The organism is Coriobacteriia bacterium, assembly GCA_003149935.1.
Lineage (GTDB): Bacteria > Actinomycetota > Coriobacteriia > Coriobacteriales > QAMH01 > QAMH01.
Genome location: QAMH01000005.1, coordinates 115,344 through 159,203 on the forward strand (window position 1 = coordinate 115,344; position 43,860 = coordinate 159,203).

General features: G+C 59.4%; 41 protein-coding genes, 3 tRNA genes and 1 rRNA gene (1 of these 45 cut by a window edge). 42 read left to right on the top strand and 3 right to left on the bottom strand.

Going from position 1 to position 43,860, the window contains the following annotated elements; translation table 11 throughout:
* The 6 genes from DBY20_02400 to DBY20_02425 all read left to right on the top strand — a co-directional run.
* Window positions 1–373, top strand: the final stretch of a protein-coding gene (locus DBY20_02400) for a multidrug MFS transporter (GenBank protein PWL79610.1). Its footprint begins 1,616 nt before the window's first position; the window shows 373 of its 1,989 coding nt (coding positions 1,617–1,989); its start codon lies beyond the left edge, outside the window; the stop codon is at window positions 371–373.
* Window positions 374–403: 30 nt separating this feature from the next.
* Window positions 404–1,207 carry a threonine/serine exporter gene (locus tag DBY20_02405; protein PWL79611.1) on the top strand — a complete coding sequence of 268 codons (804 nt, stop codon included), beginning with the start codon at window positions 404–406 and terminating at the stop codon, window positions 1,205–1,207.
* 9 nt (window positions 1,208–1,216) lie between these two features.
* Window positions 1,217–1,708, top strand: coding sequence for a hypothetical protein (locus DBY20_02410; protein ID PWL79612.1), 492 nt, complete (start codon window positions 1,217–1,219; stop codon window positions 1,706–1,708).
* A 60-nt stretch (window positions 1,709–1,768) separates the two neighbouring features.
* Entirely contained in the window at window positions 1,769–2,656 is an 888-nt protein-coding gene (locus DBY20_02415) for a hypothetical protein (protein ID PWL79613.1), read from the top strand.
* A gap of 13 nt (window positions 2,657–2,669) precedes the next feature.
* Complete coding sequence (locus DBY20_02420) at window positions 2,670–3,224, top strand: hypothetical protein (GenBank protein ID PWL79614.1); 555 nt, start codon at window positions 2,670–2,672, stop codon at window positions 3,222–3,224.
* Window positions 3,225–3,294: 70 nt separating this feature from the next.
* Window positions 3,295–3,771, top strand: coding sequence for a nickel-responsive transcriptional regulator NikR (locus DBY20_02425; GenBank protein PWL79615.1), 477 nt, complete (start codon window positions 3,295–3,297; stop codon window positions 3,769–3,771).
* Here DBY20_02425 and DBY20_02430 read toward each other — a convergent pair.
* Entirely contained in the window at window positions 3,768–4,205 is a 438-nt protein-coding gene (locus DBY20_02430) for a hypothetical protein (GenBank protein ID PWL79616.1), read from the bottom strand. The two genes, DBY20_02425 and DBY20_02430, sit on opposite strands and share 4 nt — an antisense overlap.
* A gap of 96 nt (window positions 4,206–4,301) precedes the next feature.
* Here DBY20_02430 and DBY20_02435 point away from each other — a divergent pair, with 96 nt between their 5' ends.
* From DBY20_02435 to DBY20_02520, 18 genes are all read left to right on the top strand, one after another.
* Window positions 4,302–4,757 (top strand): hypothetical protein, encoded by a 456-nt coding sequence (locus DBY20_02435; protein ID PWL79617.1) that lies wholly within the window; start codon window positions 4,302–4,304, stop codon window positions 4,755–4,757.
* Window positions 4,750–5,232 carry a Cys-tRNA(Pro) deacylase gene (ybaK, locus tag DBY20_02440; protein PWL79618.1) on the top strand — a complete coding sequence of 161 codons (483 nt, stop codon included), beginning with the start codon at window positions 4,750–4,752 and terminating at the stop codon, window positions 5,230–5,232. The genes DBY20_02435 and ybaK overlap by 8 nt, the downstream gene beginning before the upstream one ends.
* A gap of 73 nt (window positions 5,233–5,305) precedes the next feature.
* Entirely contained in the window at window positions 5,306–5,689 is a 384-nt protein-coding gene (locus DBY20_02445; GenBank protein PWL79619.1) for a desulfoferrodoxin, read from the top strand.
* Between the two features lie 249 nt (window positions 5,690–5,938).
* Complete coding sequence (locus tag DBY20_02450) at window positions 5,939–6,277, top strand: hypothetical protein (protein ID PWL79620.1); 339 nt, start codon at window positions 5,939–5,941, stop codon at window positions 6,275–6,277.
* A gap of 105 nt (window positions 6,278–6,382) precedes the next feature.
* Window positions 6,383–8,275, top strand: a complete 1,893-nt coding sequence (locus tag DBY20_02455) for a hypothetical protein (GenBank protein PWL79621.1) — start codon at window positions 6,383–6,385, stop codon at window positions 8,273–8,275.
* 73 nt (window positions 8,276–8,348) lie between these two features.
* Window positions 8,349–9,206 (top strand): TerC family protein, encoded by an 858-nt coding sequence (locus DBY20_02460; GenBank protein ID PWL79622.1) that lies wholly within the window; start codon window positions 8,349–8,351, stop codon window positions 9,204–9,206.
* Complete coding sequence (rnd, locus tag DBY20_02465) at window positions 9,175–10,347, top strand: ribonuclease D (protein PWL79623.1); 1,173 nt, start codon at window positions 9,175–9,177, stop codon at window positions 10,345–10,347. The genes DBY20_02460 and rnd overlap by 32 nt, the downstream gene beginning before the upstream one ends.
* 86 nt (window positions 10,348–10,433) lie before the next feature.
* The gene (locus DBY20_02470) at window positions 10,434–11,138 is read left to right on the top strand and encodes a peptidase (protein PWL79624.1); all 705 of its coding nucleotides are present in this window, start codon (window positions 10,434–10,436) and stop codon (window positions 11,136–11,138) included.
* A 72-nt stretch (window positions 11,139–11,210) separates the two neighbouring features.
* The gene (gene xseA, locus DBY20_02475; GenBank protein ID PWL79625.1) at window positions 11,211–12,500 is read left to right on the top strand and encodes an exodeoxyribonuclease VII large subunit; all 1,290 of its coding nucleotides are present in this window, start codon (window positions 11,211–11,213) and stop codon (window positions 12,498–12,500) included.
* Complete coding sequence (xseB, locus tag DBY20_02480) at window positions 12,493–12,747, top strand: exodeoxyribonuclease VII small subunit (protein ID PWL79626.1); 255 nt, start codon at window positions 12,493–12,495, stop codon at window positions 12,745–12,747. The genes xseA and xseB overlap by 8 nt, the downstream gene beginning before the upstream one ends.
* Before the next feature lie 187 nt (window positions 12,748–12,934).
* Window positions 12,935–14,143 (top strand): acetate kinase, encoded by a 1,209-nt coding sequence (locus DBY20_02485; GenBank protein ID PWL79627.1) that lies wholly within the window; start codon window positions 12,935–12,937, stop codon window positions 14,141–14,143.
* Between the two features lie 144 nt (window positions 14,144–14,287).
* Window positions 14,288–15,328: an N-acetyl-gamma-glutamyl-phosphate reductase gene (locus DBY20_02490; GenBank protein PWL79628.1), complete on the top strand. Its 1,041-nt coding sequence runs from the start codon at window positions 14,288–14,290 to the stop codon at window positions 15,326–15,328.
* A gap of 4 nt (window positions 15,329–15,332) precedes the next feature.
* Window positions 15,333–16,553 carry an arginine biosynthesis protein ArgJ gene (locus DBY20_02495; protein PWL79629.1) on the top strand — a complete coding sequence of 407 codons (1,221 nt, stop codon included), beginning with the start codon at window positions 15,333–15,335 and terminating at the stop codon, window positions 16,551–16,553.
* 26 nt (window positions 16,554–16,579) lie between these two features.
* Entirely contained in the window at window positions 16,580–17,575 is a 996-nt protein-coding gene (gene argB / locus DBY20_02500) for an acetylglutamate kinase (GenBank protein ID PWL79630.1), read from the top strand.
* A gap of 5 nt (window positions 17,576–17,580) precedes the next feature.
* Window positions 17,581–18,801: an aspartate aminotransferase family protein gene (locus tag DBY20_02505; GenBank protein PWL79631.1), complete on the top strand. Its 1,221-nt coding sequence runs from the start codon at window positions 17,581–17,583 to the stop codon at window positions 18,799–18,801.
* On the top strand, window positions 18,798–19,742 hold the full coding sequence (argF, locus tag DBY20_02510) for an ornithine carbamoyltransferase (GenBank protein ID PWL79632.1): 945 nt from the start codon (window positions 18,798–18,800) through the stop codon (window positions 19,740–19,742). Before DBY20_02505 ends, argF begins: the two co-directional genes overlap by 4 nt.
* Before the next feature lies 1 nt (window position 19,743).
* Window positions 19,744–20,178 carry an ArgR family transcriptional regulator gene (locus DBY20_02515; protein ID PWL79633.1) on the top strand — a complete coding sequence of 145 codons (435 nt, stop codon included), beginning with the start codon at window positions 19,744–19,746 and terminating at the stop codon, window positions 20,176–20,178.
* A 6-nt stretch (window positions 20,179–20,184) separates the two neighbouring features.
* Window positions 20,185–21,435, top strand: a complete 1,251-nt coding sequence (locus DBY20_02520) for an argininosuccinate synthase (GenBank protein PWL79634.1) — start codon at window positions 20,185–20,187, stop codon at window positions 21,433–21,435.
* A gap of 120 nt (window positions 21,436–21,555) precedes the next feature.
* Here the strand turns inward: DBY20_02520 and putP are convergent, their stop codons facing one another.
* Complete coding sequence (putP, locus tag DBY20_02525; GenBank protein ID PWL79635.1) at window positions 21,556–23,292, bottom strand: sodium/proline symporter PutP; 1,737 nt, start codon at window positions 23,290–23,292, stop codon at window positions 21,556–21,558.
* Window positions 23,293–23,499: 207 nt separating this feature from the next.
* Between putP and argH the strand changes: the two genes are divergently transcribed.
* The 8 genes from argH to DBY20_02565 all read left to right on the top strand — a co-directional run bounded on the left by argH (window position 23,500) and on the right by DBY20_02565 (window position 30,956).
* Window positions 23,500–24,906 (top strand): argininosuccinate lyase, encoded by a 1,407-nt coding sequence (argH, locus tag DBY20_02530; GenBank protein ID PWL79653.1) that lies wholly within the window; start codon window positions 23,500–23,502, stop codon window positions 24,904–24,906.
* Window positions 24,907–24,909: 3 nt separating this feature from the next.
* A complete protein-coding gene (locus DBY20_02535; protein PWL79636.1) occupies window positions 24,910–27,069 on the top strand; it encodes a peptidase U32 in 2,160 nt (719 codons plus the stop codon).
* A gap of 81 nt (window positions 27,070–27,150) precedes the next feature.
* Window positions 27,151–28,365 carry a tyrosine--tRNA ligase gene (locus tag DBY20_02540; GenBank protein PWL79654.1) on the top strand — a complete coding sequence of 405 codons (1,215 nt, stop codon included), beginning with the start codon at window positions 27,151–27,153 and terminating at the stop codon, window positions 28,363–28,365.
* Window positions 28,366–28,480: 115 nt separating this feature from the next.
* Window positions 28,481–28,557 (top strand) — tRNA-Pro (locus DBY20_02545).
* Between the two features lie 132 nt (window positions 28,558–28,689).
* Window positions 28,690–29,307 (top strand): flavodoxin family protein, encoded by a 618-nt coding sequence (locus DBY20_02550; protein ID PWL79655.1) that lies wholly within the window; start codon window positions 28,690–28,692, stop codon window positions 29,305–29,307.
* Between the two features lie 12 nt (window positions 29,308–29,319).
* Window positions 29,320–29,859, top strand: a complete 540-nt coding sequence (locus tag DBY20_02555; GenBank protein PWL79637.1) for a hypothetical protein — start codon at window positions 29,320–29,322, stop codon at window positions 29,857–29,859.
* A 123-nt stretch (window positions 29,860–29,982) separates the two neighbouring features.
* Window positions 29,983–30,056 (top strand) — tRNA-Gly (locus tag DBY20_02560).
* A 57-nt stretch (window positions 30,057–30,113) separates the two neighbouring features.
* The gene (locus DBY20_02565) at window positions 30,114–30,956 is read left to right on the top strand and encodes a pyridoxamine kinase (GenBank protein PWL79638.1); all 843 of its coding nucleotides are present in this window, start codon (window positions 30,114–30,116) and stop codon (window positions 30,954–30,956) included.
* 13 nt (window positions 30,957–30,969) lie between these two features.
* On the opposite strand, the gene DBY20_02570 is transcribed toward DBY20_02565, so the two are convergent.
* Entirely contained in the window at window positions 30,970–35,739 is a 4,770-nt protein-coding gene (locus tag DBY20_02570; protein PWL79639.1) for a hypothetical protein, read from the bottom strand.
* Window positions 35,740–36,038: 299 nt separating this feature from the next.
* Between DBY20_02570 and mobB the strand changes: the two genes are divergently transcribed.
* The 10 genes from mobB to DBY20_02620 all read left to right on the top strand — a co-directional run.
* Complete coding sequence (gene mobB / locus DBY20_02575) at window positions 36,039–36,575, top strand: molybdopterin-guanine dinucleotide biosynthesis protein B (protein PWL79640.1); 537 nt, start codon at window positions 36,039–36,041, stop codon at window positions 36,573–36,575.
* 32 nt (window positions 36,576–36,607) lie between these two features.
* Window positions 36,608–37,612 carry a GTP 3',8-cyclase MoaA gene (gene moaA, locus DBY20_02580; protein ID PWL79641.1) on the top strand — a complete coding sequence of 335 codons (1,005 nt, stop codon included), beginning with the start codon at window positions 36,608–36,610 and terminating at the stop codon, window positions 37,610–37,612.
* 3 nt (window positions 37,613–37,615) lie between these two features.
* Window positions 37,616–38,170: a cyclic pyranopterin monophosphate synthase MoaC gene (gene moaC, locus DBY20_02585; protein ID PWL79642.1), complete on the top strand. Its 555-nt coding sequence runs from the start codon at window positions 37,616–37,618 to the stop codon at window positions 38,168–38,170.
* A 14-nt stretch (window positions 38,171–38,184) separates the two neighbouring features.
* A complete protein-coding gene (locus DBY20_02590) occupies window positions 38,185–38,658 on the top strand; it encodes a molybdenum cofactor biosynthesis protein (protein ID PWL79643.1) in 474 nt (157 codons plus the stop codon).
* The gene (locus DBY20_02595) at window positions 38,651–39,046 is read left to right on the top strand and encodes a hypothetical protein (protein PWL79644.1); all 396 of its coding nucleotides are present in this window, start codon (window positions 38,651–38,653) and stop codon (window positions 39,044–39,046) included. Before DBY20_02590 ends, DBY20_02595 begins: the two co-directional genes overlap by 8 nt.
* A 47-nt stretch (window positions 39,047–39,093) precedes the next feature.
* Window positions 39,094–39,170: transfer RNA gene (locus DBY20_02600), tRNA-Arg, on the top strand.
* A gap of 148 nt (window positions 39,171–39,318) precedes the next feature.
* A complete protein-coding gene (locus DBY20_02605; GenBank protein PWL79645.1) occupies window positions 39,319–39,627 on the top strand; it encodes an integration host factor in 309 nt (102 codons plus the stop codon).
* A 159-nt stretch (window positions 39,628–39,786) separates the two neighbouring features.
* Window positions 39,787–41,073 carry a UDP-N-acetylglucosamine 1-carboxyvinyltransferase gene (murA, locus tag DBY20_02610; protein ID PWL79646.1) on the top strand — a complete coding sequence of 429 codons (1,287 nt, stop codon included), beginning with the start codon at window positions 39,787–39,789 and terminating at the stop codon, window positions 41,071–41,073.
* Window positions 41,074–41,320: 247 nt separating this feature from the next.
* The gene (locus tag DBY20_02615; GenBank protein ID PWL79647.1) at window positions 41,321–42,418 is read left to right on the top strand and encodes a hypothetical protein; all 1,098 of its coding nucleotides are present in this window, start codon (window positions 41,321–41,323) and stop codon (window positions 42,416–42,418) included.
* A 542-nt stretch (window positions 42,419–42,960) separates the two neighbouring features.
* A 16S ribosomal RNA gene (locus DBY20_02620) occupies window positions 42,961–43,860 on the top strand; the annotation flags it as partial.

Consider the following 43,860-nt stretch of genomic DNA (forward strand, 5'->3'; position numbering starts at 1 on the left):
GAACCTCGCGCGCAATTCCAGGTCCTTCATGGACCCGGTGGCGCTCATCGCCATGACGGCGCAGGACAAGCGCGGTTACGACGAGAAACTCGAGGAACTTATGGAGAAACCCGTCGCCTCCATCGGCACGCGTAACTTCCTGAGCGTCAACGTGCACGAGAGCATCGACGAGGTGTGCCGCGTGCTAGCCGACAATCATCTCAAGAAGGTGCCGGTCATGGAGGACGGCAAGATTTGCGGCATCATCAATCGCAGCGACATCACCCGCTATTCCATGGAGGCATATCTCGAGGGTCGTCCCGAGGATGCGGTCTATTGCGAAGCCGAAGGTGACGGAACCAAGTGCGAATGCGAGCCCGAACACGTATCATAGGGCAGTACACGTACGTTGATCGCGAGGAAGATGGCTAAGACGGTCACGATAGAGGCAAACGCAAATGACGCGACGCTCGTCGTCGACTTCGACGTGTTTTCGTACATGCTCGATATCGGCGAGGCGATGCTCACGTCCGGCGCCGACGTTCACACCGTCGAACACACGCTTGCACGTATGGGAAGGGCCTACGGCGCCTACAAGATGAACGTGCTCGTCATCACGGCCGTCATCATCGTGACCATCACGCTGCCGGGTGATGTTGAGAAGACGATGTCCCGACGCATCGCCAACGAGGGCTCGACCAACTTCGATCGTCTGGAGGCCCTGAGCAAGTTGTGCGAGGAGTGCTGCCAGACGCCCTTGCCGGCCCAGGAGCTTCGCAGGAGGCTCGACCGCATCAAGGGCAAGCCCTTCCCGAAGCTGTCACTGTATCTGGGTGGTGCGCTATCGGCCGGTGGGTTTGCCATCTTTTTTGGTGGCACCATTCTCGATGGCATTATGTCGGCCCTCATCGCGCTGTTCGTGTGCGCTGCGCTCAAGTATTTCCGTCCTATCACGCCCAATACGATCGTCTTCAATTTCGCGACCTCGCTTGTCACTGGCCTGATCATCTGCCTTGTCGCCAGGTTCGTCTCGCACATGTCCATCGACATGGCGATTATCGGCGTGATCATGCTCTTGATTCCCGGCGTTGCCATCACGAACGCGACGCGTGACATGCTATCGGGCGACACCATATCCGGCGTCATGCGTTTTATCGAGAGCCTGCTTTGGGCCACGTCCCTCGCGCTCGGCTTCATGGCCGCGCTTTGGATAGCGTCGTTGGTATAGGAGTGGCGGATGGATTACCCCTTTCCCATAATGCTTCTCGTCACGCTCGTCGCGTCGCTCGGCTTCGCGCTGTTCTTCAATGTGAACAAGCGCCGTATCATCCCCGCAACTCTTGGCGGCGTGTTCACGTGGGCAATCTACTATGCGCTCTCCCTGCACATCGAGGGCGTCTTCATTCCCGTCGTGATTGCGAGCATCTTTGCAGCCGTGTTTGCCGAGACGATGTCGCGCATCACCCACACGCCCGTGACCGGTTTCTTCATCATCTCGGTCATCCCGCTTATTCCAGGACGCGCCTTGTATTACACGATGTATAACGCGGTGAGCGGGAATCTATCCGCATGCGGGGAGTTCGGCATCATGACCATGCTGTATGCGGGAGGCATAGCCGTTGGCATCTGCGTCGTCACTGCCGTGGTGCAGACCTGGGACGTGTGGGCTGCCGACAAGGCCAAGCGCCTCGCGAGGATGGTGAGGAAGCAGGCGCGTCGCAAGGCCTGAGAGCCTATAATGGGCGCTGCACGTCATGCGATTGCCCATGTCTTCGTGTAGGGAGCCGCCATGCGCTATACCAAGCCGCAACACCAGACGCCGTCGGTCATGAACTGCCCCATGCTGCAAATTGTCACGGGCTGCACGCACAACAAATGCCATTTCTGCGATATCTTCCGTGATGTTGAGTTTCGGGTGTCTCCGCGCGAGGAAATCGTCGAGGACCTCGAAGAGCTCGCGAAGACCATACGCCCCAACCAGCATCGCATCAACCTCACGGGCGGCAATCCATATGCGCTCTCGGCGCAGCGCCTCGTGCCCATCCTCGAACTCATCAAGGAGAAGCTTCCGAGCATCACGAGCTTCGGTGGTTTTTGCCGCATTGCCGATATCCAGAACAAGAGCGATGAAGACCTCAAGCTGCTCGCTTCGCATGGCGTCGACGACTTGAGCATCGGTGCCGAGAGCGGCTATGACCCGGCGCTCGCGTTCATGGAGAAGGGGCATACGGCGGCAGATGTTGCCGAGCAGGGCAAACGGCTGCATGATGCCGGCATCGACTTCACGTACTTCTACCTCACGGGCATGGCCGGCGCTGGCAAGGGGCAGGAAAACGCCGTTGCAAGTGCCAAGGTCTTTAGCGAGGCGGCTCCGGGTCACATCCTCGTCGTGACCATTACGCCGACGGCGACCTGGCCACTTGCCGATGACATAGCGGCGGGCAGGTGGGCACCGCCTGACGAAATCGAGATGATCGAGGAAATACGCACCTTCATCGAGAACCTCGACTGCAAGACGTACGTCAATTGCTCGCACGACACCGATATCGTGCGTTTCGAGGGCCTCGTGCCCAAAGACCAGGAGAACATGCTCAAGCTCATCGACGATCGCCTTCCCAAGGTCAATCCGGCTGCGGCGCGCAAGATGCGCGAGTTCATCCACAAGGCGACGTTCTAGGAAGGGAAAAGACGTGGAGATATCCCAGGGCTACGTGGAGAGTGCGGCGCTTGCGAGCATACCGCCCGTTGACGGCTGCTCTTTCACGCTGCTGCGACCTGCAGATACGCCTGATGACGCGCGAGGCGATGCGTATCTCGCGCAAATCGATGCGATGGGCAATCGCGAGGTCATCGCCTTTATCGACATGTCATGCGGCGTGGCATATCGTTGCGACTGCATGGCAAGTGACGCGTGTCCTAACCCGCGCGATGCGGGCGACGAGCCGCTCGTCAAGCTCGTGGGGGATATCGCGGGTGATACGGGCCAGCTTGTCATCAAGCAGCCCGAGGGTCATTGGCGACGCTACAGTCGTTGGGATCGCTTGCCCAAACCGCCCGCCACGCAGCCCCATGCCGTGGTGCGTACCCTGCCGCAGTGCGGATGCGGTGGCTATCTGGGCGCACCCATGATGTTTGACTCCTTCGAGGAGATGCTCGCGTATTTCTTCGTCGTTTTCTCGGATGTGCAGGCCGTCAATGACAAACATGCCGCCATACTCAACGGCGACACCTGCTGTTCCATCTAGACGAGCACGTCGACGATTGGTGCTACCATCTCGAAGAAGATAATGGACGCGTGGAGGGGAAAGGACGAACATGAGCGAACTCGTGCGCTTTTCCGTGGCAATGCCCGAGGACTTGATGGATGAGCTCGACCGGTACACGGCGCGCCGTGGCATCGCAAAGAATCGCTCCGAGGCCATCCGTGACCTCGTGCGTGGCGCTCTTATCGAGGAGGAGGTCGAGGATCCGGAGTCGAGCATCTTTGGCACGCTCACCATGGTCTTCAACCATCATTCCAACGATCTGCGCGATAAACTCGATGCCATCCAACACGAGCATGTCGATGAGATCGTCTCGACCGTCCACGTGCACCTCGATGAGGAGAACTGTCTCGAGGTGGTGCTCATGCGCGGACAGAGCAAGGTAATTCGTTCAATTGCCGATGCGCTGCTCGGCACCAAGGGCGTACTGCATGGCAAGCTCGTCGTGACGACAACCGATGCCGCCCAGATGCATAGCCACGGTCATACCCATGGTCATGAGCATGGGGAGCACGCGCATACGCATTAGGCGCTTGGAGTATCGTCCTTCGAGGTCTTGGTGGGTTCGGGCTTCTCGTCCTTCTCGGCTGTCTGGGTAGATTCAGGCTTCTCGTCTGCCGTCTTGGCAGGCTCGCTCTCGTCGTCATCCTCAAACATCTTGTCGACGCGGTTCTGGAAGCTTTCGACCTTGTCGAGCACCGTATCCTTGTCGATGTGGTTGAGATCGACATCGCTGCCTGCTGCCTTGGCGCCATTCTCGATGCCCTTTTTGGCGGCCTTGCCTGTCTCCTTCACCTGCTTGTTGAGTTTCTTGAAGAGGACAGGGCCAAAGAGGATGCACACGATTGCCAAAATGATGAGCAATTCGGGAAGACCGAGGCCGAATATTCTCATGACAGGTTCCAAACTCTTGATGCTTGCGAAGTGGGACACATGATACCCCAAGCCGCTTGCATCGGACATCGATACCGCAGAATGCCCATTTTCTGCACGTTCGGTGCGATAAGATAGGTTCAGTATTGTGAACGGATTCACACGGCGACAGGGAAGGACCTCATCATGCCGGGATTGCCATTCGGGGCTGCACAGTCATACGACGTGCCGCATGAGCTGCGCACGTACGAGCATGTGCAGGGTATCGAGTTCATCGAAGTCGATCCTGATCTGCCCTTCCCGCGCTCGGCGGCATATCGCAAGACGGCCGACGGGGCGCAGATGCTCATTCGCCGCGGTGCACCCGAGATTGCCCAGGTCGATCTTGCCGCTGACGAGGCGCGCTCCCTCATAGCGGCGCTTGATGCGGCGGGGCTTTTCACATGGCAGCGCGTGTACAAACCCGCGCAGGGGCCCTTTGTGAATGTCGTGACCGAGTGGCGTGTTGAGGTCGACTTCGACGAGCCCATCGCAAAACGCAGCTCCACGTTTCGTTCCGAAGGTGCCGACGAGTTTCCGGATTCCTTCGATTCCGTCGTCAGCCTGCTCCTTTCCCAAGCTCCGGGAGACGATGATGTCTAGGAAGAAGGAGACGAAGACGAACGCCATGCGCATTCTCGATGCCGCGCATGTCGATCATGTCGTTCATGTGGTCGATGCGACGGGGGAGGATACGGGTGTCGATATCGCGCTGCGCGCGGGGGAGGATCCCGACCATGTCTTCAAGACGCTCGTCACGCAGGGTAAGAGCGGTGAGTATCTCGTCTTCATGATTCCGGTTGCCGCCGAGCTCGACCTCAAGAAGGCGGCACGGGCCGCAGGGGAGAAGTCGGTGGCTATGGTGCGCTCGCGCGAACTCTTCGATTTGACGGGCTACGTGCATGGCGGATGCAGCCCCTTGGGAATGAAGAAGTTCTTCCGCACCTTTATCGACGAGACCTGCGTCCTTTTCGATACGATCATGTTCTCGGGCGGGCGCATTGGCACACAGATTGAGATGAGCTTCGATGACCTCGCAAAAACCATAGAAATCGAAGCCGTCGATCTGGTCGTCTGATACCCTTTATTCTCTCGTGAAGTGTATACTGGTCGTACCTGGTTCAACAGATTATCCAGAGAGAGGAGCAGTCATGGAAGAGATCAAATTCTATCGCTGCGATATTTGCGGAAACATCATCACCAAGATTATCGACGGAGGTCCGATTCCCTTCTGCTGTGGTCAGAAGATGACCGAGCTCATCGCCGACAGTTCAGATGGTGCAGCCGAGAAGCACGTTCCCGTCATCGAGATTGACGGCGAGGTCGTGACGGTCAAGGTGGGCGAGGCGCCTCATCCCATGATCGAGGAGCACTACATCCAGTGGATTTGCCTGCACACCGAGAAGGGCGTGCAGTTCGTGCACCTTAATCCGGGCGATGCCCCCGAGGCCGTTTTCACGGTTGCGCCCGACGATGCGGTCATCGAGGCGTTTGATTACTGCAACATCCACGGTCTGTGGGTTTCCAGGCTGTAGCTTCTACTTTTGTCATTTCGAGCGGAGTGAGCGAAGCGAACGAAGTCGAGAAATCTCTCGCAAGACGCCAAGGGCCCTCGCCAAAGCGGCGGTACGGCAGACAGACGACGGGCGACCGGAGCATCCCGGCGCCCGTCTCTCTTTGCACGACTCTTTCCCGTGCTCTTGTCATTCTTTTGTGAATTGTCTGCAAGAGCCTCATAAGCTGGTAGAATGGCCGCGTCGGTACGTATGGGCTGAGGTGGGCACGTGGTCGAAGAGCATGTGGGCAAGAAGCGCCGCAAAGAAGTGCGCCAGGCCATTACCATGAGCGATGAGCTGAGAAAGATTCTTCTCCTTATCGTGTGCGTCACTATTCTCGCTTGCGTTATCATCGCCGTTCTCTTTCTCATCGCATTCACGGGTGTTGTTGAGCTTCCCTCGTTCGTGAGCAACACCGTGCCACTTATCATCCTCGTCGTTTTCATGATCTTTGTCGCTCCCAAGGTGAACAAATACTGGACTTTGCGCGATGCATACAAGGCCCATCTCGAGCGTTACAACATCAGCAAGGCTGACATGAACGCTCTCAAGGATAACCAGCTCTAGACCCCTTGTTCCGCAGCCTGCTCTTTCACCACACGCCTTCATGCCGACAGGGTGTTTGGGTCCCCACAGGTGTCCCAAAAAAGAGTACAATGCGCCTACACAAGCATGACAAAAGGTGTAGGAACCCACATGTCAAAATACACGCAGGGACAACACGCGATTCCGCGTTATCCCAAGGGAAGGCACGCCATTGAGCGTTTCCCATTGGGAGCGCATGGTGTTTCGCATCCCTGTACCTGGTACATCAAGCGCGAAGCCTCCAAGCGTTCCATGCCTGCCGTTGCGCTCTTGCTCACGACGAGCCTGGGTGCGGGAACCGTAGGCGTTCCCCTGCGTGCGATTGCGGACGAGTCTTCCGAGGCCCCCGTCGTACATACGGTCGAGCGCAGTGCTGACAACACGCTGCTCGTCTTCGACGAGTGCTCTGGTCTGCTTGTCGATGTGCTGACGGGCAAAGCCTATGACCCGGTTACGATGGACCTCGTCGAGCCTGAGGGCGAGTTCAAGGACCTGTATCCGCTGCTGGGGCAGATTGTCGATGATCTCGACATTTCCGAGCTCGATCCGGCCGAGCTTCTTGCCATCCTGGAGTCGCTTGATGCGACCGAGTCCCCCGATGCGGGTCAGGAGCCTGGCGCGGATACGCCGGCCGATGCTCCTGATGCGGTGCTTCCGCCGAGCGAGCAGCCGCCTGCCGCTGATGTTGTCACCCCTGGTGACGGTGTCGAATCTCCCGGTCAGGAGCCCACGGATGCCGTGCAGCAGACCGAGCAGCCCGCTGCGCCTGATCCAGGCCCACAGGATTCGACCCCCATCGACCAATACACCTCACCTGACGCCACGACTTCGGCGCCGGTCATTGCCGATGATGGCTCGACGCTTGCGACGACTCTGACCGACTTGCAAGTTGCCACGCGTTTGCTCAATGCTGGCTGGACACCCGAGATGGCTGCCGCTGCGATTGGCAACATGTTTGCGGAGTCCGGCTCGAATGCCGCTTCCTTCTGCGACATGAGTGGCATGTTCCACTACGGCTATGAGGTCGCAGGCGGTTTGTTCCAGTGGACCGATGCCGGCTCATCCACGGCCGAGCTTTCCTGCGCGGGTTTCACGGGGCTCAGGCAGTTTGCCGAGCAGCGCGGCCTCGAGTGGACCGATGTCAACGTGCAGACCGACTACTTCCTGCAAACCTGGCGTGACAGCTGGGGCGAGCGTCAGACCTACTATGACGCTGCGTATCCCGAGTACGCCGCCATCGATGTCTCCCTTGGGCTCTTCGACGAGACCATCGGAGGCGATTTCGACGGTGACGGCATCGTGGATGCGTGGGATGACGATATCGACGGTGACGGCATCCTCAATGCGGATGATCCTGTCACCATGCGTGTCGTGGACGGATCGGTCGTGCGCGGCAAGGTCGCCGACGCGTCGCGCATCCTTCCGATGCAGACGCCTGTCGAGCGCACGGAGGATGAGGCTCGTCATCATGTCGAGGAGCTCACCTTTGCGTTTATGGCGGGCTATGAGGGGCCAGCTGCAAGTGTCGCCCATCTTGACCGCCGTGTAACGCATGCCCTGCGCATGTATCCTGCCATTCTCGCGCTCGACAAGTCACGCGAGATGGGCGTCATGGATACGAAGGCGGGCATGGTCGTTGCCAGTGCCGAAGCCATGCTGGGCGGCACCTACGTGTGGGCTGCCGAGTCTCCTGCGACGAAGACCTTTGATTGCTCCGGCTTGACCAAGTGGTGCTATTCGCTTGCGGGCATCGATCTCGCGCACTATTCCGAGTCCCAGTACGTGCAGGCGAGCAGTGTCCGCAGCGTTGCCGAGGCAACTCCCGGTGACATTCTGTGGAAGCCCGGCCATGTGGGCATCTACATCGGCAACGGGCGTTGCGTCGAGGCGAAGGGCGTGAGGTACGGTATCGTCTACGGTGATGCCGCGTCGTTTGCCGCCGCGCTGCACTTTGACGCCCTCGACGAGGTCGCGCAATAATCCCAAACCAACAAGGGTATTCCGTTCGTTTGCCGTATAATGGCAGGCGTTTTGTCATACGCGATGCAAATAGATGGGCACTCGTCTTGCCCTTGGAGCCAATATGGAGTTTCTAGCAAGTTTTTTTGCGCCGCTCGCAACTGTCGATGGATGGGGCGAGGTCGTTGTTCTCATGTTCCTGGAGCTGGCCCTCGGCGTCGACAATCTCGTCTTCATTGCAATCACCTCTGATCGCCTCCCGGAAAACAAGCAGCACATAGGGCGCAGGCTCGGCTTGGCTGCGGCCATGGTCATGCGCTGCATTTTGCTGTGCGCCGTGGTCTGGATCATGTCCATTAACGTCGTCGTGTTCACGCTGCCCTTTGGCATCGAAGGTGACCACACCGACTTCACCGTGCACAGCCTCGTGTTTCTTCTTGGCGGTGCGTATCTCATCTTCAAGGGCATCAGCGAGCTGCATGAATCCTTTCATGCCGCCAAGCATGCTCCGACGTCCGAGCACACGGCGCCGCAGCCGCGCAAGACAATCGGGCTTGGCCAGGCCGTGTTCACCATCATGATCATGGATATCGTCTTCTCGCTTGACTCGGTCATTACCGCCGCGGGCTTATCCGGCCAGATCATCGTCATGATCATCGCGGTCATCGGCGCCGTGCTCATCATGATCATCTTTGCCGACCCCATCAGCGACTTCATCAATCGCAACTTCGAGATAAAGATTGTCGCGCTCGCCTTCATCGTACTCGTGGGCTGCGAGCTCGTGCTCGAGTCCTTCCATATCGAGTACATCGTCGGGGCTCCTTTGAGCACCTTGCTCTACGCGATGATGATCTTCGGTTTCATCGTCTCGCTTCTCACGATGAAGCAGCGTCATGTGCGCGAGCGCGCCATATCTGATAATGCAGGGCACGAGGGGGATTTGGTTGAGTAAGTACGTGACGACGCAAGCGCAACTCGAGGAGCTGGCACGCGAGCTCGAAGGCTCGGAACTGCTCGCCATCGATACCGAGTTCATGCGCGAGAAAACCTACTACGCGAAGCTCTGCCTGCTGCAGCTGAACAATGGGAAGGTCTCCGCGCTTGTCGATCCTCTTGCGGTCCATGATCTCTCGCCGCTCGTCCCCATTCTCACCGACGAGAACTGCGTGAAGATTTTCCATGCGGGTACGCAGGATATTGCGATTCTCTATCACGAGACGGGGGTCACGCCCTCTCCGGTCTTCGATACGCAGGTCGCCGCCTCGCTTCTGGGTTATCCGCTCCAGGTTGGCTACGGGCCGCTCGTGCGCTCGGTCTGCGATGTGAAGCTCGCGAAGGCCGATAGCTACACCGATTGGTCACGTCGTCCGCTTACGAACAGTCAGATCAAATATGCCCTTGACGATGTCATTTACCTGCCGAGCGTATACGAGCACCTGCGTGACGAGCTCATCGAGAAAGGTCGTCTTACCTGGTGCGAGCGAGACTTCACCGCGCTTGCCGCCCCGGAAAGCTACGATGTCAATCCGCGTGAGTGCTGGCATCGGATCAAGCGCGTCTCCTCGCTTTCGCGCGGTCAGCTTTCCATCGCACGCGAACTTGCCGCTTGGCGCGAGACCGAGGCACAGCATCGCAACTTGTCCCGCAAGTGGGTGCTTGCCGACGAGGCGGTCGTGGAAATCTCCCGCAAAGCGCCCAAGACGAGGGAGGCGCTTTTCGAGGTTCGCGGCCTGGCAAACAAGCTCAACGGCCGCGACGTCAAGCACATCCTCGAGGCGGTCGCTCGTGGCAAGGAGATGCCTCAGGACCAGTGGCCCAAGCTCGAGCGCAATCCCAAGGGCGATGTCGAGGCAGACGGCGCCGTCGAGCTGCTTTCCTCGTTGCTCGAGGTGCGCGCCAAGCAACATGGCGTCGCAGCGCCTCTCATCGCGACGCACTCCGACCTCTCGAAGCTCGTGCGCGGACATCGTGAGGGCTTGGCGCTCATGGAGGGATGGCGTTACGACATCGCAGGTTGTGAGCTCATCGACCTGCTCGAAGGCCGTCTCTCGTTGTACCTGTGCGATGGGGCAATCGAGGTCGCACGGCGCTAGGCGCATCCACATCGGAACGAAACGGTTACCCTCGGCAGGCTTCGCACTGCTATGATGAATGCGTCCCCTGATTTTTGGAGGTACCCATGTCTTCCTGGTTTCTCTTGATCATCGTTACGATGGCGCTTGGCTTCGGTACGCAGGCATATATCAACTCGTCGTATCGCAAATATGCTTCCGTTCCCAACGAGTCTGGTCTCACGGGCGCGCAGATCGCTCGCCGTATGCTTGACGATAACGGCTTGCAGCACGTGCAAGTGCGTCCCGTCGCCGGCTCGCTGAGCGATCACTATGACCCCCGCACGCAGGTCGTCAGCCTCTCCGAGGGCGTATATGACCAGGCTTCCGTCTCGGCCATGGCCATCGCCTGCCATGAATGCGGCCATGCGGTGCAGCACGCCCGCGGTTATGCCGCCATGAAGGTGCGCTCCGCACTCGTCCCCATAGCCAACTTCGGCTCGAGCGTGTGGCTCATCCTGCTGCTCATCGGCATCTTCCTCAACATGATGCAGCTCTTCTGGCTGGGTATCATCTTCTATGCGTTCGCGGTGCTCTTCCAGATCGTCACGCTGCCCGTCGAGTTCAATGCCTCGCGTCGTGCCCTTGCCTACATCACGGGTTCGAGTTCGGGTGCTGTCACGGCATCTACGCAGGCGCTGGCCATTCCGGGCGATGCCACGGCCGATGGTGCCCGTACGGTTCTCAGGGCGGCGGCGCTCACCTACGTGGCCGCGGCTCTCACGAGCGTTCTGCAGCTCCTGTACTTCCTCGGCATGGTACGTGGAGACTAGCGGTGTGCGTTTTCATGTCACACCCGACGCGTATCATGACTGCACAGATGTAAGAGCGTGAAGGTGGGTGTGATGGAAGATTCGGAGCAAAGCTCTGCATATACCGTGACGCAGGCCATGAACGCGGCCAAGCGCGGGCTCGAGAAGATTCGCCTTACCGTCATCGGCGAGGTTTCGGAATTCAATGACAAGCCCGGTTATAAGGCCGCGTACTTCACCGTGCACGATGACGACTGCTCCATGCCCTGTCTCATGTGGCGCGATCGCTACAACGCATCGGGCGTCACGTTGCAGGCGGGTATGCTCGTCGAGCTCACGGGTAACTTCTCCTGCTATCCCGCCAAGGGCCGCCTTCAGTTCTCGGTAGCTTCCATGCAGGTGGCAGGGGAGGGCAAGCTGCGCATGCAGGTCGCCCAGCTTGCTCGCAAGCTCGAGGCAGAAGGCCTCATGGACGCGAGCCGCAAGCGCCGCGTACCTCCACTGCCGCAACGCATTGCCGTCGTCACTTCGCCACGCGGCAAGGCTGTGCACGATGTCATTCGCACGCTGCGGCGCCGCTATCCACTCGGAGAGCTGCTCATCTGCGGCGTGCCCGTCGAGGGCCAGGATGCCCCTGCGCGCATCATTCAGGGTCTTGAGGCAGCCTGCGCGGCCACACCTGCGCCCGATGTCATCCTGCTCGTGCGTGGTGGTGGTTCCTACGAGGATCTCATGCCCTTCAACGACGAGTCCCTCGCGCGCGCCGTCGCGGCGTCTCCCATCCCCGTCGTTACGGGTATCGGGCATGAGCCAGACAATTCGATTTGCGACATGGTCTCAGATCGCCGCTGCTCCACGCCCACGGCGGCAGCGGAGGCCATCGCGCTTTCCACCGAGGAGCTTTCCAACAAGCTGGCAAACGCCCAGGATGCCCTGCGTCGCTCCGTAGAGAACTACATGCAAGTGCAACAAGCGCAGCTTGACCGTTTGCTTGACCGTCCGCTTTGGCACGATACCCACTACCTCACCGGCTCGTATTTCCAGACGCTTGATGCCATGGAAGAGCGCCTGCTGCGCGCCATCCCCGATGCGCTTCGGGCAGATGCCCATGCGCTCGAGCTACTCAAGGGCCGGCTGCTCAATCTCGGCCCGCATCTCTGTGACGGCTTCGGGCGCGACATCGCCCTCTGCGCGACAAAGCTCGATGCGCTCTCGCCGCTCAAGACCTTGAGCCGTGGATACTCCATCACCTATGCCGCCGATGGCCATTCCATCGTAGATAGCGTGCAGCACGTCAACGACGGCGATCATATTCAGGTCCAAGTCCAGGACGGGCGGCTTGCCTGCACCGTCAATGCGATAGAAAGGGAAGCGCATGTCTGAGGAAGTCACGGCAACAGAGGTCGGCAACCTGAGCTTCAAGGAGGGCCTTGAGGAGCTCGCCGCCATCGTTCGCTCGCTCGAGAGCAATCAAATCGAGCTCGAGCAGAGCATCGAGAGCTACGAGCGCGGCGTGGCGCTGCTTGCGTCGCTGCAGAAGCGCCTCAACGAGGCCCAGCAAAAGGTCACGGTGCTGATGGGCGAGCTCGAGCCCGAGAACGACGACAGCATCGACACGACGCTTAGCTAGAAGCGGACAGGGCGTGACAGTGGGGACGGGGCTTCTGTCACATCCATGGATGTGACAGAAGCCCCGTCCCCACTGTCACGCCCAACTGCGCATGAGCCGCTTGCGGCATCATGCATATACGGCATCTTCGTGATATGAGAGAATACAGAATACGTATTTTTAAGGTTATGGCGTAAAGAGGATGCCGATGTACGTTCTGGTGATCAATGCGGGTAGTTCATCCCTCAAGTACCAAATCATCGATTCCGAAACCGAAGAGCTCGTGACACGCGGCCTGTGCGAGAAGGTCGGGTATTCCGATGCCTTCGTGCAGCATTGGAACAAGAACGACAAGCGCGTTTTCGAAGAGCCGATGGAGAACCATCTCGTCGCCGTCAAGATGGTGCTCGACGTGCTCGCCAAGGACCCTGACTCTGGTATCGACAGCCTCGATCAGATCGGTGCCGTTGGCCATCGCATCGTGCATGGTGGCGAGAAGTTCAGCGAGTCGGTGCTCGTCGACGACCAGGTTGTCGCCGACATCGAGCTTTGCTCCGAGCTTGCCCCGTTGCACAATCCGCCGGCGGTGCAATGCATTCGCGCCTGCCGCGAGATCATGCCCGATGTTCCGCATGTCTGCGTATTCGATACGGCGTTTCACCAGACTATGCCGCCACGTGCGTACATGTATGCCATTCCGTACGAGTTCTACGAGCAGTTCGGCATCAGAAAATACGGCGCGCATGGCACCTCGCATCGCTACCTTGTTCAGCGTGCTTCCGAGATGCTCGGCGAGCAGCCCGAGGATCTTAAGCTCATCACCTGCCATTTGGGTGGCGGTTGTTCGGTGACTGCTGTCGATCACGGCATGTCAGTCGACACCTCGATGGGATTCACCCCGCTTGGCGGCATCGTCATGGGTACGCGTAGCGGCGACATCGATCCTTCCATCGTCACCTACCTGATGGAGCAGGAGGGCTACACCCCCAACGAGATTATCACGATTCTCAATCGCCAGTCGGGTCTCTACGGCATCAGCGGCATCTCGGCCGATATGCGCGACATTGACGCGGCGACCAAATCCGGCCTCAAGCGTGCGGCTCTCGCATACGACATGTTCGCCAACTCCGCCAAGAAGATGATCGGTTCGTACATGGCCGAGATGGGCGGCGTCGATGCCATTGTCTTCTCCGGTGGCGTGGGTGAGAACTCCGAGCGCATGCGTCGCATGATCTTAGGCGGTATGGAGCCACTCGGCATCGTCCTCGACTACGAGGCTAACAAGGTCATGGGCGAGGAGCGCATCATCAGCGATGAACGCTCTCCGGTCAAGATCCTCGTTATCCCCACCAACGAGGAGCTCATGATCGCGCGTGACGCCGTCCGTCTTGCAAACGAGGCTAACGCGGCTGCATAAGGCGCTCCTTGTTTTGCTTCATATTGCATAAAATAATAAATAAATGCATAAATATTGCATAAAAGAAAATAATTATTGAATTATGCCGAAAATCGGTCCACAATACCATCCAAGTATCATTTCATCCGTTTAGATGGGAAGCACATGAAGAGGGCAGCAGTTGTAGGCGCGGCAGGGTATGCCGGCGTCGAGGCGGTACGCATTTTGCTGAGCCATCCCGAGTTTGAATTGACCTGCATCACCTCGTCGGGCAATGAGGGTGAGAGCATCGCGAGCCTCTATCCGGCTCTTACCGGCATATGCGATCTGAGCTTCGAAGCGCATGATGCAGAACGCATCGCCGCGCAGGCCGACGTCGCCTTTCTCGCCGTGCCCCATACGGCGTCGCTCGCGATGACGCCCGCGCTCGTTGCCGCCGGCGTCCAGGTCATAGATTTGTCGGCGGACTATCGTCTGGCCGATCCGGAGGTATACGAGGCGTGGTACGACGCCAAGCACACGAGCGCCGATTTGCTGGCGCAGGCGGTCTATGGCCTGCCCGAGGTCGCACGCGCTGAGCTCAAGGCGGGTACACCCGTCGTCGCTTGTCCGGGCTGCTACCCCACGGCTTCCGCCTTGGCGGCTTTGCCCATCATGGAAGCCGGCTTCAAAGGCGAGGGCCCCGTTACCATCGCGGCGCTTTCCGGCGTGTCGGGCGCTGGCCGCAAGGCGACGCCCAAGACGCATTTCTGCAACGCGGATGAGTCGGTGGGGCTCTATGGCTTGCCGCATCGTCATACGCCCGAGATCGCCCAGACGCTCTCGCGCGCTGCCGGCGCCGATGTCGAGGTCATTTTCACGCCGCATCTCGTTCCGATGGTGCGAGGCTTGCTTTCGACGGTCTACATTCCGCTCGACGTGCCGCATACCATTGAGGAGCTGCATGCGGTCTATACCGCGCGCTATGCGTCCGAGCCGTTCGTGAGCGTATGCCCTATCGGCACCATGCCGCAGACCTCATGGGTCGAGGGCTCGAATCGGGCGCAGGTGGGTCTGCATCTCGCGTCGGATGGCAAGCTGCTCGTCGCGAGTTGCGCTATCGACAATCTCGTCAAGGGCGCGGCCGGCCAGGCCATCCAGGCTGCGAATCTCGTGTGCGGTTTCGAGGAAACCGCCGGTCTTACCTATAGTTGTCCGGTGGTGTAGAAAAATGAGAGACGTTGAGTTTAGTTACGACAAGAATGGCGTGACGGCGCCTGAAGGCTTTAGGGCGGCTGGCGTGCATGCCGGTTTTCGCAAGGACCCCAGACGTCTCGATGCCGCGCTTGTCGTGTCCGATGGTCCCGATACGGTGGCGTGCGGAATGTTCACGAAGAACGTCTTTTGCGCGGCGCCCGTGCAGGTCGATCGCGAGCTGCTCGCACATCACATGCCGCGTGCCGTCCTGCTCAACTCCGGCAACGCCAATGCCGCGACAGGCGAGCCGGGCCTTGCCATCGCGCGCAAGGCGGCGCAGGTGACCGCCCGTGCCCTGGGGCTGCCCGAGGGCGAGGCGCTCGTTGCCTCGACGGGTGTCATCGGCGTCGAGCTTCCCTGGGGGCCCTTCGAGACGGGCATTCCCGCTCTTGTCGAGGCGCTGTCGAAAGACGGCGGCCATGATGCGGCATGCGCCATCATGACCACGGATACGCATCCCAAGGAGCATGCCGTGCGCTTCGTCTACGATGGCAACGAGTATGCCATAGGCGGCATGGTCAAGGGTTCGGGCATGATTCAGCCTGATATGGCGACCATGCTCGCCGTCATCACCACCGACATGCCCATTGCGCCCAGTGATGCGCGTCTCGCGTTGCAAACGGCGGTCGATGCCTCCTTCAACAAGGTCACGGTCGATTCCGATACCTCGACCAACGATAGCGTCTTCTTCTTCTCGAGCGGCATGGGCGCACCCGTCGCCGATGCAGACGAAGCAGCCGATGTGCTCGCAGAGGCGCTGCGTGTCGTCTGCGAAGACCTCGCACGTCAGATTGCGGCCGATGGCGAGGGTGCCACCAAGCTCGTGACCGTCTTCGTGCGCGACGCAAGGGACGAAGCCGATGCCGACAAGGCGGCGCGCACCATCGCCAATTCGCCGCTTGTCAAGACGGCCATCGCGGGGCACGATTGCAACTGGGGCCGTATTGCGGCGGCACTCGGCCGCAGTGGCGCGAGCTTCGAGCAGCATGACGTCGACATCGACATCATGGGCATGCCCGTGCTGCGCGCGGGTTTGCCGTGCGGCTTTGACGAGGACGAGGCGCTACGCCGCTTCGAGGACGACGAGATCGTCATCGAGGTTTCGCTTGGCACGGGTGGTGGCGCGGATACGCGTGTGTGGACCTGTGACCTCACCCACGAGTACATCCACATCAACGCCGACTATCGGAGCTAGTCCAGATAGGAAGACAAGAGGGGAACATGCAGTATCGCAAGAAATACGACGAAGTTGACGTAGCGGACATCGACGCGCTTCCCAATCAGTTGCGTGCCCGCGTGCTGCTCGACGCGCTGCCCTGGATCGAGGACATCACGGGAAAGACGGTCGTCATCAAGTACGGCGGAGCGGCCATGGTGGCAGGCGAGCTGCGCGACGCGGTCGTCGATGACATCATCATGCTCAAGCTCATGGGTGCCAATCCCATCATCGTGCATGGTGGCGGCCCCAATATCAACGCCATGCTCAAACGCCTCGACATCCCCACGCACTTCGAGGGTGGTCAGCGCGTGACCGACGAGCAGACGATGGAGATCGTCAAGATGACCCTCGTCGGCCAGGTCAACCAGGACCTCGTGAGCGCCATCAACAAGCATGGGTCGGTTGCCGTCGGCCTCAATGGTGCCGACGCGAAGATCATCCAGGCCGAGCCGCTCGACCCGAAGCTCGGGCGCGTGGGCAAGGTCAAGTCCATCAACACCCGTCTCATCGAGGATCTGCTCGCAGCGGACTACATCCCCGTCATCGCGACGGTTGGCTATGGTGACGATGGCGACTACAACATCAACGCGGATACCGTCGCAGGCGAGATCGCGGCGGCGGTCGGTGCGCAGAAGATCGTCTTCATCACCGATGTCGACGGCATCTACACGGACTTCGACGACAAGTCGACGCTCGTCTTCCGCATGGCGCTTTCCGAGGCCGTCGAACTCGCCAACGAGGGCACGATGTCGAGTGGCATGATTCCCAAGATCAATGCCTGCGTGACGGCGCTTTCGGCGGGCGTGCGCAAGGCGCATATCATCAACGGCACGGTCCCCCATTCGCTTGTCCTCGAGATCTTCACCGACTCGGGTGTCGGTACGCTCATCGTGCGTCATCAGGACGATTCGATGGATCCGGACTTCGTCGAGGCACCGGTGAGCAACTTCGCAAGCAAGCTCGACCAGTCCATCCAGACCATCGGAAGGAGCGAGTAATCGACATGGGAAAGCAATTCGACAAGGCGCAGCAGCTTGACGACACCTACGTCATGCACACCTTTGCGCGCAAGCCGGTCGAGTTCGTCTCGGGTGCGGGGCAGTGGCTCATCGATGACGAGGGAAACGAATACCGCGACTTCCTCTCGGGCATTGGCGTCGTGAGCGTCGGGCACTGTAACTCGCGCGTCACCGAGACAATCACCGAGCAGGCAAACAAGCTTGTCCACGTGAGCAACTATTTCTACATCGAACATCGCGGCGAGCTCGCCGAGCGCATCTCGGACATGCTCGCGCATGGTACGGAAGCGGTCTGGCAGAGCTTCTTCGCCAACTCCGGCGCCGAGGCAAACGAGGGCGCCATCAAACTGGCACGCCTCTGGGGCGCCAAGAACCTCGACGGCGCCTACGGCATCATCTCGGCCGAGAAGTCCTTTCACGGCAGGACGCTTGCCACGCTTGCGGCAACGGCGCAGGACAACAAGCAGGACCCCTTCGCGCCGCTTCCGGCGGGTTTTGGACGCACCCCGCTCAACGACATCGACGCGCTCGCGGCTGCGCTCGACGGCGAGGTCGATGGCACGCGCCCCTGTGCGCTCATGATCGAGTGCATCCAGGGCGAGTCCGGCGTCTGGCCCTGCTCGCTCGAATACCTCAAGGCGGCTCGCGAGATGACCTCCGAGCGCGACATGCTTCTCATCGTCGATGAGGTGCAGACGGGCTTCTGCCGCACGGGATCGTACTTCGCCTTCCAGTCCTATGGTATCGAGCCTGATATCGTGACGATGGCAAAGGGCATCGCCGATGGCATCCCCATGGGCGCGTTTGCCGCCAAGACCGACCTTGCCGCACTCATGCAGCCGGGCATGCACGGCACGACCTTTGGTGGCGGCCCGCTCGCCTGCGCGGCGGCAGATGCGACCACCAAGATCATGTGCGAGGAGGGCTTCCTCGATCACGTGAACGAGATGGGTGCCTACCTGCGCGACCGCCTGGCCGAGCTGCCCTTCGTTACCGACGTGCGCGGCAAGGGCCTCATGTGCGGCATCAGCCTGGACAAGCCCGTTGCCAATCAGGTGGTGCTCAACGCGTTGCGGCATGGCTTCGTGCTCAATGCCCCGGCAGCTGATATCATTCGCTTCCTGCCGCCGCTCATCATCGAGAAGGATGACATCGATGCGCTCGCCGAAGCGCTCCCGACCATATACGAGGAGGTTGCACAATGAGCCAGAACACGCTCGCCGGACGCGATTGCCTGCGTCTGCTCGATTTGACGCCCGAGGAGTTCACGCTCGTGCTCGATACGGCCGCACGGCAAAAGGCCGACTGGAAGAACGGCGTGCACGATGCCCCCTGCGCGGGCAAGGCCGTCGCCATCATCATGGAGAAGCCCAGTCTGCGCACGCGCTCGAGCTTCGAGATCGGCACCTATCGCCTGGGGGCGCATCCGCTCGTCATGAGCGATGACCACTCGGCGTTCAGTCGCGGCGAGACCGTGCAGGACACGACGCTCGTGCTCGAACGCTTTGTCGATGCCATCGTATTGCGTACTTACGAGCAGAGCAAGGTGGTCGAGGTCGCCCAGTGGGCGAGCATTCCCGTCATCAACGCGCTCTCCGATGACTTCCATCCCTGCCAGGGCCTGGCAGATGCCCTGACGATTCGCGAGCACAAGGGCAAGCTCGCGGGCCTCACCATCGCCTATGTGGGCGATGGCAACAACATGGCCCATACCTATCTCGAGATGGGCGTTTTGGCGGGCATGAACGTGAAGCTGGGATTCCCCGCGATCCACACGCCCGATCCCGTCGTCATCGCCGAGTGTGAGAAAGTCGCTTCCATGACCGGTGCCTCGATCGAGCTTTTCAACGATCCGCGTGAGGCGGTTGCCGATGCCGACGTGGTCATCACCGACACCTGGACTTCCATGGGCGACGAGGACGAGCATGACCAGCGCGTCGCCGAGTTCGAGGGCTTCCAGGTCAATGCCGAGCTCATGGCTTTGGCTGCCGATGACGCCCTTTTCATGCATTGCCTGCCCGCGCATCGTGGCGAGGAAGTAACCGACGAGGTCATGGATGCTCCGTACTCGGTGATTTTCGACGAGGCGGAAAATCGCCTGCATGCCCAGAAGGCCCTGCTCTCGCTCGTGATGGGGGCGCAGTAACATGGCGAGTGCGCGCAAGGAGCGCCAGGATGCGATTCGCGACCTCGTTCGGCACAATCGCATCCGCACGCAATCCGATCTCGTCGCGCAGCTGCGCGATCGCGACTTCGATGTCACGCAGGCGACCATTTCGCGCGACATCACGGACCTCGGTCTCGAGAAGGATGTCGGGGGCGTTTACATGTTGCCGGAGGATTACCGCCTCCGCTCGATCGCGGCAAGTGCCGTACGCGAGACGCGCCGGGCGCAAAACCAGGTGCTGCTCCTCTGCGACCCCGGCACGGCTTCGAGCGTGGCGGCGGCACTCGATGCCTCGCAAACGCAGGGCGTGCTCGGCAGCATCGCGGGTGACGATACGATACTCGTCATTTGCGCTGACGACGCGCAGGGCGAGAGATTCCAAAATGACGTGAACCAGCTGCTCGAGAAGAAGTAAACTCGGCTGACTCGAAAGGAAGGAAAAATGGAAATGGAAAAGGACAAGGTCGTACTTGCATACTCGGGTGGTCTCGACACATCCGTCTGCATCAAGTGGCTCATGGAGGAAAAGGGCCTCGACGTCATCGCAGTAACGGGCGATGTCGGGCAGGAGCGTCAGGACCTCGAGTTCGTCAAGAAGAAGGCCCTGCAGGTCGGTGCCATCGAGGCGCTGGCCATCGACATGCGCGAGGAGTTCGTCAATGACTTCTTGACCAAGGCATTGGCCGCCAACTGCATGTACGAGAACAAGTACCCGATGGTGAGCGCATTGTCGCGCCCGGTCATCTCCAAGAATCTCGTCGAGATCGCGCACAAGTACGGTGCGAAGTACATCGCCCACGGTTGCACCGGCAAGGGCAACGACCAGGTCCGCTTCGAGGTCGCCATTCAGAGTCTCGATCCCGAAATCAAGGTGCTCGCTCCCGTGCGCGAGTGGGATCTGCACACGCGCAACGACGAGATGGAATACGCGAAGAATCACGGCATTCCCGTCCCCACGACGAAGGCCTCGCCCTATTCCATCGACGACAACCTCTGGGGTCGCGCCATCGAGTGCGGTGAGCTCGAGGACCCGTGGAGCGAACCGCTCGAGGACATCTACACGATGACCACCTCGAGCTACGAGGCCCCGGCAGAGGGCGAGTACGTCGTCATCAGCTTCGATGCTGGCGTGCCCTGTGCACTGGATGGCGAGAAGATGAGCTTCCACGACATCATCCTCAAGATGAACGAGATCGCGGGGCGCAACGGCTTCGGCCGCGTCGACATGATCGAGAACCGTCTCGTGGGCGTGAAGAGCCGCGAATGCTACGAGGTGCCCGGCGCGCTGTCCATCATCCAAGCGCACAAGGCCCTCGAGGACCTGTGCCTGGAGCGCGAGCTTCTGCACTTCAAGCCCATCGTCGAGCAGAAGTGGGCCGAGCTCGTCTACGACGGTCTGTGGTTCTCGCCCCTCAAGGAAGCCCTGGACGGATTCTGCGCGACGACGCAGAAGCTCGTCACGGGCGACGTGCGCCTGCGCTTCCTCAAGGGCAGCTGCGTGACGGTCGGGCGTCGCAGCAAGTACTCGCTCTACGATTATGGCCTGGCGACGTACGATTCCGCCGACACCTTCAACCGCGACAGCGCCGAGGGCTTCATCGATCTCTTCGGCTTGTCGACGCGCGTGTGGGCCAAGCACCGCCAAGACGAGGGTCAGCCCGGCGTCGTCTAGAAGACACACATCATCGCCTTCCTGGCATCAAAAAACGGGCCGTGCATTGCGCGGCCCGTTCTCTTTGCGGATATGCCTGTGTCGAGGGGTCTGACCCCCTGACACATTTGCGAGATGACCCTAGCGGTCGTCCTTGGGATTCTCCTCGGAGACGACGACCTCGCCATCAGGGAATACGACGGGCTCCTTCTCGTCGACTTCCTCGGCCTCTTTGGGCAGGATGGGCGTGTCGACGGGCATGTTGACGCCCTTGAGCGGGATGCCGCCCTCGAGCACGGCGTCCAGATGGCGGTCAACGAGCTCCTCGTCCATGTAGTGATCGAACTCGTACTGGATGGCCTTTGAGGGCTCCTTGCTCAGCAGCGAGACAATGACGATTGCCAGGCAGCTCAGGATGAAGGCGGGAAGCAACTCGTAGATGCCGAAGACGCCACCGAGCGGCTTGACGAGGTTATGCCATACGATGACGGAGACGGCACCCGTCAGCATGCCTGCGATGGCACCTGACTTGGTCGTACGCTTCCAGTACAGGCTGAAGAGCGTGAGCGGACCAAACGAGGCACCCAGGCCGGCCCAGGCGTACGAGACGACGTTGAAGATGATCGAATCTTCGCTCCAGGCAACGGCAATGCCGAAGAGCAGGACGCAGGCCAGCGTGATACGGCTCACGATGAGCACCTGGTTGTCGGTGGCATTCTTCTTGAAGACACCGCGGAAGATGTTCTCGGCAACCGAAGAGCCCGTGATGAGTAGATACGATGAGGCGCTCGACATCGAGGCGGCAAGAATGCCCGAGACGACAAGGCCGCAGAGAAAACCGGGGAGCATGACTTGCGACAGGAAGATGAAGATGCTCTCCGCACCGGATTGGGTGAGGTATTGGGCGGGGAAGAGATAACGACCGATGATGCCGATCATGATGGCGCAGAACATGGAGATGACGACCCAGACGATGGCGATGCGACGCGAGGTCTTGATCTCGCTGTCGTTGCGAATGCCCATGAAGCGCACGAGCACCTGCGGCATGCCGAAGTAGCCCAGGCCCCAGCTCAGGGTCGAGATGATGGTGAGCAGACCGTATTCGGCGGGAATGCCAAAGACGGGAGCACCGCCAAGCAGGTACTGGACGCCATCGGCATCGACCTCGGGCGTAGCTGTCTGCACCATCGAGAGGTAGCCGGGGATGTCGGAGAGGAATGCTGCGGTATTCTCGATGCCGCCTGCCATGGTGATGGATCCGATGACGACGACCGCCAGGGCAAAGAACATGAGGCAGCCCTGCACGAAGTCGGTCGCGACGACCGAGAGGTAACCGCCGACCATCGTGTAGAGGAATACGATGATGGCGCCGAAGATCATCATGACCGTATAGTCCATGCCAAAGAGCGTGTTGAAGAGCTTGCCGCAGGTGACGAAGCAGCTGCCCGTGTAGACGCAGAAGAAGATGAGGATGATGACGGCGGCAACCGTGCTCACGATGTTCTTGCTGTCGTGGAAGCGATTGGAATAGAAACCGGGCAGCGTGATAGAGTCGTTGGCCTTTTCGGAATAGCGGCGCAAGCGCTTGGCGACGAGCAACCAGTTGAAGTAGGTGCCAAGTGCCAGGCCGATACACGTCCAGCCCGCATCGGCGGCACCGGTGAAGTAGGCGAGGCCGGGCAGGCCCATGAGCAGGTAGCCCGACATGTCCGATGCTTCGGCTGAAAGGGCCGTAAACCAGGGACCGACCTTGCGGCCGCCCAGGAAGTACTCCGACGAGGACTTGTTGGCACGCCTCGCGTAGGAAAAGCCGATGATGAGCACCACCATGAAGTAGATCAAGATGGCGATGATGACTGCGTAATCTCCTGTATTCATGAAAACCTCTCGTCCATAAAGCCTAGTGGCGCACTATTATAACTTTAGTACGGTAAAGTGAAAGGAACTTTCTGCAGAGCGCTAGGTAGACGGGATGTTTGCCGCCCGCCGCAAGAACAGCGGCGCATCTTTGCTATATTGTCAGTTTGGTCGCAACAAACCAACTTGGAGTACACCATGCAGAACACAACATCTTCCCCAGACGGCATGCACGCGAGTGAGGCGCTCTGGGGAGGTCGCTTCGAGGATTCTCCCACGGAGTTCACGCAGGCCTTCGGTGCGTCTTTGCCCGTCGACAAGCGCATGTGGGAGTCCGATATCGAGGGGTCGAAGGCGCATGCGCTTATGCTCGCCCGTCAGGGCGTGATCTCGGAGGAAGACGCCGCGAGCATTCGCGCGGGACTCGATGCCATTGCAGCCCAGATTGACGAGGGCGATTTCGAGTTCGATATCGATGATGAGGACATTCACATGTCCATCGAGCGCAACCTGACCGAGGCCATCGGTGCAGCAGGTGGACGCTTGCATACGGGCCGGAGCCGCAATGACCAGGTCGGGACCGATGCACGCCATCACGCCAAGAAGCTCGCCGCGGGCCTTGCACACCAGATGCTCGACCTGCGCGGTGCGCTCCTCGAGCTCGCCGAGGACAAGTTCGGCGTCGTCATGCCAGGCTACACGCACATGCAGAAGGCGCAGCCCGTGCTCTTCTCGCATCATATGCTCGCGTACTACTGGATGTTCACGCGCGATTTCGAGCGTCTGCAGGCAGCTTACGCGGCTGCCGATGTGCTGCCCTTGGGCAGCGCCGCGCTTGCGGGCACGACCTATCCGCTCGATCGTCATTTCGTGGCAGACGAGCTCGGCTTTGCCAGCGTGGCGGAAAACAGCATGGACGCCGTGAGCGATCGTGACTTCCTCCTCGACCTCTCCTATGCCTGCGCGGTGGCCATGATGCACCTCTCGCGCCTGTGCGAGGAGCTCATCTACTGGTCGAGTAACGAGTTCGGTTTCATTCGCTTGTCCGATGCCTACTCGACGGGCTCGTCGATCATGCCCCAGAAGAAGAACCCCGACTTCGCCGAGCTCATTCGCGGCAAGACCGGCCGCGTGTACGGCGACCTCATGGCGCTGCTCACGACCATGAAGGGACTTCCGCTTGCCTATAACAAGGACATGCAGGAGGACAAGGAAGGCGTGTTCGACGCGGTCGACACGCTTGGCAACTCTCTCGTCGTGATGACGGGCATGATTCGTACCATGCAGGTTAACGAGGATGCCATGCGCACCGGAGCGCTCGGTGGTTTCATGGCGGCAACCGATCTGGCCGATTACCTCGTTGGGACGGGCGTGCCCTTCCGTGAGGCGCATGCCATCGTGGGCAGGCTCGTGCTCGAATGCGAGAAACAGGGAAAGACCTTGCAGGAGCTGAGTGCCGACGATCTTGCCGAAGTTGACGAGCACTTCGCTGCCGATGCGCTCGAGGCCGTTGACATCGACAAGGTCGTCGAACGCCGTACGACCTATGGCGCGACGGGTCACGACGCGGTCAAGGTCCAGCTCGAGCATGCACGCGAGAGCCTCGCGGCCGATACCAATGCCATGGCGGATTAGACGATGAGAAAGCCGGAGCTGCTCGCGCCCGCGGGAAACCGCGCGGCGTTCGAGGCGGCGCTTGCCGCTGGTGCCGATGCCATCTATCTGGGAGCCGGGTCATTCAACGCGCGGCGCAATGCCGATAACTTCGCCATCGACGACCTGCGTGCGGCATGCCGTGACGCCCATTTGCGCGGCGCCCGTGTCTATCTCACGGCTAACACGCTCGTGTTTCCGGACGAGATGGACGATGCGCTCGCGATGGTCGCCTCTGCAGCCGAAGCGGGCATTGATGCTGCTATCGTTCAGGACGTCGGTCTCATGTCGGTGCTGCGCCGTGAGCTGCCCGAACTCGAGCTTCACGCCTCCACACAGCTTAACGTGCGTGGCAAGCGTGGTATCGAACTGGCCACGCGTCTTGGCTGCTCGCGCGTGACGCTTGCGCGCGAGCTCTCCATCGAGCAGATTGCGCGTCTTGCCGAGCTTGGCGTCGATCTTGAAGTCTTCGTGCATGGTGCGCTTTGCATTTGCCAATCGGGGCAGTGCCTGCTCTCGTCGCTTATTGGCGGACGTAGCGCCAATAGGGGGCTCTGCGCCCAACCCTGCCGTCTGCCGTACAAGCTTGTCGATGAAGACGGCAAGACGCTCGCGAAGGAAGGCCAGTATCTGTTGAGCCCCAAGGACCTTTGTGGCATCGGGATGGTCGATCGGCTCATCGAAGCGGGAGTTGCGTCGCTCAAGATCGAGGGACGGATGAAGTCGCCCGAGTATGTCTCCACGGTCACGGCAACGTATCGCGAGGCGATTGACCGCGCATGGAAGGACCGGGCCTCGTACGAGGTCGCCGATGATGCTGAGGATGTGCTAGCCGAGGCGTTTAACCGTGGGTTCACGCATGGCTACCTGGCGGGCGAACGCGGTAACGACATGATGGGCTACCGGCGTCCGAATAATCGCGGTGTTGCCGTCGGACGCGTCACGGGGTATTCCGCCGGCAAGGTCAAGCTTGCTGCGAGCACCGACATCGCCGTGGGCGACTTGCTCGAGTTCTGGACCTCCAAGGGTCGCGTCACCTATACCGTTGAGGCATCCGATACCCTCAAGGGCGAGACGAAGTACCTGGGCGTACGCGAACCGGTCTCCGTTGGCGACCGCGTGTTTCGCGTGCGCTCGGCCAAGCTCGCCGCTGCCGCGCAAGAGCGTACCGAGGCGGGGATGAAGATTCCGGTTTCGATCGACGTGCACATGAAGAAGGACGAGCCGCTCGAGATTATCGTGCGTGATGAGGCGGGTCACGAAGCGAAAGCGATGGGCCCGGTCATCGAGGAGGCACGCACCAAGGCAATTGCGCGCGAGGATGTCATCGAGCATGTGGGTAGGCTCGGCTCCACGCCTTTCACGTGCGAGGACTGGCAGGTCGATTTGGACGAGGGCGTGGGCATTGGCTTTTCGACCCTGCACAAGACGCGCAGTGCCGCACTCGCCGCTTTCGAAGAAACGCTGCTTGACGCAAACGGGCAGACGGCAGTGTCCGCTGGTGGCGTCGACATCACGCGTGTGACGGACCTCTCCGATATGGCGCCGTTTACGACGGTCATTCGTTTCGATGACACGAACATAGCCTGCTCGCTCGAACAGTTCGAGCCGGGCTGCTCCATCGGACCACGCATGTACGCCACCAATATCGAGGCCATCCGCACCTGGGCCGCGCTCGGTGCGAGCTTCGTCTGGCTTTCGCCCGAGCTCACGCTTCACCAGATGAAGCTGCTGGCCGATGAGTCGCCGCTTCCCCTCGGGATCATCGTCATCGGCCGCCAGGAGCTCATGGTGAGCGACCACTGCTTCCTCATGGCAGAAGGTTCCTGTGACGAGCATTGCGCGACATGCGCACGCCGCTGTGGGACATCGCGCTTTCTGGAAGATCGCAAGGGCTACCGCTTCCCGGTTACGACGGACGTATGCGGGCGAGGGCACATCTACAACGCCGTGCCGCTCGACGTCGCGCACGCGATCGGCGACCTGCTGCGTGCCGGCGTGCGCGGGTTCGCCGTCGATGCGACGCTCATGGGCGAAGGCGAAGCGGAGCATGCGCACAATCGCGTGCGTAGCGGAATAAACGGGACGAAGATCAAGAAGAGCGCCGATACGACCACGGGACATCTCTTCAGGCCGGTCGAGTGATTCATCCACCGCAATTGGCATGGGCGCTTCTGCTAAGATAGCGAATTTACATAGCAATAAGGTCTGGTGAAAGGCAAAGACGTGCTTTCAAGCGAAGAACAACTCCACATCATACAGTCAGGCGTCGCGGGCATTACGCCGCTTGAGGCCATGAAGAAAAAGCTCGATCGCGGCACGCCGCTCAACATCAAGCTCGGTGTTGACCCGACGAGTCCGGATTTGCACATTGGCCATGCCGTGCCCCTGCGCAAACTGCGCCAGTTCCAGGACCTTGGTCATGAGGTTACGCTCATCATTGGTGACGGCACGGCCATGATTGGCGACCCGTCCGGTCGCAACTCGACGCGCCCGCAGCTCTCTGCCGAGCAGATTGATGCGAATGCCCAGACCTATATGGAGCAGGCAATGAAGGTGCTTGACCCCGAGAAGACCAAGGTCGTGCATAACCGTGACTGGATTTTCGACCTTGACCTTGCCGACTTGCTGGGTCTGCTTTCCAACTTCACGGTTGCTCGCATTCTCGAGCGGGATGACTTCTCCAATCGCTATCACAGCCAGCAGCCCATCGCCATGCACGAGTTCATCTACCCCATCATGCAAGCGTACGACTCCGTCGTCATCAATGCCGATGTCGAGCTTGGCGGTAACGACCAGCTCTTCAATCTGCTTGCCGGACGCGAGCTCATGGAGAAGAAGGGTATGGAGCCGCAGGTCTGCCTGACGCTTCCGTTGCTCGAGGGTCTCGATGGCGTACGCAAGATGTCGAAGTCCTACGGCAACTACGTGGGTCTCACCGACGAGCCTGCCGACATGTTCGGCAAGATCATGAGCATCCCCGATGAGCTCATGCCTCGGTACTACCGCCTGGCGACGGCGCTTCCCGTGGATGAGATCGACGAAATCGAAGCAGGTCTGGCAGCAGGGGAGCTTGATCCCAACAAATCGAAGCGTCGCCTTGCACGCGAGATTATCGGGATTTATCACGGTGCTGACGCTGCGGCTGCGGCCGAGGAACAGTTCGACCTTGTCTTCAAGGCGCATGCGGCACCTGATGACATTGAGGTCTTCGATATCGAGCTCGAGGAGGATGCTGAGAAGGGCGGAGTCTATTTGCCCAAGTTGCTTGCAGACCTCAAGCTCGTGGGCTCAGGCGGTGAAGGTCGTCGCATGATTGATCAGGGTGCCGTGAAGATTGACGGCGAAGCTGTCGAGAAGGGCACGTATCATTTGCCGGCCGCGCGGCTCGCTCATGCGACGCTGCAGGTTGGCAAGCGCAAGTGGGCCAAGCTCGCGTAGAGGATGTGCCATGGGGTCGATGTGCCATGGGGTCAGACCCCTCGGCACATGACGAACGTTGCCGTAACAATGCCGCTACACGACGCTGAAAGTGCGGTATACTTCATCTCCGCGTCGGGGAGTGGCGCAGCCTGGTAGCGCGCCTGCTTTGGGAGCAGGATGTCGCAGGTTCGAATCCTGTCTCCCCGACCAACAAAACCACAAGGCCAGGGGCTTGGGCTCCTGGCCTTCTTGATGCGCGTGCGTTTCGCATGCGGATATGCAACCGTGCAGCGCGTGTACCTTGGTCAGGAGTCGAATAAAGACGAGTTTTCGGGAGTAGAAATGAAGGTATTGCTGATTAACGGGTCACCCCGACAGAATGGCAACACGGCACGTGCCCTCGACGAGATGATCGATGTCTTCAAGGCTGAGGACATCGAGACCGAGCTCGTGCGCGTAGGCTCCCTTGACGTGCGCGGGTGCATCGCGTGCGGATCCTGTGCTAACACGGGTGCGTGCGTCTTTGATGACATAGTCAACGAGTTGGCTCCGGCTTTCGAGGAAGCTGACGGTCTGGTAGTCGGGTCACCGGTCTACTACGCCTCTGCCAATGCGACGCTGATCGCCCTCCTCGACAGGCTGTTTTTTAGCACGCATTTTCCGAAGACCATGAAGGTTGGCGCGGCCGTTGCGACAGCGCGGCGCGGCGGCATCACCGCGACCTATGATGAGCTCAACAAGTACTTTGGGATATCTGGCATGCCGATTGCCACGGGGCAGTACTGGAATGGCGTGCACGGGAGACTTCCAGGCGAGGCCGGGGAGGATACCGAGGGATTGCAACAGATGAGGACGCTTGCAAGAAACATGACGTTTCTCATGAAGGCAATCGCGCTTGGCAAGGAGGAGTTCGGCCTGCCTGAGAAAGAACCCCAGATCATGACGAACTTCGTGCGGTAGCTCGCGTGAGGCTTGCATGCTCGCGTGCTCGTGAATGATAATGACAAACAGGAAGAGTCATGGGAGGTGCTCATGGGGTCTTACGAGAACGAAGCCGCCATGGTCGAGGCGGGAACGGCCACGCGCGGGCATACGATGCGCATGTACTTCGAGGAGGTCGACGCCGGGCTTACCGACGAGACGTCGCACCTCAAGCATAGGCCCGATTACTCCAGGAGCCTGCTCGCACCGGAGAACGACGATATCTACCGCGAGTTTTGCCGATATGTGGACATGGAGGAACCCCGTTTCTTCGACAAGGTGCAAGACCCCATCAGCGTGGAGGGACATACGGCAGCCGATGTGTACCTGGCGATGATTTCCCATAACGACCGCATCGTCGCTATTGATGGTGCCGCCGTCTACGCCATGCTCGCCAACCTGCGCAAGAACCCCGAGCTGTACTCGAAGGTGTTGGACTTCCGACCGACTTGCTATCAGAGCGGATGCGGCATGAAGGATGCCGCGTTCGACGCGGGCTATTACGGCGAGCGCAGATTCCCGAAGGCCTGAACAGGATGCGGTAATCCGCCCAGGCGCGAAGCTCGTCTGATGCAGGCGATGTCCAAGCGCCTGTAAACTTTTCCGAGCTTTATCCTGCGACTTGAACCTATTGGGGTATAATCCGTCTACATTGCGGGCGTAGTTCATCGGTAGAACCTGAGCCTTCCAAGCTCATGAGGTGGGTTCGACTCCCATCGCCCGCTCCAGACATCTGCCAACGGGTGCCGTACGGTACCCGTTGCTTTTTTGGAAAGAGGCACGGCATGAAGCGCGTCGTAAGCATTCAGGACATCTCTTGCGTTGGAAAGTGTTCCCTCACCGTTGCGTTGCCCATCATCTCGGCTATGGGGGTCGAGTGCGGCATTCTTCCCACTGCCGTGCTCTCGGTTCACACCGCTTTCAAGAGCTTCACATTCGATGACCTGACCGACCAGATCGAGCCCATCTCCCAGAGCTGGATTGACAACGGGGTCGACTTCGATGCCATCTACACGGGCTACCTTGGTTCCTTCGAGCAGCTCGAGCTCGTAAGCCGCTTCTTCGACCGTCACAGGGAGGATGGTACGCTCATCTTCGTCGACCCGGCCATGGCCGACAACGGTGCGCTCTACAAGGGCTTCACTCCCGAGTTCGCTCGGGCAATGGGCACGGTGGTTTGCTCCAAGGCTGATATCATCGACCCCAATATCACCGAAGCCGCATTCATGCTCGGAGCCGAGTACAAGGAAGATGGCACTTACGACGAGGACTACGTGCGTGACCTTCTCCAGGGACTCGTCGCCCTCGGCCCCAAGAAGGCCGTACTCACTGGTGTGAGTCTCGAGCCGGGTAGCTGCGGCGTCTATGGTCTTGACGGAGATACGGGCCAGTACTTCTCGTATTTCAACGAGCTCGTCGATGCGCGCTTCCATGGGACGGGCGATGTTTTCTCATCTACGACGGTTGGCGCGCTTCTCAATGGCTTCGAGCTGGACGAGGCACTCGCCGTGGCGGCTGACTACACGGTTGCCTGCATCAAGGCCACCATCAGCCAGCCCGACCACAATTGGTATGGCGTCGATTTCGAGACCGAGATCCCCTATCTACTCAAGCTCATCGGCAAATAGGTTGTCCGTCCCTTCACTTCTTATCATGCATTGAGCCGAAGGCTTTGCGGCGCAGCGCTGCTAGCAGGCCGAATGCCGCGCCCCCAATCAATCCGCATGCTGCGAGCATCCATATGGTCGAGTCGCCCGTCTTTAACGAGGGACCGAATGGAGTGAGCGTCAACTCGTCTGGCGGCGATGCCTCTTCGGGCGGTGTCTCGGGTTTAGAAGGCTTCACGTGCACGGTCTGATCCTCGTCATGGAGATCGGCATGCTCGGCCATGAGCACATCGTTGGCAAAGAGCTTCTCGAATACGACGAGCTTTGTGCCATCGCCCAGGAGCGTGGCATCTATCTCGAAGGGGACGGTGACGTTTCCATGGGAGCTATCTGGCGTGAATGCGATATGCGCGGTTATGGGCCTCCCGAAGGCATCGAGTGCGGGTCTTCCTTCGAGAGTGCCATCGTCAATCATGAGTGCGCCATCGATTTCGTACTCTTCGTTTGGGATGAGGCCGGCATAGGATACGTTGTCGATAACGGTCGCCATGCAATCCCCGGTGATTTCCTTATCACCATCGCTCATATCGGATGCGTATGTTTTGATAGAAGGCGGCGTAACGCGTACCGTCTGAGCGGTGTTCTCGTAGTCTGCGTGAGTCGCGAGAAGTCTCCCGTTGCGGTAGAGCTCCTCGAAGATGACGATTTCTCGCTCGGCATCGACATTTGAGGCATCGAAGGAGAAGCTGACATCAACGGTTCCAGCCGCCTCTTCGGGAACGAAGCTGCATGTTGCCCGCGCAGGTTCGTCCTGTGCGGTAAGCAGTGGCGCTTTTGCCTCCTTGTTCATGAGCGTTCCCACGAATTCATAAGTGACGCCAGGCCGTAGGCCCTCGTATGACACCGCATCGAATATCCGTGTTCTCTCATGGGCTGCGATGAGCTTGCCACCATCGAGCGGATCGCTCGCATAGGTATTGATGGCAGCTGGCGCGAGGCGTACCGTCTGCCTTTCGTCTTCGATGTCCTCGTGAACGGCGATTTCCTCACCGCTGCGAAGAAGCTTCTCGAAGATGACAAGCTCGCTTCCGACTTCGAGCATGCTCGTGTCGAGGGAAAACGACAGCGTGACGGTTCCATCGGCATGCTCCGCGACAAAATCCGCTTGCGATGTTACGGGCCTGCCGTCTTCACCGATGAGGGGTCTTCCGTCTGCCTTGTTCACGACCGTTCCGACAAGCGTGTAGTTGCAGCGAGGAGCCAGGCCTTCATAGCTCACGGTATCAATGATGGTCGTGTCGATATCGCGTACGACGGTCTTGGCTCCGTCTTCCGACGCTGCCGTTGTTATAATGCGCGGTTTGGCGACCGTGACCGTCTGTTGGGCATTTGCAAGATCTTCATGTGCGGCGATTTTGACGCCGTCGCGGTAAAGCTCCTCGAAGACGACGAGTTCCGTCCCCTCATCCACGACGGTTGTGTCGAGCGTGAAGGAAAGCTCCACGAGACCCGATGGGGCATCCGGCGTGAATTCGAGGCTGCTCCTTACGGGGTCGCCCCTGCGGTCGGTCAGGACCTTGCCCGTTGCCTTGCTCATGAAGCAGCCACGGAGCTCATAGGTTTGTCCTGCCTTGAGGTTGTGATACGAGACTGCGTCAACGAGGGGGACATCTCTATCGCGCATAAGCTGCTTTGACATGCCATCCGAGCTTGCCGCCGTCTGGATGTACGGCGGCTCCACGACTATCGTCTGTTCGACGCTTGCAAGGTCAACATGACTTGCGAGGTGTCGCCCGTCGCGGTAAAGCTCCTCGAAGACGACGAATGCCGTTGACGCCTGGATGTTCGTGGCATCGAATTCGATCACCACGTCCGTGCTCCCTTCGCGCTCCAGAGGTGTGAAGACGTGCGTTGCGGTGACGGGTAGCCCGAACGGATCGAGTGCAGGACGTCCACTCTTCTTGTCGACGAGCGTTGCCTCGAGCGAATATTCGTATCCTGGCGTCAGCCCACTGTAGGAAACGGTGTCGATGATGCTCGTGGCGATATCGCTCGCAACGCTCGAATCGCCATCTTGCGGATCATGCGCGTGCGTTTGGAGGGATGGCGGAAAGATGCTCACCGTCTGGCTGATGGAATCGAGATCCTCGTGCGTTGCGACGATGGTGCCGTCGCTCACCAGCTTCTCGAAGATGACGAGCTTCGCGCCCGGTTCCAGCTCGGATGCGTCAAGGGCATATGCAATGTCGATTGACCCCGATGAGGCTTCGGGAACGAACGCGACTGTCGAGGTAACCGTGCTGCCAGACGATTCGAAGGGCAGGCCACTTGCGCTATCCACGACCGTGCCGGTGAGCTCGTAGCTCGCGCCCGCTATGAGGCCCGTGTACGAGACGTGGTCGATGATGGTCGCATCGACATCACCCACGATGAGCGAGTCGCCATCCATTCCGTCGGCTGCGTGCGTCTCGATTGCCGGCTGCACGACAGTCACGGTTTGGGAGCTATCGTCGACATCCTCATGCGCCGTGAGAAGACGATTGCCCTCGAGAAGACGTTCGCAGACGACGAGCTGCCTGCCGTTTTTCAGGCCCATCGTATTGAGCGTGAACTTGACCTCAACGGTTCCCGTACCTGCTGATGCGGTGAACGTGTGCGAGGAGGTAATCGCGTTGCCATGAGGGTCGCGAAGCACCTCACCCGTCGCCGCGTCGGCAAGGTAGCCCTCGAGCGTGTAAGTCCGTCCGGCAACGAGGCCGCTGTATGACACGGCATCGAGGATGACGGCATTCGCGTCCCAGCTCACGAGCTTGTCGCCGTCGCGTGCGTCATGTGCGCTCGTTGCCAGCGTGGGGGTGGTGTTGCCGACAGTTCCCAGATCTATTGTGGTGGATTGCGCAGCGTGGGCAAACGCCTCGAACTGAACGAGTGCCTTGCCCTCGTTTGCCCGTACGGGCAGCTCTTCGAAGACGTAGTGACAGGTCGTGCTATCGGGAAAGGCCCCGACTGAGTCATTCGCCGCAGTCATGTTTCCGTCTGTCGTCATCCCAAACCATGTGCCAGCTTCGGAGTCGAGCAGCGCTTCGTTCACAACGTAACTTCCATCTGCCCCAATCTCCACGGCCGCATCATTGGCGTTGGTGCGTGTTGTATGGCGTCGATATGCGGCGCTCGAGTCGAATCTTCCGTTCGCGTCGGTGACGACGACATGTCGTTCGATGGTCGACCCATCCGCGGCAATGCGCGACACGAGGAACGGAATGCCGCCCATGGGCCTCTGCGTGTCCAGGTCGCGCTTGGTAAAGCAAAGGTCCTGGCGTACGGGGTTCTCGTTGACGATGACGCCGCCATTGCCAAGCGGGCCGCTCGACACGTCATGCGCGCCCGTGCCATGAGCGGTGATGGTGATGACGATGGGCTCGTTATCTACGGGGACTTCGTAGGAGGCGGGGGCCTTCAGCTCGCGAATCGCATAGGTGCCAATTGGGAACAGCGGTTCGTTTGTGATCGGATCGCGATACAGCGCGTCTCCGCTGACAAAGGCATGTGCAAGGTCGCCGCGCAGATCGACCCTGCCCGCGTCATCGGTCCTGAAGTTCCATCTACGGGTTGCATTGCCCCCTATCTCTCCCGTGAGGTTCGGGAAGTAACGCACTTCAAAGAGCGCGTCGGCAAGCGTGCCGTCTCCTGAGGGCGTCGAACTCTGTGTGATCAAGTCGTGTTTCTGGATGATGACGTCAACATCTTCGGTTTGGGGCTCGTTCGTGACATCGTTTTGGTCGACATCGCCCGCGCCGTTTGACGTATCGTGAAGCCAGCTCACCTCTCCGGGATTAACCCAGCAGCTGTAAATGGTCGGGTCGTAGGCGTAACCCGTGCCCTCGACGGAGGATTCAATCTCGCGTATGAAGTAGGTGCTTGAATAGAGCCCACCGACCTCTGCATAACCAGACTCGTCGAGTACGAGGGTCTTGCCCGTATCGCCCTCGGGACCACAGGTGTTAGTAACATAAACGCCGTATGTTATGCCCTCCATGGAGTACAGGGGGTTGTCGTTTGTTATATCGGGATTCATCGACCGCTTGTTCATTTTGATCATGCCGACGGTTTTGTAGTGTGAGCTTGCGGCTATGGTCTGCTTGCTTCCCCCATCGATCATATAGGCTTCGAAGTCGGCGGGTACCTCGCCTATGCGCGCCATGACGAGACGTCCAAGGGCGTTGGGGTTGATGAGGCTGCCGTTGTTCAGGTCAAATCCCGTGATGTTCCAGGTAAGCCAGTTGCGGAAGTTCTCGCCAGCGCCGTAGGTGGCTTCGTGGGCGCTCGAGCTGTACGTGTCGGATAGAAGAATGTGCGAGGCAAGGTAGTAATCCTCGGCACCCATGGGATCGCCGTTCCAGTTTGTCGCTGGCCACATGCTCGCATCGAAACCCGGCCCACCGAAGGCGAACCATAGGTCGGCTATGAGTTCATAATCCCTTCCACTCACGCAATGGATGCCGCTCTTCTCGTAGCTTCCCTCGCTGGGCGAGTTCTTTGCGGGCTCGATGCAATATGCCAGCGTCTCGCCCTCGCCGTCGTTCGCGTGGAAGATATGCGCATTCCACGCGCCGTCTGAGTAATGGATATTGCCCTCTTTCCATAAACTGACGGTCTGCCCCGATGCCAAGGCTGGTCGTGTGGCGGCTACGCCAATGTAGGGTAAGGTCATTGTGCATATGAGCAGCAAGCTCAGCATGACGACATGCATCTTATGCAACGCGCGTGCTGTACCTGGTGCTGCGTGGCGAAAGCTCTGTGGCATGGCCTCTCCTTCGTTTTCCACCCGATAGTCCAGGTGGTCGCTTCGATTGGAGCCGCCATGCTATGCCTTTGCGCACCGAGCGAACCACCCCGACAATCTGAACGAATCCAGAGCAAAGCAGGAGCAAATTCGGACAGAAAGGCGAGTGTTTTCGGACTCTCCCTGTTCAGAGCCAGCATGTGTGCGTCTTGCTTCTGGCCATCGACAGTTCCCGTCTCTGGCTGCTCCGTGCTTTGTCGGAGAGCTGCGCTATACTTTGCTGAGCACAATGATGGCCGGGTGTCACGCAAGGAGAATCCATGAGCGAAGTGCCTGTCATAACGATGACCGGGTGGTCAAATTCCGGAAAGACGACGTTCACCACGCGCGTCGTGGAGTTGCTCACGGGCATGGGCATCCGCGTTGGCGTCATCAAGCATCATGGTCACAAGACGGGCGGCGTCGATGTCGAGGGCAAGGACTCCTGGAAGTATGCGCAGGCCGGTGCTAACCCCGTCATTCTTAGTGCTTCGGATCAATACGCGATCTTCGTGAGCACACCGCAGGGCGAGCCATCGCGCGAGGAGCTCGTCGCCAAGATCGCCGATGACGTTGACCTGGTGATCGTCGAGGGGTTCCGCGCCGAGGCCGATGGTGCCGTCGAGGTCTATCGCAACGCCGCGGGACATCCAGACCCCAAGCTTGCCCCTGAGGAGCGCATTGCGCTCGTTACCGATAACGCCGCTCTTGCCGATCAGGTGCGTGCCGAGGGAAAGCCCGTCTTTGGCCTTGAAGACTTCGAAGCGGTCGCGCGCTATTTCCTCGAGCTTGCCGGTATCGACGAGGGCACTCTGTAGTATTCTGCAATGAACTTCTTCGAGGGAGCCACATGAAGGACAATTACGGGCGCAAGATTGACTACCTACGCATCTCTCTGACGGATCGCTGCAATCTGCGCTGCATATACTGCATGCCCGAGGAGGGCGTGCCGTTTAGATCGCACGAGTCCATCCTGCGCATCGAGGAGATTGCCGATTTCACGCGTCGCGCGGCGCAGGCGGGCATTCGCAGGGTGCGCCTCACGGGTGGCGAGCCGCTCATCCGCAAAGGCGTGGTTGACCTCGTGCGCGAGATTGCCGCCACGCCGGGAATCGAGGACATCTCGCTCACGACCAATGGCATATTGCTCCCCAAGATGGCGGCCGACTTGAAGGATGCCGGTCTCACGCGTGTCAACATATCGCTCGATACGCTCGATCCCGCACAGTTCACCTACGTGACGCGCCTCGGAAAGATCGAGGACGTGTTTGCGGGCATCGACGCAGCTCTCGAGAACGGCTTTGATCCCGTCAAGATAAACGCCGTCGCCGTTCGTAGCCTCGATCAGGACTTCTTTGGCTTTGCCAAGCTCTCGCTCGACAGGCCTTTGCATGTGCGCTTCATCGAGTACATGCCAGTGGGGGAAAGTTCGGGCGGCACCGGTGCTGGCTGGACCGAAGAAGACATCGTTCCTGCGAGCGAGATTATCGAGCGCATCAACGAAGGTGCCATCGCGGCCGGTATTGGCCCGCTTGAACCCGTTACTGATGACGATCTTCCCTCGGGCGCTGGCCCTGCGATCTACTACAGACTCCCAGGCGCGAAGGGGACGATCGGCTTCATTAGCGCGATGTCGAACCATTTCTGCAGCTCGTGCAATCGCCTGCGACTTACGGCGGATGGCAAGATCAGGCCTTGCCTGTTCAGCGACCGGGAGATTGACGTCATGGAGGCGATTCGCTCCAATGATTCCGAGGCCGTCGACCACGCGATCGAAGAGGCGATTGGCATCAAGCCCGACGAGCATCACGAGGAGCGTGGCACCGAGCGACGCATGAGCCAAATAGGAGGCTAGAACATGACGCAGGACAGACCAGGAGGCCTTGCGGCTGGCAATTCCGAGAACGACCTCGCACGCGATGGGCAACTCAGCCATGTCGACGAGAAGGGTGTCGTGCGCATGGTCGATGTCTCGCAGAAGGCCGATACCGAGCGCCAGGCCATTGCCGAAGGTTGGATTTTCATGCATCCGGATACCCTTTCGATGATTACGGACGGCACGGCGGCGAAGGGCGACGTCCTCGCCTGCGCACGCGTGGCGGGTATCATGGGCTGCAAGCAGACGAGCTCGCTTATCCCCATGTGCCATCCACTCAACATCACCAAGTCCAAGTGCGAGCTTGAGCCCATCTTGGCAGGCGAACGTGAAGACGGGCGAGTGGGCATTCACGCGACCATGACCACGGGCGTGACCGGAAAGACCGGTATCGAGATGGAGGCTCTTACCGGCGTGAGCATTGCGCTCCTTACGGTATACGATATGTGCAAGGCGGTCGATCGCGGCATGGAGATTTGCGACGTGCATCTCGTCCGCAAGGAAGGCGGACGCACGGGGTTGTGGACGCGAGACTAGAGACGGGACAGGCCATGAATATCAAATTCGGAATCGTTACCTGCTCATCCACGCGCAGTATCGAGGAGGATACGGCAGGAGCGCGCCTTGAGGAGCTCATTGCCGAGCAAGGATGGACGACGCTTTCGCGCGTCGTCGTGAAAGACGACGTCGACATGATTGCAGACGCCATCGTTTGCTGCTGCGATGCCGGTGCCGATGTCGTCTTGACGTGCGGAGGCAGCGGCCTTTCGCTCGCGGATGTCACGCCCGAAGCCACGCGCAAGGTGTGCGACCGCGAGGTTCCCGGCATTGCCGAGGCGATGCGTGCCTACTCCATGACCAAGACGCACCGTGCCATGCTCAGCCGCGCAATTGCCGCGCAGCGCGGGCGTGTGCTCGTCGTTAACCTGCCTGGCTCCAAGAAGGCCGCCGAGGAGAACTGGGAAGGGGTTTTCGACCAGTTCGATCACGCAGTCTCGATGATGGCGGGCGAGGGCCATGCGTAAGCGAAAGCAGGATTCCGAGTACCATACCGGCAGGCTCAATATCTCGTGCCCGCCCTCGACGAAGGATGCCATCGCCACTGACGCGACTGCACATGGACAGTCCATCAGCCAGTTCATCCTCGAGCTCTATACGACGAGCAAGCAGGCTGGATCATCCGCGCATCTTGCCCGCATGGGGCTTGACCTGGTGGGCATCAAGAAGCGTCTGATCGACATCGATGCACGCCTGCGTCGCTCCCTCAAACGCAGCCATGGCATGGTAGATGCTGCCGTGCATGACGATCTCGTGCGTCTCAAGCAGCTCGAGGACGAAATCGATGCGACGTTGCGCGAGACTCTTGATGCAGTGAAGATTCTCAAGAAGCACGAGGAAAACTTCGACGCCTAAGCTGTCGGTTGCTTCGCGTGATTTACGCTAGAATGTGGAGCCACAGCGCGCCATTAGCTCAGCAGGATAGAGCATCGGACTTCTAATCCGGCGGTCGGGGGTTCGAATCCCTCATGGCGCGCCAAATTTCCCCTGCAACTGCCTTTTCTGGCCTCGAATCGTCCTTCCGCAGGTCATGGAAATTATCTGAAATGCAATATGTTCGTGACCTTGACGTTCAGAAGTGCTATAGTACCCCCACGATGCAAGATCCCATTTCGAGGAGGATGGAAATGCCTTTACCCAAGATGACTGATGAGCAGCGCGCTGCTGCACTTGAGAAGGCCAAGGAAGCTCGCGCCAAGCGTGCAAAGCTCAAGGAGGATATCAAGTCTGGCAAGCTCACGCTCAGCAAGGTCCTCAACAGCAATGACGAGATCACCAAGAAGACCAAGGTCATTCAGATTCTCGTTTCCCTGCCCAGCGTTGGCAAGGTGACCGCCCAGAAGGCCATGGAGGAGATCGGCATCGCCGAGAACCGTCGCGTTGGCGGCTTGGGTTCTGCTCAGAAGGAGAAGCTCATCGAGCGTTTCGGCAAGTAATTCTGCCGTAATAAGCAAGGATGTGACGGCCCGTCAGCCCCAAGCTGGCGGGCCTTCTTCTGTCCGCTTTGCACGGGCGCCGCTTGCGATATCACAGCATCTACAGATTAGCTCTAGGAGCAAGATGCTAAACTCATGCAAGCGCATTGAAGGGGAGATATGGATTCACGTGAGTTGATCGTCGTCAACGGACAACGGCCCATTTCGGGGACAGTAGAGGTTCGTGGCGCTAAGAACTCAGTTCTCAAGCTTATGGCGGCAAGCGTGATGGCGTCCGGTGAGACGTGCATCGGAAACGTGCCGTTTATCTCGGACGTAGACGTTATGAGTGACGTTCTGTCGACCATTGGCGCCCGCGTCAGGCGCGGGGAGGATAGCCATACCCTTTTCATCGACACGCGCGATCTCAACTCGTATAGAACCCCTTACGAGCTCGTCGCCAAGATGCGTGCCTCCATTTCAATCCTTGGCCCGCTCATTACCCGGTTCGGTTGCGCTGTTGTGGCAATGCCAGGCGGATGCCAGATTGGCTCACGTAAACTCGACATGCACATCGCGAGCCTCGAGGCGCTCGGCGTGCAGTTCGATGTCGATCACGGATACCTCCATGCGAGTACGCCCAATGGCTTGATTGGTGCCGAGGTCATCCTGGACTTTCAGAGCGTGGGCGCGACGGAGAACCTCATGATGGCTTCCGTTTGCGCTCGTGGCACGACGGTCATTCATAACGCCGCCTGCGAACCCGAAATCGTGGATCTCGCCAACTTCCTCATCTCGATGGGAGCGGACATCGAAAACGCGGGCACTCCGGACGTCGTGGTGCATGGCGTTACCGAGCTTCATCCTACCTCGCATATGACCGTGGGCGATCGTATCGAAGCGGGGACCTTCCTCGTGGCGGGTGCTGCGACTGGCGGTCCCGTTACCGTAAGGGGCGCTAGTCCCGACCATCTGGGACTTGCGCTCAAAAAGCTCCACCAGATGGGCGTGGACCTGTTCATCACCGACGACGAGATTACGGCTGAGCGCTCGGACGATTTGCGACCGGCCGATATTCAGACCCTGCCATTTCCCGGATTCCCCACCGACCTGCAAGCTCAATTCATGGTGCTCTGCGCGCTGGCAAACGGGGATTCCATCATCACCGAGAATCTCTTCGAGAACCGCTTCATGTTCGCTGCAGAGCTTGCCCGCATGGGTGCCGATATCCGCATCGACGGGCATCACGCCCTTGTGAACGGCGTGGGCCATCTTTCCGGCGCACCGGTCAATTCGACCGATTTGCGCGCGGGTGCCGCGCTCGTGATTGCGGGACTCGTTGCCGATGGTGCGACCTTTGTCGACAGCATTCACCATATCGATCGCGGCTATGAGGATTACGTCGGCAAACTGCGGGCGCTCGGCGCCGATATCGAGCGTGTCCCGGCGCAAGACCTGAGTTTCTAGCGATTCGTCGGAGTGCGCAGTGCCATATCATCACAAAAGAGGTGGACTCAATATAAACGGTGCCGGCGGACGACGTCATAGGTCTTCCGGTGGCACGCCTTTCGCGAGTTCGCGCCTCTCGTCCAAATCGCAATCCCGGGCAGCTCGTGCATCGGAGCGTGCGGCCCTTTCGCGCGCCGCGAAGGGACGCGGCACCTATATCCACCCGACGGGCTTCGGCAAGCGCGATCCATCCCAGACGCGAAGGATGCTCTTTACCGTCTTGTTCGTCGCTGTCATTGCGCTGGCGCTTGCGACGACGGTGGGTGTGCTCGTCTATCAGCAGGCGGCACGCAATGCGCTCAAGCCCGTCTTCGATACGCAGGATTTCTCCCAGCAGCTCACGCCCGTTGAGTCCAAAACCGACTTGTTCTGGAATGTCCTCGTGCATACGGATGCCTCATCTGCCGAGGAGGGCCGTGGCGCCATCGTCGACCTCGCCCTTGTCTGCGTTGATCCCGACAACGTCACGCTCTCGTTCCTCTGGATTCCCGTCAACACGCGCGTCTATATCGATGGCGTGGGGTATAGCAAGATAGAGGATGCTTTTGCCGATGCGCATGAGGAGGGAATCATCGCGGCTGTCAAAAAGCTCGCGGACGTTGATATCGCCCACTATATAGAGGTAAACGACGCTGGCCTGAGTAGGCTCGAAAGCCAGCTTGCTCCCTTGCCCGTCGATGTGGCAACGGCGAGCAAGGAGGCGCTTGTGGGCGCCATATGCCGTAGGCTCTTTGGATCGAGCTCCGAGCAAATGTCTGCGCGCGTTGACAGCTTCACGGCATGCGTTGCAACAGACGCCTCAAGTGATGAGGTGACGCAGACCTTTCGTGCCCTGCATGGCATCAACGTCGACACTTCGTGCTACCAGGAGACGATGCCTTCGACGTTGGAGGATATAGGCGGCGTGCAATACAGCATTTGCAGTACCGATAGCTGGAATACGATGGTCTCGCGTGTCTCGAGTGGCATGTCGCCTGTCGCGACTCCCTCGGAGGTCGATACCAACAAGGTCACGCGCGAGAACTGCACCGTCGCGGTTTGGAATGGCGTGGGCGTGTCGGGCGTCGCCAACGACTGCACCAACGAGCTCAAGAAGCTCGGCTGGAAGGTGATCAGCACGGGCAATGCCAACCAGTTCGTCTATGACGAGACTTTCGTCGTGTTCAAGGACACCGATGACGAGGCAGCGGCACGCCTGCTTGCGGCCGATTTGGGCCAGGGGCGCGTGGTGCGCAGCTATGCACGTTACAGCTACGAGGGCAATCTCCTCGTCGTTATTGGCAAGGACTACAAACCATACTAAAAGCCACGCTCACATGACGTCTCGTAAAAAGTTTCGAGAAATTGCAAATTAATGCTTGACACCCCCAAATGCGATGCGTAATATACCAACTCGCGCCGCAGCGAAGGGCACCATGTTCGAGGCGGATAAGAGCAGGTCAATTGACAGGTTCTTAGCAATGGTGAAGAGTCACTTCTTCAAAAAATTTTGAAAAAGTTTCAATTTGCTATTGACGCGAGATGCGAAGGAGCGTAGAGTACTTCTTCGCGCCGCTCGTAAGGTTTTCACCTAAAAGCGGTAGGGACGGTCTCAGATAGAGCCCGTCTCGGAACCTTGAAAATCGGATACTGTTTAGACGAAAAGTGATACAAGCCAACGAGTTCTTTGAATGATCACATGAAGGAACCCGCCTCGGTCAGATACCGAGGAAATCCTTAAAAGAATTCTAAAGACGACTCCTCTCTTTCTACCGAGGGGTCGCATCCGGAAACAGGCTATCGTGAGAGCGAATAGCCAAACCACCGGAATCAAATACCGTTCTTGATGCAGGCCTCGCGCCTGCTTTTGAATGGAGAGTTTGATCCTGGCTCAGGATGAACGCTGGCGGCGTGCTTAACACATGCAAGTCGAACGAGAAAGCACCTTCGGGTGTGAGTAGAGTGGCGAACGGGTGAGTAACACGTGAGCAACCTGCCTCTCACTTCGGAATAACTCAGGGAAACCTGTGCTAATACCGGATACTCCGTACATTCCGCATGCTATGTACGGGAAAGCCTTGTGCGGTGAGAGATGGGCTCGCGGCCCATTAGGTAGTTGGTGGGGTAACGGCCTACCAAGCCAACGATGGGTAGCCGGGTTGAGAGACCGACCGGCCACATTGGGACTGAGACACGGCCCAGACTCCTACGGGAGGCAGCAGTGGGGAATTTTGCGCAATGGGGGAAACCCTGACGCAGCAACGCCGCGTGCGGGATGAAGGCCTTCGGGTTGTAAACCGCTTTCAGTAGGGAAGAAAATGACGGTACCTACAGAAGAAGCTCCGGCTAACTACGTGCCAGCAGCCGCGGTAATACGTAGGGAGCGAGCGTTATCCGGATTTATTGGGCGTAAAGCGCGCGTAGGCGGGCTATTAAGTCAGGTGTTAAAGCCCGGGGCTCAACCCCGGCCCGCACCTGAAACTGGTAGTCTTGAGTCTGGTAGGGGAAAGTGGAATTCCCAGTGTAGCGGTGAAATGCGCAGATATTGGGAAGAACACCAGTGGCGAAGGCGGCTTTCTAGGCCACGACTGACGCTGAGGCGCGAAAGCTAGGGGAGCAAACAGGATTAGATACCCTGGTAGTCCTAGCCGTAAACGATGAATACTAGGTGTGGGGGAGTAATCTCTTCCGTGCCGCAGCTAACGCATTAAGTATTCCGCCTGGGGAGTACGGCCGCAAGGCTAAAACTCAAAGGAATTGACGGGG

Excerpts from the sequence above, each read along its gene's own strand:
- DBY20_02515 (PWL79633.1), top strand. The coding sequence starts at position 19,744 with ATGGCGAGTGCGCGCAAGGAGCGCCAGGATGCGATTCGCGACCTCGTT.
- argH (PWL79653.1), top strand. The coding sequence starts at position 23,500 with ATGCACGCGAGTGAGGCGCTCTGGGGAGGTCGCTTCGAGGATTCTCCC.
- DBY20_02470 (PWL79624.1), top strand. The coding sequence starts at position 10,434 with ATGTCTTCCTGGTTTCTCTTGATCATCGTTACGATGGCGCTTGGCTTC.
- DBY20_02435 (PWL79617.1), top strand. The coding sequence starts at position 4,302 with ATGCCGGGATTGCCATTCGGGGCTGCACAGTCATACGACGTGCCGCAT.
- DBY20_02535 (PWL79636.1), top strand. The coding sequence starts at position 24,910 with ATGAGAAAGCCGGAGCTGCTCGCGCCCGCGGGAAACCGCGCGGCGTTC.
- murA (PWL79646.1), top strand. The coding sequence starts at position 39,787 with ATGGATTCACGTGAGTTGATCGTCGTCAACGGACAACGGCCCATTTCG.
- DBY20_02430 (PWL79616.1), bottom strand. The coding sequence starts at position 4,205 with ATGTCCGATGCAAGCGGCTTGGGGTATCATGTGTCCCACTTCGCAAGC.
- DBY20_02505 (PWL79631.1), top strand. The coding sequence starts at position 17,581 with ATGGGAAAGCAATTCGACAAGGCGCAGCAGCTTGACGACACCTACGTC.
- putP (PWL79635.1), bottom strand. The coding sequence starts at position 23,292 with ATGAATACAGGAGATTACGCAGTCATCATCGCCATCTTGATCTACTTC.
- DBY20_02615 (PWL79647.1), top strand. The coding sequence starts at position 41,321 with ATGCTCTTTACCGTCTTGTTCGTCGCTGTCATTGCGCTGGCGCTTGCG.
- DBY20_02550 (PWL79655.1), top strand. The coding sequence starts at position 28,690 with ATGAAGGTATTGCTGATTAACGGGTCACCCCGACAGAATGGCAACACG.
- DBY20_02415 (PWL79613.1), top strand. The coding sequence starts at position 1,769 with ATGCGCTATACCAAGCCGCAACACCAGACGCCGTCGGTCATGAACTGC.
- DBY20_02455 (PWL79621.1), top strand. The coding sequence starts at position 6,383 with ATGACAAAAGGTGTAGGAACCCACATGTCAAAATACACGCAGGGACAA.
- DBY20_02425 (PWL79615.1), top strand. The coding sequence starts at position 3,295 with ATGAGCGAACTCGTGCGCTTTTCCGTGGCAATGCCCGAGGACTTGATG.
- moaC (PWL79642.1), top strand. The coding sequence starts at position 37,616 with ATGACGCAGGACAGACCAGGAGGCCTTGCGGCTGGCAATTCCGAGAAC.
- DBY20_02410 (PWL79612.1), top strand. The coding sequence starts at position 1,217 with ATGGATTACCCCTTTCCCATAATGCTTCTCGTCACGCTCGTCGCGTCG.
- DBY20_02460 (PWL79622.1), top strand. The coding sequence starts at position 8,349 with ATGGGCACTCGTCTTGCCCTTGGAGCCAATATGGAGTTTCTAGCAAGT.
- DBY20_02570 (PWL79639.1), bottom strand. The coding sequence starts at position 35,739 with ATGCCACAGAGCTTTCGCCACGCAGCACCAGGTACAGCACGCGCGTTG.
- DBY20_02495 (PWL79629.1), top strand. The coding sequence starts at position 15,333 with ATGAGAGACGTTGAGTTTAGTTACGACAAGAATGGCGTGACGGCGCCT.
- ybaK (PWL79618.1), top strand. The coding sequence starts at position 4,750 with ATGTCTAGGAAGAAGGAGACGAAGACGAACGCCATGCGCATTCTCGAT.
- DBY20_02605 (PWL79645.1), top strand. The coding sequence starts at position 39,319 with ATGCCTTTACCCAAGATGACTGATGAGCAGCGCGCTGCTGCACTTGAG.
- rnd (PWL79623.1), top strand. The coding sequence starts at position 9,175 with ATGCAGGGCACGAGGGGGATTTGGTTGAGTAAGTACGTGACGACGCAA.
- DBY20_02590 (PWL79643.1), top strand. The coding sequence starts at position 38,185 with ATGAATATCAAATTCGGAATCGTTACCTGCTCATCCACGCGCAGTATC.
- xseA (PWL79625.1), top strand. The coding sequence starts at position 11,211 with ATGGAAGATTCGGAGCAAAGCTCTGCATATACCGTGACGCAGGCCATG.
- DBY20_02405 (PWL79611.1), top strand. The coding sequence starts at position 404 with ATGGCTAAGACGGTCACGATAGAGGCAAACGCAAATGACGCGACGCTC.
- xseB (PWL79626.1), top strand. The coding sequence starts at position 12,493 with ATGTCTGAGGAAGTCACGGCAACAGAGGTCGGCAACCTGAGCTTCAAG.
- DBY20_02490 (PWL79628.1), top strand. The coding sequence starts at position 14,288 with ATGAAGAGGGCAGCAGTTGTAGGCGCGGCAGGGTATGCCGGCGTCGAG.
- DBY20_02595 (PWL79644.1), top strand. The coding sequence starts at position 38,651 with ATGCGTAAGCGAAAGCAGGATTCCGAGTACCATACCGGCAGGCTCAAT.
- argF (PWL79632.1), top strand. The coding sequence starts at position 18,798 with ATGAGCCAGAACACGCTCGCCGGACGCGATTGCCTGCGTCTGCTCGAT.
- mobB (PWL79640.1), top strand. The coding sequence starts at position 36,039 with ATGAGCGAAGTGCCTGTCATAACGATGACCGGGTGGTCAAATTCCGGA.
- DBY20_02565 (PWL79638.1), top strand. The coding sequence starts at position 30,114 with ATGAAGCGCGTCGTAAGCATTCAGGACATCTCTTGCGTTGGAAAGTGT.
- DBY20_02485 (PWL79627.1), top strand. The coding sequence starts at position 12,935 with ATGTACGTTCTGGTGATCAATGCGGGTAGTTCATCCCTCAAGTACCAA.
- moaA (PWL79641.1), top strand. The coding sequence starts at position 36,608 with ATGAAGGACAATTACGGGCGCAAGATTGACTACCTACGCATCTCTCTG.
- argB (PWL79630.1), top strand. The coding sequence starts at position 16,580 with ATGCAGTATCGCAAGAAATACGACGAAGTTGACGTAGCGGACATCGAC.
- DBY20_02445 (PWL79619.1), top strand. The coding sequence starts at position 5,306 with ATGGAAGAGATCAAATTCTATCGCTGCGATATTTGCGGAAACATCATC.